Source organism: Allochromatium warmingii (assembly GCF_900107145.1).
Taxonomy (GTDB): domain Bacteria; phylum Pseudomonadota; class Gammaproteobacteria; order Chromatiales; family Chromatiaceae; genus Thermochromatium; species Thermochromatium warmingii.
This window is the reverse complement of the sequence record NZ_FNOW01000011.1, coordinates 1-57671: the sequence shown is the minus strand read 5'-3', so window position 1 is coordinate 57671 and position 57671 is coordinate 1. Positions and strand designations below refer to the sequence as shown.

General features: G+C 55.8%; 53 protein-coding genes (1 of these 53 running past the window's edge). 24 read left to right on the top strand and 29 right to left on the bottom strand.

What is annotated here, in order from left to right:
- The 3 genes from BLW10_RS05210 to BLW10_RS05200 all read left to right on the top strand — a co-directional run.
- Positions 1–712, top strand: partial view of a class I SAM-dependent methyltransferase gene (locus BLW10_RS05210; protein ID WP_091332791.1) — the 3' portion only. 119 nt of this gene lie to the left of the window's left edge; the window shows 712 of its 831 coding nt (coding positions 120–831); the start codon falls outside the window, past its left edge; it ends in the stop codon at positions 710–712.
- Positions 713–777: 65 nt separating this feature from the next.
- Positions 778–1431: a ribonuclease T gene (gene rnt / locus BLW10_RS05205; protein ID WP_091332790.1), complete on the top strand. Its 654-nt coding sequence runs from the start codon at positions 778–780 to the stop codon at positions 1429–1431.
- A gap of 30 nt (positions 1432–1461) precedes the next feature.
- Positions 1462–2886 carry a GH1 family beta-glucosidase gene (locus BLW10_RS05200; RefSeq protein ID WP_143117013.1) on the top strand — a complete coding sequence of 475 codons (1425 nt, stop codon included), beginning with the start codon at positions 1462–1464 and terminating at the stop codon, positions 2884–2886.
- On the opposite strand, the gene mdoH is transcribed toward BLW10_RS05200, so the two are convergent.
- The 6 genes from mdoH to pta form a co-directional block, all read right to left on the bottom strand.
- Positions 2771–4855: a glucans biosynthesis glucosyltransferase MdoH gene (gene mdoH, locus BLW10_RS05195; protein ID WP_091332788.1), complete on the bottom strand. Its 2085-nt coding sequence runs from the start codon at positions 4853–4855 to the stop codon at positions 2771–2773. The genes BLW10_RS05200 and mdoH overlap by 116 nt on opposite strands.
- Position 4856: 1 nt before the next feature.
- A complete protein-coding gene (locus BLW10_RS05190; RefSeq protein ID WP_091332787.1) occupies positions 4857–5411 on the bottom strand; it encodes a hypothetical protein in 555 nt (184 codons plus the stop codon).
- On the bottom strand, positions 5396–6970 hold the full coding sequence (locus tag BLW10_RS05185; protein WP_091332785.1) for an OpgD/OpgG family glucan biosynthesis protein: 1575 nt from the start codon (positions 6968–6970) through the stop codon (positions 5396–5398). The genes BLW10_RS05190 and BLW10_RS05185 overlap by 16 nt, the downstream gene beginning before the upstream one ends.
- Before the next feature lie 181 nt (positions 6971–7151).
- Positions 7152–9182 carry an OmpA family protein gene (locus tag BLW10_RS05180; RefSeq protein ID WP_091332784.1) on the bottom strand — a complete coding sequence of 677 codons (2031 nt, stop codon included), beginning with the start codon at positions 9180–9182 and terminating at the stop codon, positions 7152–7154.
- Between the two features lie 99 nt (positions 9183–9281).
- A complete protein-coding gene (locus tag BLW10_RS05175) occupies positions 9282–10496 on the bottom strand; it encodes an acetate/propionate family kinase (protein WP_091332782.1) in 1215 nt (404 codons plus the stop codon).
- A complete protein-coding gene (pta, locus tag BLW10_RS05170; protein WP_091332781.1) occupies positions 10493–12616 on the bottom strand; it encodes a phosphate acetyltransferase in 2124 nt (707 codons plus the stop codon). Before pta ends, BLW10_RS05175 begins: the two co-directional genes overlap by 4 nt.
- A 335-nt stretch (positions 12617–12951) precedes the next feature.
- Here pta and BLW10_RS05165 point away from each other — a divergent pair, with 335 nt between their 5' ends.
- The gene (locus BLW10_RS05165; RefSeq protein WP_091332779.1) at positions 12952–14265 is read left to right on the top strand and encodes a diguanylate cyclase; all 1314 of its coding nucleotides are present in this window, start codon (positions 12952–12954) and stop codon (positions 14263–14265) included.
- 113 nt (positions 14266–14378) lie between these two features.
- Here BLW10_RS05165 and BLW10_RS05160 read toward each other — a convergent pair whose 3' ends face one another.
- The 5 genes from BLW10_RS05160 to BLW10_RS05140 all read right to left on the bottom strand — a co-directional run bounded on the left by BLW10_RS05160 (position 14379) and on the right by BLW10_RS05140 (position 18328).
- On the bottom strand, positions 14379–15197 hold the full coding sequence (locus tag BLW10_RS05160) for an HDOD domain-containing protein (RefSeq protein ID WP_091332778.1): 819 nt from the start codon (positions 15195–15197) through the stop codon (positions 14379–14381).
- Positions 15198–15285: 88 nt separating this feature from the next.
- Positions 15286–16506, bottom strand: a complete 1221-nt coding sequence (locus tag BLW10_RS05155; RefSeq protein WP_091332776.1) for an HDOD domain-containing protein — start codon at positions 16504–16506, stop codon at positions 15286–15288.
- Between the two features lie 108 nt (positions 16507–16614).
- Positions 16615–17580, bottom strand: coding sequence for a hypothetical protein (locus BLW10_RS05150; protein ID WP_143117012.1), 966 nt, complete (start codon positions 17578–17580; stop codon positions 16615–16617).
- A 92-nt stretch (positions 17581–17672) separates the two neighbouring features.
- A complete protein-coding gene (locus BLW10_RS05145) occupies positions 17673–17957 on the bottom strand; it encodes a PilZ domain-containing protein (RefSeq protein WP_091332773.1) in 285 nt (94 codons plus the stop codon).
- Positions 17958–17998: 41 nt separating this feature from the next.
- Complete coding sequence (locus BLW10_RS05140) at positions 17999–18328, bottom strand: hypothetical protein (RefSeq protein ID WP_091332771.1); 330 nt, start codon at positions 18326–18328, stop codon at positions 17999–18001.
- Between the two features lie 249 nt (positions 18329–18577).
- On the opposite strand from BLW10_RS05140, the gene BLW10_RS05135 reads away from it, so the two are divergent.
- On the top strand, positions 18578–18802 hold the full coding sequence (locus tag BLW10_RS05135; protein ID WP_091332770.1) for a hypothetical protein: 225 nt from the start codon (positions 18578–18580) through the stop codon (positions 18800–18802).
- Positions 18803–18862: 60 nt separating this feature from the next.
- On the opposite strand, the gene BLW10_RS05130 is transcribed toward BLW10_RS05135, so the two are convergent.
- Together BLW10_RS05130 and BLW10_RS05125 are read right to left on the bottom strand one after the other, a co-directional pair.
- Positions 18863–19609, bottom strand: a complete 747-nt coding sequence (locus BLW10_RS05130) for a putative metalloprotease CJM1_0395 family protein (protein WP_218139699.1) — start codon at positions 19607–19609, stop codon at positions 18863–18865.
- A gap of 130 nt (positions 19610–19739) precedes the next feature.
- Positions 19740–21506, bottom strand: coding sequence for an SPOR domain-containing protein (locus BLW10_RS05125; protein ID WP_091332768.1), 1767 nt, complete (start codon positions 21504–21506; stop codon positions 19740–19742).
- Positions 21507–21579: 73 nt separating this feature from the next.
- Between BLW10_RS05125 and BLW10_RS13940 the strand changes: the two genes are divergently transcribed.
- The 6 genes from BLW10_RS13940 (at position 21580) to BLW10_RS05100 (ending at position 28557) form a co-directional block, all read left to right on the top strand.
- Entirely contained in the window at positions 21580–21738 is a 159-nt protein-coding gene (locus BLW10_RS13940; protein ID WP_177168989.1) for a hypothetical protein, read from the top strand.
- Positions 21722–23338: a methyl-accepting chemotaxis protein gene (locus BLW10_RS05120; RefSeq protein ID WP_091332814.1), complete on the top strand. Its 1617-nt coding sequence runs from the start codon at positions 21722–21724 to the stop codon at positions 23336–23338. The genes BLW10_RS13940 and BLW10_RS05120 overlap by 17 nt, the downstream gene beginning before the upstream one ends.
- A 95-nt stretch (positions 23339–23433) precedes the next feature.
- Positions 23434–24210, top strand: coding sequence for a phosphodiester glycosidase family protein (locus tag BLW10_RS05115; RefSeq protein WP_245709101.1), 777 nt, complete (start codon positions 23434–23436; stop codon positions 24208–24210).
- 221 nt (positions 24211–24431) lie between these two features.
- Positions 24432–26159 (top strand): type I secretion system permease/ATPase, encoded by a 1728-nt coding sequence (locus BLW10_RS05110; RefSeq protein WP_091332765.1) that lies wholly within the window; start codon positions 24432–24434, stop codon positions 26157–26159.
- Between the two features lie 47 nt (positions 26160–26206).
- Positions 26207–27547: an HlyD family type I secretion periplasmic adaptor subunit gene (locus BLW10_RS05105; RefSeq protein ID WP_091332763.1), complete on the top strand. Its 1341-nt coding sequence runs from the start codon at positions 26207–26209 to the stop codon at positions 27545–27547.
- 149 nt (positions 27548–27696) lie between these two features.
- Positions 27697–28557, top strand: a complete 861-nt coding sequence (locus BLW10_RS05100) for an META domain-containing protein (protein ID WP_091332761.1) — start codon at positions 27697–27699, stop codon at positions 28555–28557.
- Between the two features lie 15 nt (positions 28558–28572).
- On the opposite strand, the gene BLW10_RS05095 is transcribed toward BLW10_RS05100, so the two are convergent.
- Positions 28573–28815: a BolA family protein gene (locus tag BLW10_RS05095; RefSeq protein WP_091332760.1), complete on the bottom strand. Its 243-nt coding sequence runs from the start codon at positions 28813–28815 to the stop codon at positions 28573–28575.
- 205 nt (positions 28816–29020) lie between these two features.
- Here BLW10_RS05095 and lepA point away from each other — a divergent pair, with 205 nt between their 5' ends.
- From lepA to era, 5 genes are read left to right on the top strand one after another with little or no spacing between them, the layout of a single operon-like run.
- Entirely contained in the window at positions 29021–30820 is a 1800-nt protein-coding gene (gene lepA / locus BLW10_RS05090) for a translation elongation factor 4 (protein WP_091332758.1), read from the top strand.
- 7 nt (positions 30821–30827) lie between these two features.
- Positions 30828–31634, top strand: coding sequence for a signal peptidase I (lepB, locus tag BLW10_RS05085; protein ID WP_091332757.1), 807 nt, complete (start codon positions 30828–30830; stop codon positions 31632–31634).
- Between the two features lie 18 nt (positions 31635–31652).
- On the top strand, positions 31653–32048 hold the full coding sequence (locus BLW10_RS05080; protein WP_091332755.1) for a DUF4845 domain-containing protein: 396 nt from the start codon (positions 31653–31655) through the stop codon (positions 32046–32048).
- The gene (gene rnc / locus BLW10_RS05075; protein WP_091332753.1) at positions 32045–32719 is read left to right on the top strand and encodes a ribonuclease III; all 675 of its coding nucleotides are present in this window, start codon (positions 32045–32047) and stop codon (positions 32717–32719) included. Before BLW10_RS05080 ends, rnc begins: the two co-directional genes overlap by 4 nt.
- Positions 32712–33635, top strand: a complete 924-nt coding sequence (gene era / locus BLW10_RS05070) for a GTPase Era (protein ID WP_091332752.1) — start codon at positions 32712–32714, stop codon at positions 33633–33635. The genes rnc and era overlap by 8 nt, the downstream gene beginning before the upstream one ends.
- Before the next feature lie 96 nt (positions 33636–33731).
- On the opposite strand, the gene hcp is transcribed toward era, so the two are convergent.
- Positions 33732–35360 carry a hydroxylamine reductase gene (gene hcp, locus BLW10_RS05065; RefSeq protein ID WP_091332749.1) on the bottom strand — a complete coding sequence of 543 codons (1629 nt, stop codon included), beginning with the start codon at positions 35358–35360 and terminating at the stop codon, positions 33732–33734.
- 213 nt (positions 35361–35573) lie between these two features.
- Here hcp and BLW10_RS05060 point away from each other — a divergent pair, with 213 nt between their 5' ends.
- The 5 genes from BLW10_RS05060 (at position 35574) to prfH (ending at position 39367) form a co-directional block, all read left to right on the top strand.
- A complete protein-coding gene (locus BLW10_RS05060) occupies positions 35574–36164 on the top strand; it encodes a Tll0287-like domain-containing protein (RefSeq protein WP_091332747.1) in 591 nt (196 codons plus the stop codon).
- Positions 36165–36285: 121 nt separating this feature from the next.
- The gene (locus BLW10_RS05055) at positions 36286–36807 is read left to right on the top strand and encodes a hypothetical protein (protein ID WP_091332745.1); all 522 of its coding nucleotides are present in this window, start codon (positions 36286–36288) and stop codon (positions 36805–36807) included.
- 3 nt (positions 36808–36810) lie between these two features.
- The gene (locus tag BLW10_RS05050; RefSeq protein ID WP_091332743.1) at positions 36811–38016 is read left to right on the top strand and encodes a protoporphyrinogen/coproporphyrinogen oxidase; all 1206 of its coding nucleotides are present in this window, start codon (positions 36811–36813) and stop codon (positions 38014–38016) included.
- 30 nt (positions 38017–38046) lie between these two features.
- Complete coding sequence (locus BLW10_RS05045) at positions 38047–38577, top strand: CreA family protein (RefSeq protein ID WP_091332741.1); 531 nt, start codon at positions 38047–38049, stop codon at positions 38575–38577.
- A 151-nt stretch (positions 38578–38728) separates the two neighbouring features.
- The gene (gene prfH / locus BLW10_RS05040) at positions 38729–39367 is read left to right on the top strand and encodes a peptide chain release factor H (protein WP_091332739.1); all 639 of its coding nucleotides are present in this window, start codon (positions 38729–38731) and stop codon (positions 39365–39367) included.
- Here the strand turns inward: prfH and BLW10_RS05035 are convergent.
- The 3 genes from BLW10_RS05035 to BLW10_RS05025 all read right to left on the bottom strand — a co-directional run bounded on the left by BLW10_RS05035 (position 39364) and on the right by BLW10_RS05025 (position 41508).
- Positions 39364–39936, bottom strand: coding sequence for an NnrU family protein (locus tag BLW10_RS05035; RefSeq protein ID WP_091332738.1), 573 nt, complete (start codon positions 39934–39936; stop codon positions 39364–39366). The genes prfH and BLW10_RS05035 overlap by 4 nt on opposite strands.
- Before the next feature lie 60 nt (positions 39937–39996).
- Positions 39997–40500 carry a SixA phosphatase family protein gene (locus tag BLW10_RS05030; RefSeq protein ID WP_091332736.1) on the bottom strand — a complete coding sequence of 168 codons (504 nt, stop codon included), beginning with the start codon at positions 40498–40500 and terminating at the stop codon, positions 39997–39999.
- A 132-nt stretch (positions 40501–40632) separates the two neighbouring features.
- On the bottom strand, positions 40633–41508 hold the full coding sequence (locus tag BLW10_RS05025) for a fructosamine kinase family protein (protein WP_091332734.1): 876 nt from the start codon (positions 41506–41508) through the stop codon (positions 40633–40635).
- A gap of 125 nt (positions 41509–41633) precedes the next feature.
- Between BLW10_RS05025 and BLW10_RS05020 the strand changes: the two genes are divergently transcribed.
- The 3 genes from BLW10_RS05020 (at position 41634) to BLW10_RS05010 (ending at position 46411) form a co-directional block, all read left to right on the top strand.
- Entirely contained in the window at positions 41634–43871 is a 2238-nt protein-coding gene (locus BLW10_RS05020; protein ID WP_091332732.1) for a primosomal protein N', read from the top strand.
- 124 nt (positions 43872–43995) lie between these two features.
- On the top strand, positions 43996–45777 hold the full coding sequence (argS, locus tag BLW10_RS05015; RefSeq protein ID WP_091332730.1) for an arginine--tRNA ligase: 1782 nt from the start codon (positions 43996–43998) through the stop codon (positions 45775–45777).
- A gap of 4 nt (positions 45778–45781) precedes the next feature.
- Positions 45782–46411 (top strand): SPOR domain-containing protein, encoded by a 630-nt coding sequence (locus tag BLW10_RS05010; RefSeq protein ID WP_091332728.1) that lies wholly within the window; start codon positions 45782–45784, stop codon positions 46409–46411.
- Positions 46412–46456: 45 nt separating this feature from the next.
- On the opposite strand, the gene BLW10_RS14220 is transcribed toward BLW10_RS05010, so the two are convergent.
- From BLW10_RS14220 to BLW10_RS04955, 11 genes are all read right to left on the bottom strand, one after another.
- Positions 46457–46585, bottom strand: a complete 129-nt coding sequence (locus tag BLW10_RS14220; protein WP_281241126.1) for an RtcB family protein — start codon at positions 46583–46585, stop codon at positions 46457–46459.
- A gap of 220 nt (positions 46586–46805) precedes the next feature.
- On the bottom strand, positions 46806–47990 hold the full coding sequence (locus tag BLW10_RS05000) for an HAD-IIIA family hydrolase (protein WP_091332726.1): 1185 nt from the start codon (positions 47988–47990) through the stop codon (positions 46806–46808).
- Positions 47991–48066: 76 nt separating this feature from the next.
- A complete protein-coding gene (locus tag BLW10_RS04995; protein WP_091332725.1) occupies positions 48067–49131 on the bottom strand; it encodes a glycosyltransferase family 61 protein in 1065 nt (354 codons plus the stop codon).
- A 121-nt stretch (positions 49132–49252) separates the two neighbouring features.
- Positions 49253–49954, bottom strand: a complete 702-nt coding sequence (locus tag BLW10_RS04990) for a class I SAM-dependent methyltransferase (RefSeq protein WP_091332723.1) — start codon at positions 49952–49954, stop codon at positions 49253–49255.
- A 141-nt stretch (positions 49955–50095) separates the two neighbouring features.
- Complete coding sequence (locus BLW10_RS04985; protein ID WP_143117011.1) at positions 50096–51109, bottom strand: class I SAM-dependent methyltransferase; 1014 nt, start codon at positions 51107–51109, stop codon at positions 50096–50098.
- A 25-nt stretch (positions 51110–51134) separates the two neighbouring features.
- A complete protein-coding gene (locus BLW10_RS04980) occupies positions 51135–51686 on the bottom strand; it encodes a sulfotransferase family 2 domain-containing protein (protein WP_177168988.1) in 552 nt (183 codons plus the stop codon).
- A 6-nt stretch (positions 51687–51692) separates the two neighbouring features.
- Complete coding sequence (locus tag BLW10_RS04975; protein WP_177168987.1) at positions 51693–52370, bottom strand: sulfotransferase family 2 domain-containing protein; 678 nt, start codon at positions 52368–52370, stop codon at positions 51693–51695.
- Positions 52371–52404: 34 nt separating this feature from the next.
- On the bottom strand, positions 52405–53004 hold the full coding sequence (locus BLW10_RS04970) for a D-sedoheptulose 7-phosphate isomerase (RefSeq protein WP_091332715.1): 600 nt from the start codon (positions 53002–53004) through the stop codon (positions 52405–52407).
- Positions 53004–54044, bottom strand: coding sequence for a GHMP family kinase ATP-binding protein (locus BLW10_RS04965; RefSeq protein WP_091332713.1), 1041 nt, complete (start codon positions 54042–54044; stop codon positions 53004–53006). Before BLW10_RS04965 ends, BLW10_RS04970 begins: the two co-directional genes overlap by 1 nt.
- A gap of 8 nt (positions 54045–54052) precedes the next feature.
- The gene (locus BLW10_RS04960) at positions 54053–56986 is read right to left on the bottom strand and encodes a glycosyltransferase (protein ID WP_218139697.1); all 2934 of its coding nucleotides are present in this window, start codon (positions 56984–56986) and stop codon (positions 54053–54055) included.
- On the bottom strand, positions 56974–57671 hold a 698-nt coding region (locus BLW10_RS04955; protein ID WP_143117010.1), incomplete at its 5' end, for a DDE-type integrase/transposase/recombinase. The genes BLW10_RS04955 and BLW10_RS04960, both read right to left, overlap by 13 nt.

Below are 57671 nucleotides of genomic sequence, written 5' to 3'. Positions count from 1 at the left end.
CGCGGGCCTCTTTGAGGGGCATGTCGATCTGCGTCCTGGTGTTCAAGCCTATCTTGGCGATATATCACTGGCTGGACAGCGCGTGCTGGAAGTCGGCCCGGCGAGCGGATTTTTGACCTTTTATATGGAACAAGCCGGTGCTGAGGTTGTGGCGCTAGAAGTTCCAGACGATGAACCGCTGGAGATGGTTCCGCAGCCGGATTTAGATCTTGAAGCGATTTACTGTGATCGCATCGCGCACATGCAAGCGATTAAGCGCGGTTTTTGGTTTGCGCATCGGCACTATGACTCGCGTGTGCAAGTCTATTCCGGTCATGCAGATCGCTTGCCGACGGCAATGGGTCGCTTTGATGTGACAATTCTCGGAGGCGTGCTGCTGCATTGTCAGAATCCAATGGCCGTACTACGCGCCTGTAGTGCTGTGACTGATGGGGCCATTGTGATTACCGAACAAGCACATCCAGCATTGATGCGGACACCGAAAGCGCCGTTATGCTGGTTTGCACCCTCGCGGGCGAACCGTATTTGGGATGTGTGGTGGCGGTTCTCGCCTGGATTTATTGTGCAGGCACTCGAACTCCTCGGCTGGCACGAACTGACTTGGAGTACCCACGATCAACTCAGTCAGGGCCAAGCCTATCAGCACTTTACAGTAGTAGGACGGAATCGCGTTCAATCGCGCTGTGACGTATCAGCCAGTCATACCTGTTAACGCGCATGTTTTTTGTTTGGTAACACATGGTTCCATTCCGGCTTGCGCCCTGTATCCTGCTCATAATGAAAGAACCAGAACTCACCCTCAACACCATCGCACGGCGTTTTCGCGGCTTTCTCCCCGTTGTGGTGGATGTCGAGACCGCCGGGTTTGATGCCCAGCGTCATGCTTTGCTGGAGATTGCTGCCGTGATTATTCGGCAGCGCCCTGATGGTCTGCTGGAACCTGCGCCGCCGCTGGCCTGTCATGTGTTGCCCTTCGTCGGCGCGGAACTCGACCCACGGGCGCTGGCGTTCAATGGCATCGACCCAGAGCATCCGTTCCGCGACGCGGTGGCCGAACGCGATGCGCTTGACCGCATTCTTACGCCGATTCGCAAAGCGGTGGCAACAACCGGCTGCAATCGGGCGATCCTCGTCGGTCATAATGCACACTTTGATTTAGGTTTTATTAAAGCCGCTGTTGAGCGCACTGGCTATAAACGCTGTCCGTTCCATGAATTTAGCGTATTCGATACGGTGACATTGGGCGGGCTGATGTTTGGTCAAACTGTGCTCGCTAAGGTGTCGCGGGCAGCGGGGTTGCGCTGGTCGAACGATGCGGCGCATTCAGCGATTTACGATGCTGAACAAACCGCTCGCCTGTTTTGCACCATCGTCAACCGTTGGCGCGAACTCGATCCAGAACGCTATTGGGAACGTAATGCTGACGCCTAATACGGCTTCATGCTTTCAGCCCGCTAATTTATGACCACCCCCTTCCCCAAGCATTTCCTCTGGGGCGCTGCCACCTCAGCCTATCAAATCGAAGGCTATCCGCTCGCCGATGGCGCGGGAGCGAGCATCTGGCACCGTTTCGCGCATACTCCGGGCCGCGTCGCTCGTGCTGAAACCGGCGATCTCGCTTGCGATCATTATCATCGCTATCGCGACGATGTGGCGCTCATGGCTGAATTAGGCTTAAACACCTATCGTTTTAGTGTGGCGTGGGGGCGCGTGCTCCCCGAAGGACGTGGCGCGATCAATCAGCGCGGTCTCGATTTTTATGAACGGCTCGTCGATACGCTGCTGGCGCACGGCATTCGCCCGATGCTTACGCTCTATCATTGGGATTTACCCGTCGCGTTGCACGAACGCGGCGGTTGGCTCAACCCCGATAGCCCGCACTGGTTTGCTGACTATGCCGCGACCCTGTTCCGGGCGCTCGCGGATCGCGTGCCGCTGTGGGTCACGCTCAATGAACCCTGGGTAGTCACTGTGCCCGGCTATTTAGACGGTCAGCTTGCGCCCGGTCACCGTGATTTATTTGAGCCGCCGCGAGTCGCGCATCATCTGCTGCTGGCGCACGCTGAAGCCGTTGCCGCGTACCGGACGCTCGGGCGGCATCAGATCGGGTTAGCGGTCAATCTTGAACCCCAGCATCCGGCCTCATCCGCTCCCGCCGATCAGACTGCCAGCCGTCGCCGCGATGCCTTTATCAATCGCTGGTTTTTAGATCCACTGCTACTCGGACGCTATCCCGATGAATTAGCGGATATTTTTGGTCTAGCCTGGCCAGATTATTCGGCTGAATCGTTAAAGGTCATTCACAGCCGCCCGGATTTTATTGGCGTCAACTATTATTCACGCGGGCTGGTATGCGCCGCGCCAGACGCGCCGCCGCTCAAGGCGCAGCGCATCACGCCGACGCATGCGGAACTCACGACGATGGGCTGGGAGGTTTATCCCAAAGGGCTGACGGAAACGCTGTGTTGGGTGCGCGACCGCTATGCCAATCCGCCGCTCTATATTACGGAAAATGGCGCGGCCTTCGCAGATCCTGCGCCGCATCAGGGCTTGGTTAACGATCCGCAGCGCGTGGCTTATCTGCGGACGCATCTGCAAGCAGCAGCAACGGCTTTAGAACAAGGCGTTGATTTACGCGGCTATTATGTCTGGTCGCTGCTGGATAATTTTGAATGGGCTGAAGGCTACAGCCAGCGGTTTGGTCTCTATCAGGTTGATCCGCATGACCAAAGGCGCTGGCCAAAAACCAGCGCCCAGTTTTATCAAGCGGTTATTCGCTCACACGGAGCGGCGGTAACGCCAGCGTCGGGTTCGCCCACAGCCGCGTATGCAGCAGATGCAGCCCTTCACGATACGACAACAACGCCCGCTGCTCGCGCAGACTGAGCGAGCGTTCGCCCTCATCCTGTAGTTGCAGCGCCAAGCCTTCGAGAATATGCCGACGGCGGCGCGTCTGCGGTTCATCATGCAAGAGCGCATCATGGAGCGCATACACGCCTGGATTGAGCATCGCCTGCGTCCAGAATGCGTGCGTACTTGACGGCGTTGCCATGAGCGGTTCGGCGGCCGCCAGCCGCCCTTCGAGCTGTCGCAAAACCGGCGGTTCTTCAGTCTCGGCGGGCGTGAGAAACAATCCAATCCGTTTTGCACCCAAGCCCAGCCCAGTACGGCTGGTTAGAATCGACACCGGAATGGCCAGCAACAGCCCAGCCAGCACCGGCGTAAACCACCAGAAGAAATCCGGCACCTGCTCATAGGCCACATAGCCGACGCCGACCCCAATCAGAGTCTGAAAACCATGAGCGCCCACTGCTTCCCAAAAGCCGGTTTGATGATCGCCGCGTTGCTGTGACGGCCAACCAACACTGGTGCGCAATAAAATCGCCGCGACGAATTTACTTTGAAACAGCATCAGCACCGGTGCCAGCAACACCGAGAGCAAACTTTCCAGCAGCACGCTGAGACTGGCATGCAACAAACCGCCAAAACGTCGCGCCTCATCGCGGTCGAGCGCCAGCAGCAGCAGCGCCAACAGCTTGGGCAAAAACAGCAGCGTCAGCGTGACCCAGAGTACCGTCGTCATCTCGATCACGTAAGACTCAGGCCAGATCGGGACGACGTTATAGCCAAAAAAATACACTGGCTGATGCAGGCTGTTGAAATAGGCTTCCACGCCGGTCGCAATCAAAAACAGCAACCACAATGGCGACGCGGCGTAAGACATCACGCCCATCGCAAAATGCAGCCGACTCAAGGGCTTAAAACCATGCGCCATCATCAGCCGCGCATGTTGCAAATTGCCCTGACACCAGCGCCGGTCGCGTTTGGCGTAGTCAATCAGCGTCGGCGGAATTTCCTCATAACTGCCGCCGAGATCCGGTGCTAACTGCACTTTCCAGCCCGCCCGCGCCAGCAACGCCGCCTCAACGAAATCATGGCTGAGAATATCGCCGCCGAAGGGTTCACGTCCGGGCAGTTTCGGCAGACCGCAATGATCGGCGAACGGCCGCACGCGAATAATCGCGTTATGGCCCCAGAAATTCGCCGTATTTTGCTGCCAGAATGCCAAGCCCGCGACGAACAACCGCCCGTAGAGACTGCCGGCAAATTGCAGCATCCGCGCAAAAAACGACGCCCGATTGACCGGCACCGGCGGCACTTGCAGCAGCGCCAGCCGTGCATCGGCTTCCATGCGGCGCACCATCTCGACCAGGGTTTCGCCGCTCATCAAGCTGTCGGCATCGAGCACGATCATGTAGCGATAGCGCCCGCCCCATTCGCGGCAGAAGTCAGCAAGATTGCCGCTTTTACGCGCCGTATTCTCGACGCGATTGCGATAAAACAGCGGAATCTGCTGGCCCAGTTCGGCGCTCCAACGCTGCCAATGCAATTCTTCCTGAATCCAGATATCCGGCTCGCGGGTGTCGCTCAGGACAAAAAATTCAAACCCATCAAGCTGCCCAATCTGTGCCAGTGCATCGGCCATCGCCCGTAATCCGGCAAACACGCGCTCCGGATCTTCGTTATACACGGGCATCACTAATGCGGTTTTGAACGGCTCCGCTGGCGGCGCTGATTCCGCAACCGACGCGACTGGCGCAACCTGCGACCGCCACAGCGGTGCGCTGGCCAGCACCAAAAACCCAATCGCCGCTGTCCAGAACGAGGCGCTGATCCACAACATCAAAATGGTGTAGAGAATCAACAGGGTCAGTTCTAGGGCTGACACGCCGCCGTCCTGAATCGCCGCTGAGAGTAACGATAGACAGAACATGGTCGTGACCATGACCAGCGTAAAATACAGCGGACGCGGGACATAACGCGCTGCCAGTGCAGACAATCCGTGACGGCTCATATTAGTGTGACCCCTTAGCAGCCTGCTGCACCGTGCTGAACCCGAACAACCGCCCGAGTCCATGCAACACGCGCCGCGCCAGCCGATGACAGCACAGATCAATCGCGCTGGCTTCCATCGTCAGCGGGGCGCGTTCAGGAACGGCCTGAAACCGCGCCGCTTGCAGCACCTCAGTGAGCGGCGTCTCACTCAGCCCCGCCCAGCGTTGTGTCCAGCCCGGGACGTGACCGCCGAGCACCGCCGCTCGCGCTGCCGCGAGCCGATCCGGTTCGGCTTCTAAACCGAGTTCCGCGATCAACCAGCGGTCGAGCAGCCGATGCGTTTCCTCAATGGCGATTTCCAGCGGCTCGCCCAGTTGCGCGACCGTCGCTTGCAGCTCGACACGCTTGAGCACCTGTTGCACCAAGATCTCAACCTCCGGCCCAGCGACAACGCCGAGCGCGTGCAGATAATGCCGCACGCGCTGTTCAACGGCGGCCTGATCTTCTGGTGTAGACCAGGCCGGCGGCACCGGCGCATCGAGGGTATCAAGCGGGTGCGTTATTCCCGAACCCATCGGTAGCTCCAAGTCTCACTGAGAACATCGTTATCGTGACGCAGGAAGGCGCGTAGATCCGCTGGGCGATTACCGTCGGGTTTAAGCTCAAAAAACAGCCGCCAGCCTTGTGTATGGGGATTCCATTGCACCACCGGCTTGGATAGCTCGCCGGAACTGCTGGTGACCACCGCCGCAACTTTGGTCTCCGCTGGCAACTGCGCGAGTGATTTGCCGGCAAAATCGACCACAAACTTGCGTTGGCTGGAATCGAGAATATCGGTGCCTGCTGCGCCGATGCGGGTTGAAATCGCCCGCCCGCCGAGTAAACCGGCTTCGGGGTCTTGGCCAAAACGCAGGCGATATTCGAGCTTGAGTTCATCACCGGGCTGCGGCTGACGCTCCGGCATCCAGTAAGCGACGATGTTGTCGTAACGTTCGGCATCGCTGGGGATTTCCACCAACTCGACCACCCCCTGACCCCAGTCGCCGATTGGCTCAACTAAGGCACTCGGACGGTTTTGATAATGCGCTTCCAGATCTTCGTAACGGGTGAAATCGCGATCACGTTGGAACAGACCGAAGGCATGTGGATTTTGGGCCACAAAATCGCTCACGCGCAGTCCACGCGGATTAACCAGTGGCCGCCAGATGCGCTCGCCAGTGCCATTCTCGACCAACAGCCCGTCTGAATCGTGGACTTCGGGGCGGAAATCATCCAAGAAGCGATCCGTGTTTTCGCCGTGAAAAAACATGCTGGTCAAGGGCGCGATGCCGAGTTTTTGCACCGATTGGCGCATAAACAGCCGTGCCTTGACATCCATCACCGTCTCGATGCCCGGGCGAATCACGAAGCTATAAGCACCGGTGACGCTCTCGCTATCGAGCAGCGCAAACACCGTGATGTCCACCGCATCTGCTGCTGGTTTAAACACCCAGAACTCACGGAAAATCGGAAATTCTTCTTTCGTCGGCAGGCCGGTATCAATCGCCAAGCCGCGTGCGGTGATGCCGTAGTTCAAGCCTTTGGACACGCCACGAAAGTAGCTCGCGCCCAAAAACACCACCACTTCATCAAACACGTCATCTTTGTTAATCGGGTACAGCAGGCGCAGACCGGCAAAGCCCAGATCCGACGGCATCTCCTCGGGAACCGGATTTTTGCCGTAATCAAACAGATCGTGACGGAAGGGCACGGTCTGCGACACGCCATTGTCAACAATATTGACCGTCACCCGATCTTTGAACAAAAAGCCACGCGGAAAAAACTGCATCTGAAACGGCAGTCCTTCCTGTTTCCAGAGGCTTTCGGTGCGTTCAAAACGGATGTCACGATATTTGTCGTAATCCAGATCGGCGAGATAATCCGGCAGTGCTGGGCGGTCGGGCTGGTAGTCGGCGGCAGCCAGCTCCTGTGCCCGCCGCACCACAGCGGCAAAGGTAAACGCCCCAGGTGCGCCCTCACTCGGCGAGGGTTCGACCAAACCAGGGCTGTCGCCCGCCCACAGCGGTGCGCCAGAAACTAATGTCGATCCAAGAGCCAAGATTCCGAGCAGTCGAGGCAGTCGAGCGAGCGTCATGGTGTTCTCGATCAGTGTGTAGTTGAACGCAAAATGTCGGTGATGATGAGCGAAACGCGTTCGCACTGTCCCGACAGACAAACATCAGCGGCTCGCGCCGAAGCAACGAGCCGCTGAGAGGTGAAAAAACGACAGGAGAAAAAAACCGCACTAATTCTAGCTCGAATCGGCGAGCGCGGCATTAGTCAAGACCAAGCAGATACACTTCAACGCGGCGATTTTGGCCCCGACCATCCGGTGTGGCATTTGTCGCAATCGGACGGGCCGGCCCCAAGCCCTCGGCAGTCAGTCGCTCCGCTGCCACACCCCGCGCAATCAGCGCCTGCCGCACCGCCTCAGCCCGTTTGAGCGACAGGGTCTGATTGAGTGCGATACCGCCGATGCTGTCGGTATGGCCTTCGATCCGCGCCGTGAGCTGCGGATGGGCGTTGAGCAGTTCGGCGAGGCGCTCCAGACTGGGTAATTCACCTTCAGGCAACACTGCCTGACCGGGCGCAAAACGCAGTTCGGATTCCGCCAAGCTCAAGAGCATTCCTCGGTCGGTAAATTCGCCATGCAGTTGCGCAAAGCTGGTCTGCAAGGCTTGTAACCGCGCTAATTCACTCGCGGCTTCGCTGGGCGCGGCCTCAGCAGCGGATGCCGCCGCGTGCGCTTGTTCAGCCTGTTCAGCACGCTGGCGCGTAGTCGCTAACTCTGCTTCGAGCGCGGTGATTCGCGCTTGCGCGTCAGCTAAGGCTGTTTCCTGCGCTGGATCGGACGTGTTCGCGGCCTGTTGCGCCGTTTGTAATTCCGTTTCGAGCGCAGTGATTCGCGCTTGCGCTTCAACTAAGGCTGCTTCCTGTGCCGGATCGGGCGCATTCGCCGCCTGTTGCGCCGTTTGTAATTCCGCTTCGAGCGCGATGATTCGCGCTTGCGCGTCAGTCAGTGCCGCTGCCTGCATTTGCACCTGCGCTAATTCCGCTTCGAGCGTCGCAATCCGTGCCTGCGCATCAGCCAGCGCCTGTCGCTCCGTCTGCGCGGCTGTGGCCGCTTGCTCTAACTCCTGCACCCGCGTTTGCGCCTGCTCCAGATCAGCATTCAAGGTCGCGTGAACGGCTTCGGTTTCGACACTCAGCCGCTCTAAACTGGCTTCGAGTTCCTGAATCCGCGCCTGTGCCGTAGTCAATTGTTCGGCAAACTGTGCAGCAGCTTGCGCCTCAGTGCGTGCCGCATCGAGCGCGGTTTGCAAGTCGGCTATCTGCTGCTCACGCTCGGCCAGCGCGGTCGCGTGTGCGGCCGTTTCGGATTCATGCTGATTTTGCAGGATCGAATACGCGGCGCGTTCGGCGCTCAGATCGGCTTCTAACTCCGCAACGCGGTTCACTGCATCGCGTCCAGCTTGCGCTTGCGTCAGTTCGCGCTGCTGCCATTCCAGCTCCAGCTTGAGTCGTTGCTGCTCGGTCTGGGCTTCACTCAACCGCGCGCGGGTCGCATCGTGTTCGGTCTGGAGCGCCGCGAACTGGTTTTTGAGTGCGGTCAACTCATCGGCCAGCGTCTGCGCTTCCGCCGTGCGGCCCGTCGGTGTGCCCAATAAGCCGAGTTCTTGCACCGTGCGCACTAATTCAGCATCTTCCGGTGTGGTGCGAGCGAGCGCGACCCGCTCATTAAGCTGGCGCTCAAGATCGGCAATGCGTTGCTGATGACGGGTGGCGGCGGCGGCGATGGCCTGATTGACGCGCCCCAGATCGGCTTTGAGGGCTTCAACCGTCGCCCGCTCCGCGTCTAATTGGGCTTGAACGGCATTGCGTGCTTCGACAAGCTGTTCTTTTTCGGCGACGACCTCGGCGGTTTTGCGCCGCTCATCGGCCAGCATCGCCGCGTGTGCCGCTTTAACGCCTTCCATATCTTGCCCGAGTCCGAGTTTGACTTCTTCGAGCATCCGAATCTGATCGTTTAATCCCTGTTTTTCAGCGGCAAACTGTTCAGTGAGCGCCACCAGCTCGGCGCGGCTGGCATTCCAGCCCTCTTCAGCCGCCAAGCGCCGCGCTTCAGTCTCTTTGATCCGATCACTGAGTTGGACGATTAACCCATCTTTTTCGGTCAGTTGGGTCTTGAGGCGTCCGTCATACCAGTTATACAGGATATACACACCGATTAAGGCCAGCAGCAGGGCTAGGGCGATGAGCTTCCAAAATGACTGACTGCTGGATGCGGACGGGCTTGGTTCGGACATCGGGGGCGCTCTATATCAATAGGTGGGCACAACGCGGCGCGGCGGCCAGCGGCGATTATTGCGCATTCGTGCCGCCGATCCCAGCGCCGCCCGCGCCAATTATTCCGTCGTGCCAGTCACCGTGCGCAGTGCTTGTTGTGCAATCTCTAGCTCTTCATTGGTCGGTATCACCAACACCCGCACATCCGAGATAGCGGCGCTGATGTCACGCTCACCGTGCGCATGGGTCTCGGCATTGCGGGCGTCATCGAGCACAATGCCCAGCCGTTCTAGCCCAGCACAGGCCCGCCGCCGAATCTCAACCGCGTTTTCACCGATGCCGCCAGTAAATACCAGCGCATCGACCCATCCCAGTTCGGCGTAATACGCGCCGATATATTTTTTGAGGCGATGCGTGGTCATCGCAATCGCCAACTCAGCGCGTTCATCTCCAGCAGCGGCGAGGCGGTCGATCTCGCGCATATCGTTGACGCCGCACAGCCCCAACAGTCCGCTTTGTCGATTGAACAGCCGGTCGAGACCATCGGCATTGAGTCCCAGATGCTTGCACAGATAGATGACGACCGCCGGATCAATATCACCACTGCGCGTGCCCATCACCAGCCCTTCCAATGGGGTCAGACCCATCGAAGTATCCACGCACTGTCCGGCGCGAATCGCGGTGGCACTCGCGCCATTGCCCAGATGCAGTGTAATCAGATTGCACTGCGCCAGCGGTGTGTCGAGCCAGAGCGCGGCGCGTTTGGCGACATACTGATGCGAGGTGCCGTGAAAGCCATAGCGCCGAATCTGATGTTCGGTGTAGAGCGTCTCGGGGATCGCGTAACGATAGGCTTCCGGCGGCATGGTTTGATGAAACGCGGTATCAAAGACCGCCACTGCTGGCACGCCCGGAAAATGCGCCCGCACCGCTTCGATGCCGGCCAGATGTCCGGGATTGTGCAGCGGCGCGAGCGGCGCTACGGCGCGAATTGCCGCGATCACCGTGTCATCAATCAATGCCGGTTGCTTAAAGCGCACACCGCCATGCACGACACGATGACCAATCGCCGCCAGTTCGGTCACATCCGTGAGCACGCCGGTGTCGCGCAGGGCACGAATAATGCGCTCAATGCCCTGCTCGTGACTGGGGATCGGCAGCGATTCCTGACGCGCTTGCGTGGCGTCGGCGTCATCGCGCCAACTGAGCTTGATTTCACCTTCCGGCTCACCGATGCGAGCGACCAGCCCCAAAGCCAGCGCCTGCCAGTCGTCGATGCGAAACAGTTGATATTTGATCGAAGAACTGCCCGAGTTCAGTACCAGCACTTTCATTGCGCGGCCTCCGGTGTGAGCGCACGGCTGGCTGTCGCCGCGTCCTGCGCTTGAATTGCGGTAATTGCTACGGTGTTGACAATATCGGTCACAGTACAGCCGCGACTGAGATCATTCACCGGCTTGTTTAAGCCTTGCAAAACTGGCCCAATCGCCACTGCGCCCGCACTGCGCTGTACCGCTTTATAGGTGTTATTGCCGGTATTGAGATCGGGGAAAATCAGCACTGTGGCATGACCAGCGACCTCGCTGTCGGGCATTTTCGAGCGCCCGACCTCGATGTCCACCGCCGCGTCATACTGAATCGGCCCCTCAACCTTGAGATCTGGACGGCGCTGGCGCACCAGTCGCACCGCCTCGCGCACGCGGTCAACATCCTCGCCCTTGCCGGAACTGCCGCTCGAATACGACAGCATCGCAATCCGTGGCTCAATGCCGAACGCGGTTGCCGTCTGCGCCGAGCTGATGGCGATGTCGGCCAGTTCTTCGGAATCGGGATTCGGATTGACGGCGCAGTCGCCATAAACCAGCACCCGATCTGGCAGACACATAAAAAACACGCTGGAGACGAGTTTCACGTCTGGCTTGGTTTTGACCGTCTCGAATGACGGACGGATGGTGTGCTGGGTGGTGTGGGTCGCGCCCGAAACCATACCATCGGCGTCGCCGTGATAGACCATCAAGGTGCCAAAATAGCTGACATCTTGCAGCACATCATGGGCCATTTGTTCCGAAATGCCCTTGTGCTTGCGCAGTTCATAATAGGTCTGGGCATAGCGCAGCCGATCCGGTGATTCGGCGGGATCAATGATGCGGATGTCATTGAGATTCAAGCCTAATTCCGCCGCCCGCCGCTGGATGCGCTCGGGATTGCCGAGTAACGTCAGATCGGCAACCTGACGCAGGGCGAGAATTTCAGCAGCACGTAAGATGCGCTCATCGCCGCCCTCCGGCAACACGATGCGCTGACGCCGCGTTTTAGCACGACGAATCAGCTCATATTCAAACATCAGCGGCGTGACGCGCTCAGAATGATGCACCGCGATGCGGCGGCGCAGTTCGTCAAGATCGACATGCGCCTCAAACACTCCGAGTGCAGCGGCCAGTTTGCGATCATCGCTCGGCAACAGCCCAGCTTCGATGCGACTGACCTGCATCGCAGTGGTAAAGGTATCGGTCGGCACCTGCAAAATGGCAACCTTAGTGCGGCGCAGTCCCTCGATCAACGCCCGTACTTTGTCTGCCGGTTGCAACCCGCCGGTCAGCAACAATCCGGCGACACGCGGAAACGCAGACGAGGCATCGGCGGCGAGACTAGCTAAGATGATGTCGGAACGGTCGCCGGGGGTGATGATGAGCGCACCGTCTTCGATATAGCGCAGAAAATCGGGAATCTCCATCGCCGCGATCTTGTAATTCGTCACCACCTGATGCAGCGCATCGCCTTCGCCGTAGAGACAGGCCGCGCCCAGCGCCTGCCGAATCTCGCCGACGGTCGGCATCCCGAGTGTCGCTTGCTCCGGGAGCACATAGATCGATTCGGTTTCAGTGCGTAAATGCTGTACGCGGCTGCATACGGTTTCCCAATCCTCGGGAGCCACACCATTGACCACACTGGCGAGAAAATCCGCGCCGCGCTCGCGCATCAGCTCATGGGTGATATGCAGCGCGTCCCAGGCTTCCTGCGGCGAGCGCCCAAAACCCTTGACCACCGCGACCAGACTACAGCCGAAGTTATTGGCCAGATCGACATTAAAGCCAAATTCCAGTGACGGAATCAGCCCGTTGTAATCCGTACCCGCGCAGACCACCAGATCGCACTGCTCTTCAAGCAGCTTGAACTTGTTCATAATGAGCTTGAGCAACTCATCATAGCGCCCACTGCCGAGAAACTGCCGCGCCGTTTCGACTGTACAACCGTAGAGCATTTCGGGCGAAAACGGCAGCGCGTAGCGTTCACGAATCAGCGCCGTCAGATTATCCAGCTCTACGCCCTGAGGCGCGAACGGCCGAAAAAATCCGACTTGGCGGCCCACTGCCGACAACATCTCCATAAATCCCAGCACAACCACCGACTTGCCGCTTCCGGCACCGGCACCGGCGATGTAGATACTTTGCATCACAACTCCCCAAAAAACAGAATCCAGACCGGCAGCAGTGATTCGCCGCCATGCCGCACTGCACAAAAATAGCAGATTCTGCTGCGTGCGGTCTGTTGGGATGGTGTGACGGCTTGAGGGATGCTAAAGCGCGGGTATTTAGCTAAAAGTAAAGTTAAGTCGCGGTTACTGGGATAGAGCACGAAATGTCAGCCATACTGGTCGGCCGTCTCTTTATAATTCGCGATTCTCCGTGTCCGGCTGCTGCGATGCAACGTGTTTAGGCACCACATCCGCTCACGCCGCGAGCTAAATGCCGTTCAATTCTCGCTCCACGACTCTCAGGTGATGTTGACGTGACCCCCACAACGCCCCCGCCCGCGACACCCGCCGCTCCATCCGCCAATGCGGGCGAGCGCGTTTTATTGATTGATGATAGCCAAGCTATTAGCCGTCTGCTCCGTGCCTGCTGCCAAGATATTGCTGGAGTCGAATCGGAAATTGCCGGTTCATTAGCCGAAGCGCAAGCTTTGCTCAGTCACAATCCACAGCGATTTTTAGCCGCCGTGGTCGATCTAAATTTACCGGATGCGATTGAAGGTGAAGCAATTGATTTGGTACAAGCGCATGATTTACCGGTGATTGTCTTAACCGCGCATTATGATGAAGCCATTCGTGAGCGTATTCTTGCTAAAAATATCGTTGATTATTTACTTAAAAGCAGTCTACATGAAATCGATCATGTCGCCGCACTGGTGCGGCGCATTCATCGCAATTGCAGCGTCAAAGTGTTAGTTGTCGATGATTCACGCTCATTCCGCAATTATTTAGTTAAATTATTAGAGCAACATCGCTTGCATGTTCTGCAAGCGGAAAATGGGCGGGTGGCGCTGGACATCATGCGCAGCGAAACCGGCATTGAGCTGGTGATTACCGATTACAATATGCCCGAAATGGATGGACTGGCACTGATTAGTGCCTTACGTCAACAATACTCGCGTTCCGAATTAGCCATTATCGGCATCTCTGAACTCAGCTCGTCGGCACTTTCGGCACGCTTGCTGAAAAGCGGAGCCAATGACTTTATTACCAAACCCTTTTTAGTTGAAGAATTTTATTGCCGGATTATTCAAAATATTGAACAAATCGAACTGATCCGTGCCATTCGCGATTCAGCGTTACGCGATTATTTGACCGGATTATATAACCGGCGACACTTTTTTAGCGCCGGTGAAACATTGCACGCCGCAGCACGGCGGCGACAGATGGCGGTTGCTGCCGTCATGCTCGATATTGACCATTTTAAGCGTGTCAATGATACCTACGGCCATTTAGCAGGGGATCGCGTGATTAAACAGGTGGCGACTATTTTGGCAAGCGGCGTGCGTGAAGCCGATTTGCTGGGGCGTTATGGTGGTGAAGAATTTTGCATTCTGCTTACCGGAACCGACCGCGATTATTTAGCAGTGATTTTGGAGCGACTGCGCTCGGCGGTGGAATCGACGCCGATTGTGCATGAAGATCAGACTTTATCAGTCACAATTAGCTTGGGCGCAACCTTTGATTTAAGCGAGAGCCTGCAAGCAATGATTGATCGAGCGGATGCGTGTTTATATCGCGCCAAGCAGGGCGGACGCAATCGCTTTGTGATTGATGACGCGGATGGATGAAAGCAGGCGTATTGAAGATTGAGACAGGATTGACAGGATGATTCAGAATTGACAGGATTTCGGTATTTTAATGCGTTTTGCGCGTATTTAAAATCCTGTTAATCCTGTCTCAATTACTCACCAAGCTTCGGATTCCGCAATGCTTCAACTGCTAAAATCTGATGCTGTGCTTCATCAATGATTTGCGTCACCCGTGCTTCATCAAGCTTGAAACGCTCAATAATCGACGATTCAATCGGCGGGGCGTCAAGCAAATCGCGTGAATCAAATTCAGCTAAATGTGCCAGACTGTTTGCGACATGAATAATCGCTACCGCAAGCGCGTAGTCTTCGGGTGCAGCTAACGGTTCGTGGTGGTAGCGAATACAGGCTACTAAGCTCGCAGGTAAGCCCCAGTGCTCGGCTAATGCGCCGCCGAGTTGCGCATGATCGAAGCCCAATTCAGCGCGTTCGGCATCCGATGGCGATAGGGTTTCAAGATCGCCGAGTGAATTGAGAAAGGCTTGATGTTCGGCATTCGGCTCTTGCGTAAATAGAAATAACTGCCCTAAATCATGCAGCAATCCGCCTAAAAATACTGATCCGGCTAAATTCGGTGCGAGTTCTTCAGCTAACATGCGTGCAATCACCGCGCAATAGGATGAATGTCGCCAAAAGGTTTCCAGCGGCAATAATTCCTGATTCGGCAAATGTTCGGCAGCTTGTGTTAAAGCACTCGCAACCAGCAAGCGCCGTAAATGCTCGCGCCCGAGTAAGACTATCGCACGCTCTACTGAATCGACAGTACGCGCCGGTGCAAAGGCGGGGCTATTCGCCAAGCGCAATAAAATCGCTACCAGTGCTGGATCTTGCTCCAGATGGCGAGCAATTTCGGATTGACGACTGTTGGGGCTATCGAGCAGATGCAAGACATCGCCGACCGCACGCGGCATGGCCAGCAAGCGACCGCTTCCTTTAATCAGGCTTTCAATGGTCGGTAAGGACACGCCACAGACTCCACAACTTGCGTGACGCGGGCCGTCACAGATTGAACATGGATTTTAATTTTTTGAGCATCGGTTCACTGTCGGCGAGTTCGGTAATCGGCTCACCGGGCAGCGGCGGCACTAAACCGAGCACGCCAAATGCCGGTACGCTCTGCGCATCGGGCACCGCTCGCCCTTCGCTGTAGAGCGCCGCCCAACGCGCCACAATCGCAATGCTCGCATAATCCGGTGCGGGAGCGTGATAGTTCCAATCACCATAATGCTCGGCGACTGAGACTAAATCATCACCGAGCGCCCAATAGTTGATAACCAGCACGCCGGTAATGCTGGCGAGCTTCGTAATCAGCGATTGCAGCACGGCGGCAGTTTGTGTCGCGCCGCGTGCTTCAATGAATTGAATGATGGGCACCGCGCCAATCCCTGCAACTAACCCGGCAAGCAGCGCCCGCTCGCGGTCGAGAGTGTGGCTGACTTCGGCGATGACATAGCTATACACGGAGCAGAGTACGCTTTCGTTCCATGAATCCTGCATCGCTTGGCGCGTGAGTTGATGCTTGGCATGGAACGCTTGGCGCAAGGCGATGTTGACCGCCAGCATCCGCGTGTTGCGAAAACCCAGCCGCAGCACGGCTTCACGGATGGTTTTGATTTCCTTGACGGCGCGAAACAGTGGGCTATTTGTCGTGTGCAGGAGCGCCCCGGCGATGGTGCCGTCGCGCTGAATGATCTCGGTCAGTTGGTCGATGCCGGTATCAGGATCGCTGGTCAGCTCTTGCACTTTGAGCGCCACTTCGGGCCGCGCCGGAAGCGCCAACTGATTGCTATTGATAAGCTGATAGAGTTCAGTCAAAAACGCAGTTTCTTGCGGATCGAGTTCGATGTCAGTGACCTCGACGCCGGTAGACAGCACGGCAGCGAGCGCCGCTGTCGGAATTTGCAGCAACATGCAGGGCGTTTCTGTCCGCAACTGCCAATCCGGGGCGCTGTCATCGCCGATTAAATCAATCGGTTCGCTCAATCCGGCGTAGGCTTCCAGCGTCTCAGTTAGCCCATATTCATGGCGCGTGACATGACCATCGACCAAAAAACATCGCGCTTGATGCAAAACGCTGGCTTCAATCGGCCGCCCGGCTGCCACATCGATTTGAAGGCACTGGGTTGCCACCTGCGCCCGCGCCTCGTCACTGAGGTCGCGGGTCAGCTCGATTTCGGCCAGTATTGATACAATTTCTGAATTCCCGGGCGTCTGCGACATAACAACTGGATTCCGTGAAGAAGAAATCGAACACAACGGCTAGTCTAGCAGCATCTGTCCCGCTTTCGACATGACTGGTTGGTGCCCGGCTTCAAGCGTTCGCAGTGCTCAGGCGACCGTATGATAGCCGAGGAGCACATCGGCGGCTTCCCCGACGGTGGCATCCGTGCGAATAAAGCGCCCGCTCTGCGCGACATGATCGTAGGCATTGAGCGCACGTTGCACCTGACGATGATCTAGCTCAATGGCGCTCACTCCCGCTGCTTCGAGCGTTTGTGTGGACTGCGAACCGTCGGCGTGGAGTTGCACCAAGCGCAGGCTGTTAAAAATCGCATCCTGCGCATCAATCCGCCCATCGCCGCTGTCATCATGGCGGGCCAGTTCCGCAAAGCCATTGGCCGCGCCGCGTTGATCGCCAAATAATTCGCGTCCATCGTCGATACGTCCATTGGCATTCCAATCGAGAGCGAGAAACCAGCTCGCGCCGCTGACGGTACTGATGCGCTCAAGCTGACCATCGCCGGTAAGATCAAAGTCGATCCCGTTGGCCAATCCGGTCGTGCTCACGCCCTGACCGCCCAAATCGAGCACCAGCGGATCGGCAACCTGCGCCTCGGCTGGATCGCCGATGGTGATCTGCATCGCGAGCCGCTGTGCGGTCGCACCGCGCTGCACCATCAGCACCGCCGCGTCATCCGTAGTGCGCACAGCGAGTTCAAAGCGGCGCGTGCTGGCCTGAATGGTGAAGCTGGCGGTCGTCGCTTCGCGGCTTGAGGTTGACGCTGCGGTGCGCTCGGTGGTTAGTTCCACGTCGCGGTTGAGCGCAAAGGCGCGGCGCAAAATCTGATAATCGGGATCTTGCTCAAGCTGATCGCGGATTTGCTCCGATAATGTCAGGGTATCAGCCGTGCTGGAGCGCGATGATGGTAGAGCCGCTGGACGTGGCAGCAGCGGCATAGGCGCGGGCGCTGTCTGCGGAGCGCGACTGGGGCGGTCGCCGCCATCAGACTGCACCGTCATGCGAGCGGTCGTAACCGTCAGGGTCGTTGAATGCGTAGCAGTGGTAGTAAACATCGCCGAAACCTCGCGGCAAAAGGGGCGCTGTCGGCGGCGCAGGGATGGGCGGTCGTGCGGAGAGTGCTGAAAGCTGGCCGCTGGAAGCTGCCCTAAGGATTATCAAACTGCACGGCGATCCCGGTTTGCGTATGACGCACCACCATCGCATCCACTAACGGGCCTTCCTCACCGCCGCCAAGCAAGCCGGAGACCCGAATCTGTACTCTGGAACCCAGCGGCGGCCAATCACTCTGGTCATTCATTGCCAGCATGACCCCGCCGTTACTTAAATCTTCCGTCCACACGACACGCATCGGCAATCCCGGACGATGCAGCTCGACCTCTACTACAACCGGCAGACGCGGATGGAGGCGTTTTTCGCTCGTTTGGCTCATGGCGTTATGGCGTCAGACCGTCAGACCGTCTACAGCCGACCCTAGCCATCTAACCGAGGATTGGCGAGATTTTGCAGCGTCCAAAACTGAATCCCGCGCAAAAAGCCGGGTTCAATCTCACTGACCAACGCCGCCGGGCGTCCGCTGGCATCGCGCTCCAAAATCCAGTCATCCGGCAGTGAATCGAGCAAATGTCGCCGCGCAATCCGACCATCGGCCAGTTGACACAAGCGAATTTCGCCGGTTTCCAAATGCCGAAATGCTGGCAAAAATCCGCTCATCAGTCGGATTGGATCAAAACGTGCGTGACGATGCTTGACCGGCTTCACCGGCTTGAACGCGCTATTCGGGTTACCTGACATGCTGTCCATCTGTTCCTCCAGAATACACGCTCGTTAACGACGCCGGAATGGCAAACTTGAGCCAAAACCCGCTGGCCAGCGGGTCAGACACAGCCAAATTTCGCCGTCTCAACGTTAAAAATGTGCGCTTGATCGCAAACACTGCGCCCAGACTGGTCTATGCTGTCAACATGACTTCAGCCACTGGGGCTGGAGCGCACCGCCTGCTTGCGATAGCTATTTACAGCCATTCACTCAGCATGTATGCGAGGTCACGCGATGGATATTTTATCGGTCAACGCTCTACCCACCCAGACCAACACGCTTGCCAGCACGCCAGCCGCTGCCAATGCTGGGCTGGCCACAGAACAGGCAACCGCGAAACGCCAAGCCGAGACCATCGTGACACCACAGGTGCCGCTGGCTGACATCCCGCCACCCGCAGCGCCGACCCCGTTGTCTACGGATAGCTTAAAAGGTCAGAACATCGATACCACGGCTTAGGTTGGTTCGGTACGCGCTCACCTCGCCTCTAGTCCCTCAGCGCACTGGAGGCGCATGTCTCTACGCCCAGCGATTCACGCCGCTTGTCTGCGCCAACTGCGTTAACGGTCGCGTCAAACGCGCCTGTCCAGCAGAGATCGCTGGGCGGGTCTCCGGCTCCGTATTGCGATGCGGGTTAGCCTCTGTCTCCGCCGTCCCGCGTGCCGCGTTTTCCATCACAGTTTCATAGAGCTTGACTTGACGCGAGCGGATGTCTTGCTGGGCGATGATTTCCATTTCACGCGCTGAAGCGGCGACCCGCACATCCTGCGATGAGGGTTCCGCCGGAGCCAGCGCCGCCCGAATAATCGCCCGCGCTTTGATGAGATTGCCTTCGGGATCGTCGGCATTCATCGCGGTATCAATCCCCACTTCACCGCCGATGGCATAGCGCCGCCCGTCGGGGCCAGTTTGATAGGAATAACTCGCGCCGCTGGTGATGTAACCGCCACCGGCGGCCATGTGCGCCTGTTCGTGAGCGCGTACTTCGGTATCGCGCTGCTTGAGTTGCTCCAGCAGGCTTTGTTCATCGAGCGTCAGCGGTTCGCCGGTGACATCAGTAGCTGTAGCGGTCGTCGGATCGTCGTCGCGGGTGGTGTCTGGCGTCTCGGTGGCGGCGCTTTCAGTCACGGCACGCGGATTTTCGGTACCGGATGCCGGAGGCGTGGCGGTCGGCGGTTCCTGAAGTCCGGGCGGCGGCACGTCGCGTGCTTCAACACGCATCGAGCGCAGTCCGGCGGCATAGGGGGTTAGCGAATGGATTTCCACGGGTTGACAGCCTCAATCCAGTCTGTTTGTCGCATTAAGTCTAGCTGATAAACGCGCACTGAACCGATCCAGCGGTGATTTTAACGTTGAGCGGATCGCGCCCAACCGATCACCGAACAGATCGCGCAGATCAAGGCAAACTGTCACGAATGGAGCCAATCGTGCGAATCCAGGGGCCGTTGTCGCGCACCGGCGCGGGCAGTGCAGGCAATTCGCGGGCCGCTTGGGTGCGACTGGGAAAACTGCCGAGAATCGCAATCACATAAGAGCGGGTCTGAATATAGCGCACACCTTCGAGCGCCTGCGGTTCGAGCACGGTGCGAGCGGTGGCGAGATCGCGGGCAGCAACCAGTTGAATCGTAAAGCGGTCAGGATTTTGACGCTGTAGCCAATCCAGATCGTCATTCAGCGCACTTGCGCTCACCGCTGAATCGGGCGGCGCGACTGTCTCAGTAGCAGGGAGTTCCGCAACTGGCGGCGGCTCAGTCAGCGGCGGCGCAGCGGCGGTCAGCGGCGGTGCGTCGGTTAATCCACCCGCCGCAGCAGCGGCATCAAGCGGCGTTGGCGGCGGTGTCAACGGTGCCGTGACCGGCTCCGGCGGGGTGCTGGGCGCAGTTTCAGGCAGCGCGGGCGCGTCTGGCGCATCGAGCGAGATCGCCGGTTGCGTATCGCGGACAAGCTGCCAGATTACCGGCACTGCGACCGCCGCCAGCACCAGCCCCACAATCGCCGGAATAAACCACGGGCGATTCCAATACTGCACGGGCGTCGGCGGCGCACTGGCTTGGATTTCCTCGCGTGAAGCGGCCTTCGGCTCGGGCGTACCTTCCCAGGGCTGATGTTGGCGCACCCGTTGCAAGATTTGCTCAAATTCGTTCTGCGCCAATGCCGTTGGCACATTGCCGTTGACGAGAAAATCGGACAGATACGGCTCTTTGGGGGGCGCAGTCGCGGCGGGGGTGTAGGTGTCGGCGGCGACATCTTGAAACGACTCGTCCGACTCTGCCAACGCAAAGGGCGATTCGGGCGCAGTCGTGCGCGTCGCGTCGGCATCCGTCGCTGCCGCTGGATTAGTTGCGGCTGCCGTCGTCACCACCGCTGCCGTAAGACGGGCGCTGAGTGCTGATTTCAGGCCGTTATCCAAACTCTTGCAGCGCCGCGCCAGCCACGCATTCGCTTGCGCATTGAGTGCAGCGGGCAAGCCTTTGGCACTGCCCTGCAACACAGCGATATCGCCTTTGCTTAATAAACTATCGGGATCATCCAAACCAGCGACGCGCAAGCGATGACGCAGATAGGCGCCGGCCTGTTCGAGATTAAACGGACGCAGATTCAATCGCACGACCTGTGAATCATCGAGCAAATCGGGCAACGGCAAGCGTCCACGACTCAAGGTCGGATCGCCGACGAGAATCAAGCGCAAGCCCTGCCCGCCGCGTTCTAGCACCGTCGCCCGCAGCCGCACCAGCTTGACCAGACCGTCACTGCCGAGTAAATGCGCATCGTCGATAGCCAACACCAGCCGCGCCTGCGCCTGCGTGCGTTCGGCTAATAATTCGGCAATCGGGCGCGGCGCTTCATCGAGGTCAGTGCGTTGCAGATGGGCGCGAATCGTGACATCAACGGCATCAAACGGAATATTTGGCCGCCCGCGAAAAGCAATGAGTTCATACTCACCATCTAACACGCCCAACAGCCGCATCAACTGGATGCTCCGTCCGGAACCGTCCGGGCCAGCCAACACCACGACCGCACCGGAGGCCTTGAGCGCCCGTGCGGCCGTCTCGATTAAGCTTTCCAGCAGCGGGTCACTATAGAGAAAGTCCTCGCTGGTGAGCGTATCGAATGGGGCGTGTCGCAGTTTGAGCCGGGCAAGGCAGTCTGAATCCAGTGACATGATGCCGAGTGTCGATGGGGGCCGCGTGGCCCGTGAGTGGTTAGCGTGGATGCGTTTACTAGGACGATGCGTTATGTTCAAGCTGAGGTCAGCAGCGATGCCAGCCGCCGCGCCCAACAGTCGGCGTCCAAGCGGGGATCATACCAGCGTCTGGCCGCGCCGAATGCAACAACCGAACATCCCTGAGATGAAGTGTAATGTAAGTGAGAATGCCGATGCGACGAATCAATGATCTACCGATCTGGGCACGCCTAGTCGGGGCAATGTGGCTGATCCTGCTGCCCGCTTGGAGCGGGTTAATTCTCTGGGCAGGACATGAACAGCGCCAAACCGCGATTGATCAAGCGGCCGATTTTACCAGTACCCTACATGAAATGACGCTGGCTGGTTTAACCACCATGATGATTACCGGCACCATCAATCAGCGGGCGGCATTTCTTGACCAGATTGTCGAATTAAAAAATGTCGATGATCTGCGGGTGTTGCGTGGCGAAAATGTGATCAAACAATTCGGCCCAGGCACGGGTACGGAACAACCGCGTGATGAGATCGAGCGCCGCGTATTAGCGACCGGTGAACCCTATCAGGAACTGTCGGAAGATGGGCAAACACTGCGAGCCGTGACCGCCGCGTTTGCGCGTGAAAATTATCTTGGCAAAAACTGCACCAGTTGTCATGCACTTGCTCCGCGTGATGGTGTACTCGGCGCGGTGAGTATGAAAATTAATTTGGAAGAGGTGAATCGATCCGTCGATATTTTTGCGATTAAGATTTTTTCATTAGCTGCAATCTTGAGTTTGCCGGTGTTGCTGTTTTTGTATTTCTTCAGCAAAGTCTTTGTTACCCGTCCTTTAAAACAGATGACCCTGGGACTCAATGGTATTGCTAAAGGGGATGGCGATTTAAATCGCCGCTTGCCGATTCATGGTCAGGATGAAATCGGTCAAGCAAGTTTAGCCTTTAATGCAATGATGGATAATTTCCGCGATTTAATTGCGCGGATTTTGCAATCCACCGCCCAGCTTGCGCAATCGGCACATAATCTCGCCAATGCAACCGAGCAGACGAATTTAGGGATTGCCCAGCAGCGCCATGAAGTCGATCAATTGGCCTCGGCAATGAATGAGATGAGTGCCACCGCCCAAGAGGTCGCCCGCAGTGCGCAACACGGCGCGGATACTACCGGCCAAGCGCAGGAAGCCGCCAGCGCCGGTAAAGCGGTTGTTTACGGTACGATGACGCGCATTGAGCAACTGGCGCAGGAGATCCAGAAAGCGTCTGAAGTGGTGCGCGATCTGGGGCAGGATAGTCAGGAAATCGGCAAGATTCTCGACGTGATTCGCGGTGTCGCCGAGCAGACTAATCTGCTGGCGCTCAATGCGGCGATTGAGGCGGCGCGGGCTGGCGAGGCCGGGCGCGGGTTTGCGGTGGTCGCCGATGAGGTGCGGTCGCTGGCTAATCGCACCCAGACCTCGACTCAGGAAATTCAGGCGATGATCGAGCGATTGCAGCAGGCCAGTCGGCGAGCGGTGTCGGTGATGGAGGACAGTCGCAAACATGCCGATGATAGCCGCACGCGGGCGCTAGATGCGGAACAGTCGCTTGATGCGATTACTACAGCCGTGACGACACTCACCGATGTCAACACGATGGTGGCGAGCGCCGCCGAGGAGCAAAGTGCTGTGGCAGAGGAGATGAATCGTAACGTGACGCGCATTTCAGATGCCGCTGAGGGCAATGCGCAGATTGCGCTGCAAACCACAGAAGCCTCTGAGCAACTGGCGCGGCTGGCCGCTGAGTTACAGGATTTGGTGGGGCATTTTAAGGTGTAGTTTTGGAGCGGTTAGCGGCCAGCAGCTTTGCGGTTGTGTAAATTGGGTCGGGGATGATGCAACGCTTAACACGATTTGATTGGAGTGCGCACGCTATGCGTCTGTGTGCCCTGCTGCTGGCGCTTCTTGCGTCTGGAAGTAGCCACGCTGAATGGCGTGTCGTGTCCGGCGCAGCTTGGCCGCCCGTCGATGCGCCGCTGAGTCATCGCAAACGCACATTGGAATCGACGACGGGACGTACAATTCGGGCGCATCTGGCGCTGTTTGATTCGCGCCGTTATCAACTGGAAGTGCTTGATTTGGGAGCAGATTTGGCCTCAAGTTCAATCTGGCCCCAACAGGCACAGGCGGCAGGATTGCTGGCAGCGGTCAACGGTGGCTTTTTTCATGCTGATGGTCAGCCGCTTGGGTTGATGATTGCGGCGGGGCAGCAGGTACACCGCTTCGAAACGGTTAAGCTTTTGAGCGGCGTGCTCTATAGCGATACACGCGGTATCCATTTAGAGCGCCGCAATACGTTTCGGCTACGCGCTGGCATTACAGCGCTGCTACAAGCTGGCCCATATTTGGTCGAACGCCAGCAGCCTGTACGCGGCTTGTCTACAAATGATGTCAGTCGGCGCACCTTTGTTGTAACCGATTGGCGGCGACATTGGGTGTTAGGCGTCACCCGCGATGGGCTAACGCTGGCGGAATTAGCTGAGGTGTTGACCACGCCCGAAGCACTCGCGCCCTGGCCGGTGGAGCGGGCGCTCAATCTCGACGGCGGCACATCGAGCGGTTTTTGGTTCGCGGGCGTGGTCGGTCAGGAACCGATTCAGGTGCGCTCACGGCGTCCGGTGCGCAATTTGGTTGGCGTGCGCCCACGATGAATCCCTTTCTGCATCAAATACGCAACACGCCAACAGCGCGGCACCCGTTAGTTTATGGTGGCCCGCCGATGGTCGGGCCTATTCTGCGCTGAGTTGCTAGGTTTGGTATGATCGTTGACTAGATAATCCTGTCATAGCTATCCGCTGTGGCATCTAACGCACCCTGGCATTAGGGAGTGCTCCTCAGCTTCTGCTCCCTGACCAACTTGGTATTTTTTAACGTGATTAAACATCCGCATCCACCTGATGAATTACGCGCTGTCTTACACGCCAGCCGCAACTCATTTATCTTTGTCGGGCTATTTAGTGCCTTCATCAATTTGCTTTTGCTGGCCCCGGCGCTTTACATGCTTCAGGTCTATGACCGCGTGCTTGCCAGTCGCAGCGAAATGACCTTATTAGTGCTCACGTTGCTATTACTTGGACTCTTGCTCATTATGGGCGGACTGGAAATGGTGCGTTCGCGCATTTTAGTGCGCGTTGGTGCCCGTTTAGATATGGCGCTCAATACCCGTTTGTTTGCAGCCATGTTTGATGCCAATCTGCGCGGATTTGGTCAAACCAGTAGCCAGCCAATCCAAGATCTAAATTCTTTACGTCAGTTTTTAACTGGTCACGGAGTATTTGGATTTTTTGATGCGCCTTGGGCACCAGTTTATTTGGCTGTCTTATTTATTATGCATCCATTGCTTGGCTGGATAGCAGTCGGTGGTGCTTTGATTTTAGTGTGTTTAGCAATTGCTAATGAACTCACAACTAGAAAGCCACTTGCTAAAGCTAACACGCTCGCAGTTGCTAACAATAATTTTTTACAAGGCAATCTGCGCAATTCCGAAGCATTAGACGCGATGGGAATGTTGCCTCAGGTACGACAACGTTGGTTAGCGCGGCATGTTGAAGTGTTACAACTTCAAGCCTTAGCAAGCGACCGAGCTGGCGTGCTGACAAATATTAGTAAGATTTTACGCATGATGCTGCAATCTTTAGCCATCGGTGTTGGCGCGTATCTAGCTATTCAAAATATTACGACTCCTGGCGTTATGATTGCCGGCTCAATTTTGATGGGACGCGCCCTCGCTCCAATTGATATGCTGATCGGAACATGGAAAGGATTCCTGTCTGCGCGTACATCTTATGGTCGTTTGCATGGATTATTACAAACTGTTCCAGCGCGTCCGCTCAATATGCGATTGCCAGATCCAGTTGGTCGAATGACATTTGAAGAGGTCGTTGCTGCGCCACCTGGCTCGAATAGTGCCGTGCTCAAGCGTATTAATTTTGATGTCGCGCCCGGAGAAGTGATTGGCGTCGTTGGGCCGAGTGCTGCTGGTAAATCTACTTTAGCGCGTGTCATGCTTGGTATTTGGCCAACAGCCGCTGGATCGGTACGTTTAGATGGCGCTGAAATTGGTCGCTGGAATCGCGATGAATTAGGGCCATATATCGGCTATTTACCGCAGGATATTGAATTGTTTGAAGGCACGGTCAGTGAAAATATCGCCCGTTTTGGCATAGTCGATGCCGAACAAGTCGTAGAAGCCGCTCGGCGCGCTGGTGTTCACGATATGATTTTGCGATTACCGAAGGGTTACGACACGCCAGTTGGTGTCGGCGGCACGGTGCTCTCCGGCGGGCAGCGGCAGCGAATTGGATTAGCCCGTGCGCTCTATGGTCAGCCTGTGCTGGTGGTGCTTGATGAGCCAAATTCTAATCTCGATGATGAAGGCGAAGCCGCGTTAGTACAGGCTATCGCGCACCTCAAAGCGATGAATTCAACTGTCTTTTTAATCACACATCGCCCGAATGTGCTCAAAAGCGTTGACAAGATTTTAGTGCTACGCGATGGCATCTTGCATTTATTTGGGCCACGCGATCAAGTATTAGCGCAATTTGCGCGTCCGGCTATTGTAAGTCGTACAGATAAACCTGTGGCTGAAGCGAGTGCTTGAGTGCGTAATCCTGATGCTATTCATTTTCATTATAGAGGCAAGCCTCATTGGATATTTCAGTCATTCCTAAAACTGTTTCTACGCTGCCAGAAGTGCCAGATCTCCGTACAACAGATCGGCCTGAGCGTGCGCTAGGACTATTGATTCTATTGGGCGGATTAGGTGGATTTTTGCTGTGGGCAACCTTTGCGCCTATTGATAGTGCTGCCGTTGCGCCTGGTGTTGTTACAGTAGAAACTTCACGTAAAACCGTTCAGCATCTCGAAGGCGGTATCGTCAGTGAAATTTTGGTACGTGAAGGCGATCATGTTGATGAAGGCAGTGTGCTGGTGCGCCTTGATGATACTGAAGCACGGGCACAATTGGAGATTGTGCGCGGTCAATTTTTGGCTAAACGCGCTGAAGAAGCGCGTTTACTTGCTGAACGTAATAATGACACATCTGTGACGTTTCCAACGGATTTGCTTGAGCTGAAAGACGATCCGCGCATGGAAGAGACGGTCACAGGTCAGCAGCGTGTTTTTCAAGCACGTCGCCAAGCTTTAAATGGGGAAATCGATGTGCTACAGCAGCGCGTTGGTCAATTAGAAGAACAAATTCGCGGGCTGGAGGCATTATCAGCAAGTAAAACGCGGCGCATTAAGCTCTATCGTGAGGAAATTGCTGGACTTCACAAGTTATTCGAAAGAGGTTTAGGCGATAAAAATCGGTTGCGAGAATCGGAACGCTTGGAAGCTGAATTAGAAGGTGAGCACGCGGAACACCAATCTTCAATTGCAGCAACTCGGGTGCAAATTGGCGAAACTAAGCTCCAAATTGTTCAGGTGCAGCGGCGTTTTACTAGTGAAGTCGTTGAGCAATTAAGCAAGGTACAAACTGAATTGTTTGATTTGCGTGAGCGTATTCGCACACTCGAAAAGACCTTAGAGCGAACTGAAATTCGCGCTCCACGCCGTGGGGCAGTGATGGGTATGCAAATTCATACAATCGGCGGTGTACTGCGTGCTGGAGATCCAATTTTGGATATTATTCCAGAAAACGAACCCTTGATTGTTGAAGCACAGATTGATCCAGGTGATATTGACCGCGTTGCTCCTGGATTGGAAGCTTATATTCGTTTTTCAGCGTTTAATTCACGCACAACACCAACTGTTTCCGGGGTCGTGCTGACAATCTCAGCCGACCGTTTAACCGATCAAGCAAGCGGTTTACCCTATTATTTAGCACGGATTCAGGTGACTGTAGCGGGTATGGAAACCTTGCGCGGGCTAACGCTGCTGCCCGGAATGCCTGCCGATGTTATGATTAAAACCGGCGAGCGTACCTTTTTTGAGTATCTTGTCCGTCCGCTCACTGATCAGATCGCACTCGGATTAAAGGAAGAATAAAGCCACTGACGTGTAAATCGTCACTCAATAGACAGGATTAACCGGATTTATCACGATAAACAGGATTCAATATCCTGTTAATTCTGTGAAATTCTGTCTATCCTGTCTAATTGCCGTCAATGTCAAGTCCCCGTAAATAATGATTCACCATGTTTAACACTCTACGTGCGTTCCTGATGCTCGGCTGGATGTTACTTACTGTCGGCCCGCTTCAGGCCCAATCGCTCCCACCTGAGCCAGCAGCACCGCTGTCTGCCGATGCCATTGAGCCGGAGCCGGTACCCAGCCCTCCGCCGTTTATGGAAATTGATTGGCGGCTGACCGTCTATCGCAGCGCGACTGGGCCAAAAGCGGTGCTTGCTCCGGCACCGCCGCTGCTGTTTCGCTTTGCTGAGGGTGAATTTTCCGGCAGCAGCGGCTGTAATCGACTGCGTGGACGCTACACGCTCAATAATCTCGCGTTGCAGCTCGGCTCTGAGTTGGCGATCACGCGCATGATGTGCCCCGAGGCGGTGATGCAGCAGGAGGCGGCGATTCTCAGCGCCTTGCAAAATGTGACCGGCTACCGCTACACCCCAGATCGGCTTGAACTGATCGACGCGACCGGCGCGGGCGTGCTGGGTTTTTCACGGGTTGGGGCGGCGAGCGAAGCTGATGGGCTGGATGGTCGGCGCTGGCAGCTTGATCGCTATTTGGATGCGCAGGGTGTGCTGAGTGTGCCGCTACCGGAGACGCAGCTTGATCTGCGCTTTGATGCGCGTGGTCAGATCAACGGCTCCGATGGCTGTAATCCGTATCTCAGCGGTTTTATACGTAACGGCACGGCGCTCCAGTTCGGCCCGCTTGCCAGCACGCGCCCAAGCTGCACCGAGACCGACGGACGCGCTGAACAGGCCGCCGCCTATCTCGCGCTGCTCGGACGGGTGCGGCAGTATCGGCGCGATGCCGAACAGTTAATCTTGCTCGATGCCACCGGCACGCCGCTCGTCTATCTGCGAGCTGTGGACTAACGAATCGCGTCGGCGTCAGCCCAGTGCTGCCTGTTGCTGGGCTGGCGTTCGCGCCTTGATAGACAGTGCGTGCAGCGCCCCACTAGCCACCTCTGCTTTTACCGTCTCCATCACCAGCCGTTCACGTTTCAACAGCGACACGCCCTCAAACGCCTCGCTGATGACCAGTGCCTCAAAATGTTCGCCGTCGCCGCTGACCTGAACCTCAGCGCCCGGTAGCCCGGCGCGAATGCGTTGCGCGATGATGTCGATTTCCATTGTGTCATGCCTCGTCAGTGTGGGCCGGTGCGCTGCAAAACCGCGCCCCGGCTGCGTCAAAACAGTGCAGTATAAACCGGCGTCCGCCTGCCACGCGCACGCCGCTGCACTCTGGTATCATGGTGCGCACTGTGCCGCCTCGCATCGCTTCTGCGTGCTGGGCGCGTCTCCGCCCTTCCATCTGGATTCTCACTCTGGTTTTTCGATGACCGACCTTAGCCACATTCGCAATTTCTCGATCATCGCGCACATCGACCACGGCAAATCGACCATCGCTGATCGCTTCATCCAGATCAGCGGCGCGTTGAGCGAACGCGAAATGTCCAGTCAGGTACTGGACTCGATGGATCTGGAGCGCGAGCGCGGCATCACCATCAAGGCCCAAAGTGTCACGCTGAACTATCAGGCCCGCAACGGCGAGACCTATCAGCTCAACTTTATCGACACGCCTGGGCATGTCGATTTTTCTTATGAAGTCTCGCGTTCGCTCGCCGCCTGCGAGGGCGCATTGCTGGTTGTCGATGCCGCGCAGGGCGTTGAAGCACAAAGCGTTGCCAACTGCTACACCGCCATCGAGCAAGGATTAGAAGTGCTGCCGGTCTTAAATAAGATCGACCTGCCTTCCGCTGAACCCGAGCGCGTCATCAAAGAAATCGAGGAAATCATTGGCCTCGAAGCCCATGATGCCCTGCATGTGAGCGCCAAAACCGGTCTCGGCATCCCCGATTTGCTCGAAGCCCTGGTCGCTCGCATCCCGCCGCCGCAAGGCGATGTCGCCGCACCGTTACAAGCACTCATCATCGATTCGTGGTTTGATCCCTATGTCGGCGTCGTCTCGCTGGTGCGGGTGATGAACGGCGAAATTCGCCGCCGCGACAAAGTATTGATGATTTCAACCGGACGCACGCATCAGGTCGATAATGTCGGTGTCTTTACGCCGAAAAAGACCGAACGCGCTGTTTTACGTGCCGGTGAAGTCGGCTATATGATCGCCGGTATTAAAGAAATCGACGGCGCTCCGGTTGGCGATACGATTACGCTGCCAGATCGCCCGGGCGAAAAATTACCCGGCTTTAAAGAAATGCGCCCGCGTGTTTTTGCCGGACTCTATACCGTCATCTCGGATGATTACGAAGATTTACGCGAAGCACTCGGTAAATTGCGCCTCAATGATGCCGCGCTGCATTATGAACCAGAAGTATCGCAAGCACTCGGCTTTGGTTTCCGCTGCGGCTTTCTCGGGATGCTGCACATGGAGATTATTCAAGAGCGACTAGAGCGCGAATATGATCTTGATTTAATCACCACCGCGCCGACGGTTGTGTATGAAGTGCTCCGCGCCGATGGCGAAACCGTGCGCATTGATAATCCCGCCGATTTGCCCGATCCCTCGCACATCCGCGAAATTCGCGAGCCAATTATCGAAGCGCATATTCTCACCCCGCAAGATTATCTCGGTGCCGTGATTAACCTGTGCATTGAAAAGCGTGGTGTGCAAAAAAATATTCAATATCTCGGCGGTCAGGTGCAGGTTTCCTATGAATTGCCGATGAGTGAAGTCGTGCTCGATTTCTTCGACCGACTTAAATCATGCAGTCGCGGTTTTGCATCGTTTGAATACGAGTTTAAACGCTTCCAGCCATCAGATTTAGTCAAACTCGATGTGCTCATTAATGGCGATAAAGTCGATTCACTATCATCGATAGTCCATCGCTTACTGTCACAAAATCGCGGGCGCGATGTCACGGAGCGCATGAAAGACTTAATTCCGCGTCAAATGTTTGAAGTGGCGATTCAGGCAGCGATTGGCTCCAAAATTATTGCGCGTTCAACAGTCAAAGCCTTGCGGAAAAATGTCACCGCTAAATGCTATGGTGGTGACGCCACGCGCAAACGCAAGCTCTTAGAAAAACAGAAAGAAGGCAAAAAGCGGATGAAACAAGTCGGCAAAGTCGATATTCCGCAGGAAGCCTTTTTAGCTGTACTCCAAAGCGGCAAAGATTAATATTAATATGACATTCGACTTTCCGGCGTTTCTCGTCCTAGCATCATTTTTAACCGGCGGTATCTGGCTGCTTGATGTGCTGGTGTTTGCGCGGCGGCGACGTGCAGCAGCGATCACAAAAGAGCCGCTGATTGTTGAATATGCCCGCTCATTTTTTCCGGTGATCTTTGCGGTTTTGATTCTGCGCTCTTTTTTAGTTGAGCCGTTCCGGATTCCATCTAATTCGATGATGCCGACCCTTTTGACCGGCGATTTTATTCTAGTCAATAAATTCTCCTATGGCTTACGACTGCCGGTAGTGAATCTGAAATTCTTAGAGGTTGGCTCACCGCAGCGCGGAGATGTCGTTGTTTTTAAATTTCCGCTTGATATGCGGACAGATTTTATCAAGCGCGTGGTTGGCGTGCCAGGCGATATCATCGGCTATCGGAATAAAACCATTTTTGTCAATGGCGAGCCAATAAATCAATTACCCATCGGTTCTTACACGGGTGTTGGCTCAGGCCGTGAAATGACTGGTGCTCATGAAGCATTAGAACAACTCGGCGCGGCAGAACACGGCATTTTAACGCGCCCAACTGCGCCGGATTTGCCATTTAATTGTCAGGCACTGGCCAGCGGGCCAGTCACAGTACCCGAGGGGCGGTATTTCGTCATGGGTGATAACCGTGACAATAGCAATGACAGCCGCTGCTGGGGATTTGTGCCAGATGCAAACCTAGTTGGTAAAGCGTTTGCAATCTGGATGCACTGGGATGGCGCACGCGAGGGCTTTCCAATTGCGTGGTCGCGTCTCTGGGACGGAATCAAATAACCGCGAGGTTGATAACAGATGTCCACAACACATTCTTCTTTCGCTGCACGGCAACGCGGCATTGGCTTTTCCTCAGTGATCGCGATTATTGGTTTAGTCGCATTTTTTGGCACGATTCTGTTAAAGATCGGGCCACTTTATATGAATTTTTGGACAGTCAAATCTATCATGGAAGACACCGCTACGACTTATGATGTAAAAAAAGATGGCGGTGGCCGTGCAATCGTAACATCAGTTGAAAAACGACTTGATGTTAATTCAGTTGAAACTGTTAAAGGGAGTGATTTTCAAATTGAGCGTATGACTGATCGTCAATTCAAATTGTTATTGGCTTACGAACAGCGCGTGCATCTATTCTTTAATATTGATGCCATCGTATCATTTAGTTATCAAGTCGAAGTCGGCTCCGAGTGAATACTGTACAGCGCCTTGCTCAAGCACTTGGGCATCGGTTTAATCATCAAGAATTGCTGATTCAGGCGCTCACTCATCGCAGTGTTGGTGCAGCGAATAATGAGCGACTCGAATTTCTCGGTGATGCGCTGATTGGCTTTGTAATTGCCGAGGCGCTCTGGAAGCGTTTTCCAAAAGCTGATGAAGGGACGCTGAGTCGAATGCGTGCTTCGCTAGTCAAGCGCGAATCGCTGGCACGACTCGCACGTGATTTAAAACTTGGCGAGGCATTACGGCTTGGCGCTGGTGAATTGCGTACCGGTGGTCATGCGCGGGATTCAATTTTAGCGGATGGATTAGAAGCCGTCCTCGGCGCGGTGTATTTTGATGCTGGATTTGAGCAGGCGCGAACTGTCGTGCTGACCCTATTTGCGGCACGGCTCGAACAAACTGACGCCGAACGTGCTGGAAAAGATCCAAAAACCCGGTTACAAGAATGTTTGCAATCCTATAAACGGCCATTGCCGGATTATTTAGTGCTATCAATTGATGGCGACCAACACGATCAAACTTTTACTGTGAGCTGTCAACTTCAGGATGCCGATGTGACGACCCGCGCCACCGGAACCAGCCGCCGCCGTGCGGAACAGGCTGCCGCCGCTTTAATGCTGGAGCACATTCAGTATGGTTGAATTGAATCCTATTGAATCGGATCAACCCGCCCTCAGTCGCTGCGGCACTGTTGCTATTATTGGGCGACCGAATGTCGGCAAATCAACGCTATTAAATCGCCTGATCGGACAAAAACTGGCTATTACCTCGCATAAAGCGCAAACCACACGTCACGCAATTCTCGGTATCAAAACGCGACCAGATGGTCAAATGCTATTTGTTGATACACCTGGTATTCATGAACGTGGCGGGAGTGCGTTGAATCGTTATCTGAATCGTGCGGCACGTTCAGCAATTGCTGAAACTGATCTAGCACTGTTTATTGTTGAAGCTGGACGCTGGACAACAGAAGATGCAACTGCGCTCGATGCGCTGGCTACTGCACAAGTGCCAGTCATTGCGGTGGTCAATAAAATCGACCGAGTCGCCGATAAAACAAGCCTGCTTCCATATTTGCAACAGCTTGGTGAACGGTATGCGTTTCGGCAGGTGATTCCAATTTCAGCAACGAAAGGGAGTCAAGTTGAGACACTCGAACAGCGAATTATTGAAGCACTACCCGAAGGTGAGCCGATCTTTCCCGAGGATCAGTTGACCGACCGTTCTGAGCGATTCTTTGCCGCTGAATTAGTTCGCGAGCAGTTGACGCAGCGTTATGGCGAAGAATTACCCTATTGCACAACGGTTGAAATTGAACGCTTTGAAGTTATCGAGGGGCGCTATATTATTCACGCGCTAATTTGGGTTGAGCGTCCAGGACAAAAAGGCATTATCATTGGCAAACATGGTGAGGCGCTCAAAGCTGTTGCAACCCAAGCGCGATTAGAAATGCAAAAGCTGTTTGCTTGTCCAGTGCATTTAGAAGTCTGGGTTAAAGTTAAAAAAAGCTGGTCGAGCGATGAATCTGCACTTTCGATGCTTGGGTATCATGAGTGATTGTTATACGCATTTTCACAAAAAATTTGTGACGTAATACACCCCACCTCTTAAGGTGGGGATTGCTATATCGGCTGAATGCTAAACGCTAGAACATTACGCCGCCGCCATCATCGCCCGCACATCCGCTTCGACTTCGCCAATCGGCTTAATATCGAATTGTTCAATTAGCACTTTTGCCACATTCGGTGATAGGAATGCGGGCAGCGTTGGCCCGAGCCGAATATGCTTCACGCCCAAATACAGCAGTGCCAGCAGCACAATAATCGCCTTTTGTTCGTACCAAGCAATGTCATACGAAATCGGCAATTCGTTAATATCTTTGACACCAAAGATTTCTTTCAGCTTGAGCGCGATATAAGCCAGTGAATAAGAGTCATTGCATTGTCCGGCGTCGAGCAGTCGTGGAATGCCGTTAATATCGCCAAGATCCAGTTTGTTATAGCGATATTTGGCACAGCCAGCGGTCAAAATCACGGCTTCTTTAGGTAGGGCTTTCGCAACATCGGTGTAATACGACCGCTGTTTATGACGCCCATCGCAACCGCCCATGACAATAAAGCGTTTAATTGCGCCAGATTTCACCGCGTCAAGTACTTGATCGGCCAGCGCCATCACCTGCGCATGCGCAAAGCCACCGACGATATGCCTCTGTTCGAGTTCAATCGGCGGGGCACAAGTTTTAGCCCGTTCAATCAACGGTGAGAAATCTTTCGTACCGCCTTGAGGCCGATCAGCGATATGCAACGCACCCGGCCAACCCGCTTGTCCGGTAGTAAAAATGCGGTCGCGGTAAGCATCTTTGACCGGCGTAATACAATTAGTGGTCATCAGAATTGGGCCATTAAAGGACGCAAAATCTTTATCCTGTTCCCACCACGCATTTCCGTAATTTCCGACAAAGTGCGAATATTTTTTGAACGCTGGATAATAATGTGCGGGCAGCATTTCGCTGTGGGTGTAGACATCAATACCCGTGCCTGCGGTTTGCTGGAGTAGCTCTTCGATGTCTTTTAGATCGTGCCCAGAAATGAGAATACCTGGGTTCGTGCGCACGCCGAGATTCACGGTCGTGATCTCAGGATTGCCGTAGGTTGAAGTATTGGCTTCGTCGAGCAGTGCCATTGCGGTGACGCCAAATTCACCGCATTTTAATACCCAGCCAATCAGAGTTTGTAGATCAGATTCGGTCAAGCTGGCCGCTAATCCCGTGATTATAAACGTGTTAATTTCGGTTTTTTCAAATCCCAAAATTGCTGCATGATCGACATAGGCAGCCATACCTTTGAGACCGTAGACTAATAATTCATGCAGTGAGCGCACATCTTCATTCATCTGTGACAGCACGCCGACTATTACAGCTTTAGCGTTGTATTGATCGGGTGTACCACTCCAATTCACTGCATCTAGATTGCTCGAATAATTAAGCGCGGTTTTGAGCGCATCGCGGCGGGCAATAATCGCCTGAATTTTTGCCTCTAAACGCGCATCATCAAAATTGGCGTTGGTGATGGTCATAAAAAGTGCTTCAGCAATAAAACGCCCAACACTCGTATCTGGTTGGCCCTGCTGGATGGCTTCATCAGCGACAATGGCTAAACCCTTGAGTAAATACACCAGCAGGTCTTGTAATTGCGCGGTTGTGGAATGTTTGCCGCAGACGCCTTTTGTCGTGCAACCAAACCCTTTGGACGCTTCTTCGCACTGAAAACAGAACATACTCATGGCAGACTCGCTTGCATGTGGTTGAACGGGATGGGTCGATGCGGGCGAGCATGTCACAGGGTCGCTGTCTGCGACTTGATGTGAGTCAAATGACTCAATCTATTTCAAATTGACCGAAATTCATCAACGACACGCCTGTCGATTGTTGGCACACTTTAGGCTGATTGACCGCTTGACCATCATGTTATCCAAATAGGACGAGGACGAATCCGCATGAAATCCATTACCCCCTCTATCATTGTGACTGCTGCAAGTTTGGCGCTGCTCATGGGTCTGCCGCAGGTTCAGGCGTCAGCGGATGATCCGCTGATCGAAGAAGCGAAAGGCTTGATGCAAAAATTCTCATCAACATTACAAACTGAACTCAAGGCGGCGATTGAGCGCGGCGGCCCGGTCGAGGCGATTGGGGTGTGTGAGCAACGCGCTCCGGAAATCGCTGCTGAATTGAGCGCAGCGAGCGGCTGGGAAATTGGGCGCGTGAGCCTGAAGCCGCGCAATGTGGAACTCGGGACGCCGGATGAATGGGAAACAGCGGTGCTCAAGGATTTTGAGCAACGGTTAGCTGCCGGAAAACCGGTCGAGACGCTGGTGCGGGCGGAGACGGTGAAGAGCGACGCGGGAGACACATTCCGCTTGATGAAAGCGGCACCGACTAAAGATGTCTGTCTGGCGTGCCACGGCAGCGCGATTACTGAGCCAGTCGCGCAGGCACTGACCGAGCATTATCCCGACGATCAGGCTCGCGGCTATGCGCTCGGGCAGATTCGCGGCGCGTTCTCGTTGGCTAAACCGTTGGTGAAGTAGCTGTTTTAGCTTCCAGCGGTGTGCCTGTCCGGCGCTGGGAGCAATTCCTGTTACAAAACAGGCTGCCGCTGACGTTGTACAATCCGCGTTACTTCATTATTGAGCTAACGACGGGTGTGCGATGACCGAGGCACGATTCGACATTCTGTTCGACGGCACGCTCCGGCCAGATGCCGATCCTAGCCGCGCCCGCGAGCGGTTGGGGGCGGCGTTCAAATTGGATGCAGCAGGCGTTGAGCGGTTGTTTAGCGGCAAGCCGATGACCGTCAAACGCGAGGCTGATGCGGCAACTGCGGCTCGCTATCAGCGCGTGTTTGAGGATGCGGGCGCGGTCGTAACCCTGCGTCCACTCACGGCCACCGAACCGCCCCCCGTCAGTCCCGCTCCGACTGCAACTCCGACTCAACCCCCTCCCACACCGCCGCTCACCGCCGAGGGCGGTTTTGAACGTCTCGAAACACCGCCCGCCGTTCAGATGCCGAATCTCGATCTCAGCTATTTGAGTTTGGTCGGCGGCTCAGATTGGAGTCTGGCCGATTGCGAACAGCAGCCTGAGCCGGTGATGATTCCAGATATCAGCCATTTGCAGCTCGATCAGCGCGACGCAGCGACCCCCGAACACGAAAAGACGGCACAACCATAGCTTATGAGTACAGAATTCGATCATATCGTCATCGGCGCTGGTATCAGCGGTCTCGGTGCGGCCCATTTTTCCGCTCGCCGGGGTCGGCGCACGCTGGTGCTTGAAGCCAGTGAGCGCGTCGGCGGCTGCATCAACAGCCCGTCATTTGCGGCGCTCAACGGTTTTTGGACTGAAGCCGGCGGCCACACCTGTTTCAACAGCTACGGGCATCTGTTGTCGATCCTCGACGATCTCGGCCTGACCCAGCAGGTTCAACCCAAGCGCAAAGTCGGCTACAAGCTCTGGAAACAGGGTCAGCGCCGCTCGATTAGCTCGGCGCTGCATCTCTTTGAGGCGGCGCGTTCGCTCCCAAAGTTATTTACAGCGCCGAAAGCTGGACGCAGTGTGCGCGACTATTACGGCACCGTGCTGGGACAGCGCAATTATCAGGATCTATTGCAGCACGCTTTTCAGGCCGTCATCTGCCAGCCCGCCGACGACTATCCCGCCGAAGCGCTGTTTCGCCGCAAACCGCGCCGCAAAGACGTGATGAAAGCGTTTACGTTCGCGCAGGGCATTGCGACCATTCCGAACGCGATTGCCGCGCAATCCGCGCTCGATGTGCGCACGCGCCAGCAGATCGCGCACATTGACAGCAGCGACACCGGCTTCCGCGTGCAACTTCAGGACGGCAGCCTGTTGCAATCGGCGTATCTGACGCTCGCGGTGCCGCCGGATGTTGCCGCGCAATTGCTCCCGACGGGGTTTGAGGCGGCGCGGGCGCTGGTCGCTGACATCGGCATGGCTGAGATCGAGACGTTGGTGCTGATTTTCCGGCACGATGATCTCAAGCACTTGCCGCCCATTGCCGGCCTGATCGCGGTCGAAGATGCGTTTTATTCCGCCGTTTCGCGGGATTTCCTGCCGGATGCCCAGTATCGCGGCTTTGCCTTTCACTTCCGCCCAAGCGTGCTCGATGCCGAGACGCAGATCCATCGCGCTTGCGCTGCACTCGGCGTGTCAGCGGAGCGCATCGCCGCGCAGACTTCGGTACAGAATCGTTTACCGGCACTGCGGGCGGGTCATCTGGCGCGTGTCACGCAGCTTGATGCCGCGCTTGCTGGAACGCGGCTGGCGCTGACGGGTAATTGGTTTCTCGGCGTGTCGATGGAAGATGCGCTGACGCGCAGCCATAGCGAACATGTTCGGTTATTTGGCGCTGAAATCTAATTCCATTTCATCTCAAAACGAGGGCAGCTTATGCGATCTGCGTGGATTGTGCCGCTGCTGCTGGGTGCGTTTGCCAGCAGTGCGCTTGCCGATGAAATCGGCAGTGTTTCGACCAAATTTAAATGGATGGGGCCGAATGACAAAATCGTCGTTGAAGTCTTTCAAGACGACGATATTCCGGGTGTAGTTTGCTATTTGAGTCGCGCTAAAACCGGCGGAGTATCCGGTGCGGTTGGGGTGGCGGAAGACACCTCAGATTCATCGATTGAATGCACGCAGATTGGCCCAATTGCATTACCCGATGATGTCCGTTCGGGCAAGCGCAATGGTGAACAGGTATTCAAAAAGCGCACCTCACTGCTTTTTAAAAGCCTGCAAGTGGTGCGTTTTTATGACGGGCCGCGCAATGCGCTGGTGTATTTAAGTTATAGCGACCGGATTATTGAAGGCTCGCCGAAGAATAGCATTTCGGCGGTGGCGATTCAGCCGTGGAAGGTTGAGCCGGTACCGCCAGCACAAGCGGCGGTTGTTCCGCCGCAGACTGCGCCGTCGCAACCTTAAAATCCGGGTAGTGCCCCGATTCGTAGGATCAGTTGCGCTAGTGAATGAGTATCTAGCTAGATTGAGCGTATCCTAAATCCTTTAGATTGGGGCACTACCAAATCTTGTTAATCCTGAATAATTCTGTCAATCCTGTCTAAATTTCAGCCGAATGCACACTTCAACGCTCTGGCTCCAAATTTCCGCCGGACGCTGCCCCGCTGAATGCGAATGGGTGGTCGGGCGCTTGGTGCCCATCTTGATCCGCGATCTCACCGCCCGCGAACTCAACGTCGAAGAACTCGACCGCATCCCAGGCACCCATTCCGGTGATGCACGGTCGGTGCTGGTGCGCGTCTCTGGCCCCGAGGTGACAGCGCGGGTTGCCGACTGGCTCGGTACGGTGCAATGGATCGGCACCAGTCCCTATCGTCCGCAACATCAGCGCAAAAACTGGTTTGTCAGCGTCGCCGCTTTTAACGAACCGACGGCGGAACACTGGGATGAACGCGATCTGAGCATTGAGACACTCCGCGCCAGCGGCCCAGGCGGTCAGCATGTCAACCGTACCGAGAGCGCGGTGCGCGTCACCCATCGTCCGAGCGGATTGAGTGTGCTCGCGCAGGAAGAACGCTCACAACATCTCAACCGCCGATTGGCGCTGGCGCGACTCGCGGCGCTCTTGGCTGACCGCGCCGCCGCGCACGCCCGCCACGCCGAAGATACCCGCTGGCGTCAACACACTCAGCTTGAGCGCGGCAATGCGGTGCGGGTATATCGCGGCGCGGACTGGACGTGCGTCACGCACTAACCCAGCGGCGCAACGCCTAACATGGCCTGATGTAGTCCAAGTAGGAATAGAACATAGAGTCCCAACCCCGCCACTACCGCGATCAGATCATTCAATGGCCCAACCGGTGCGCCCTGAACCGGCAGCGCAGCGCGACGTTTGAGCGAAATCCGATCCACCACCGCCCAGATCAAAAACAGCCCGAACAGCGCCACATCAGCCAGCATTCCATTGGCCAGCAGATGCGCAAAGGCCCAGATTTTCACAGCGGCTAACATCGGATGCTTGGTGACGGTCTGAATACGTCCGGGGAGATAGGCCGCAAACAGCAGCGGAAATACCGGCACCATCAGCAGCAGGCTGATATGACCCAACCATGTCGGCGGATCGTAGAGCACGACCGGCGCGAGGCGTGATTGACCATAACCATAGGCAATCAGCATAAAACCCAGCAGCGAGATTAGGCTATAAATCCCCTGCCAAGCCGTCAAACCAATGCGGGCAGTGAGCGTCTCGCGCAGGGTGGGGCGGAAGATTGCAAGGGAGTGCATCCCAAGAAATAACGCGAGTCCGAGTAGGAGTGCAGCCATTGGATAAATCCCTGTAGAAACAAAAAGACGCCACAAGAGTGGCGGTGCTTGCCGTTGCTTTCAACGTGGCCGCGTAATCGAAATCAGATGGGCGCTGCCGGGGCTAAGTTCGCGCCAATCGTCAGGCATTTCCAGCCGCGCTACGGTCGCCGTCGGCAGCAGCTTGCCGTCGGCGGGGCGTTCGAGTTCATCGCCGACCAGATGCAGTATCAGCTCTTCGAGTCCGGGATTGTGCCCAACCAGCAGCACAGTCGTAGCCTCATGCGGGCAGCGGGCGAGCACAGCAAGCAGTGCCGCGACGCTCGCGTCATAGATCGCGGCATCCCAGATGATCTGTTTTTTCTTAAAATCCAGACGCTTACAGACTTTGGTCGCCGTTTGGCGTGCCCGTTCCGCTGGCGAACTGATGACATGATCCGGCACCAGCCCTTCGCGGTAGAGCCAAGAGCCGACTTTGGGCGCATCGTTCTTCCCGCGCTTGGCCAGCGGGCGCTCAAAATCGTTCGCGGTACCGGAGTCCCAGTCGGATTTAGCGTGACGCAGTAACAACAACTCGCGTGGCATGTGGAAAAAGGGATCGACGTAACTCAAGGGATGTTTATAAACCAGAGGGTCTCGCGCCTGAAAACAGCACGCAGACAAGCCATTCGTTCAATTTGGGCGTGGTTTTAACACATCTGTCATTTTGGCGTCACCTCAAGCGGCCTCGGCAAGCACTGAATCCATCATGGATTGCGCCTGTTCCAGATAGCCGCCGCCGAATAGGTTGAGATGATTGAGGATGTGATAGAGGTTATAGAGCTGTTTGCGGGTGCGATAGGCGGGATCGAGCGGCCACGCCTCACGATAGGCGGCCTGAAAGCTGGCATCGAAGCCGCCGAATAATTCGGTCATCGCGAGATCGGCTTCGCGGTCACCGTGATAAACCGCTGGATCGAAGATCACCGCCTCGCCTGCCGCCGTCGCGCCGATATTACCGCCCCAGAGATCGCCGTGCAGCAGTGAAGCCGGTGGGCGATGATCGAGAAAAACGGCGAGTTGGGAGAGCAGCCGTTCGCCGCTGCGTTGTAAGCGTCCGTGATAGCCGTTGGCGGCAGCGCGGATCAGTTGCGGTGCGAGGCGGCAGTCGCGCCAAAAGCTCGCCCAGTCGGGATGCAGCGTGTTGAGCTGCGGTGTCGAGCCGATGGTGTTATCACGATGCCAGCCGTAGCGGTCGGCGGTGTGGCGATGGAGTGCGGCCAGTTGCTGACCGACACGCACGCTGTCGAGCCGTCCGCTGAGGTCGAGGCGTTCGAGGACAAGAAAACTCTCATCTGCCGTAACGCCGACGCAGATCGGCTCGGGCACGCGGAAAGCGTGCGCGGCGGCGAGGGCGCTCAGGCCAGCGGCTTCGGCCTCGAACATGGTCACGCGGTCGCGGCTGTTAAGCTTGACGAACCAGGTGCGGGAGCCGTCATCGATCAGCGCGGCGCGATTGATGCAGCCGCCGCCGATAGGACGCTGGCGCTGGATGTGAACTGGGATGCCGGTGGCGGCGCTGAGCTGCGCGGCGATGTGTGTCCAGTCGGTCATGGTGTGTGATTGAGATAATTGAGACAAGATTGACAGGATTTTTCAGGATTTACATGAATAAATCAATTTAAAAACAAGCACTTAATAATTCTGTTCATCTTGAAACATCTTGTTAATCCTGTCACATGAACCCTCAACCGCTGATTCTGCGCGTGGCCATCGAAGCGCCACTCGCCGATAGCTTTGATTATCTCCCGTCGCTCGATCCGCCGCCGCTGCCCTGGCAGCCGGGGCTACGTCTGCTGGTGCCATTCGGACGCGGCGAGCGTGTCGGCGTGCTGCTGGCGCTGACCGATCACACCAGTCATCCGCTCGACCGTCTCAAGCGCGTGGTGCGTGTGCTCGATCCAGAACCACTGTTTGCCGCCGCCGATCTCAAGCTGCTGACGTGGGCAGCGACCTATTATCAGCAGCCCATCGGTGCGGCGCTCTTTGCTGCGCTCCCCGCTCGGCTGCGCGATCCCGAACCGCTGACGCCGGACACCCTGCCCGGATTACACGCCACCGCCGCCGGACACGCGCTCGCTCTCGACACCCTGAGCCGCGCCCCGAAACAACGCGCTCTGCTCGCCGCGCTCCAAGCTGCACCCGAGGGCATGACGCTCGCGGCATTGACCGCGCAACTCGGCGAGCTGGGCGGTGCGGTACGTGCGTTGCGCACCAAAGGCTTGATCGCCGAGACGCGCCTCGCCGCTGCTGTTGATCCAAGTGAGCATCAGCCGCCCGCGACTGGCCCAACGCTGCACGCCGAACAACAGGCGGCAGTCAGCGCGATTGCCGCGAATCTGGACGCATTCGGCGTGTTTTTGCTCGATGGCGTGACTGGCAGCGGCAAAACGGAGGTTTATATTCGGCTGATCGAACAGGTGATCGCGCAGGGCCGACAGGCATTGGTGATTGTCCCCGAGATTGGGCTGACGCCTCAGCTTCGCGCCCGCTTTCGTACGCGCGTATCTGGCCCCATTGCCGTGCTGCATTCGGCGCTCAACACCCGCGAACGTGAGCGCAACTGGCTGCGTGCCGCACGCGGTGAAGCACATCTGATCTTGGGCACCCGCTCGGCAGTGCTGGCCCCGATACCGCGTCTCGGGCTGATTATGGTGGATGAAGAGCACGACGATTCACTGAAACAGCAGGACGGCTTGCGCTATTCGGGGCGCGATCTAGCGATTCGGCGGGCGCAGTTAGTCGGCTGTCCGGTGGTGCTCGGCTCGGCGACGCCGGCGTTGGAAACGCTCCGCAATGCGCAACTCGGACGCTATCAGTGGCTAAGGCTCACCGAACGCGCAGGCGGGGCACAACCGCCACAGATTTCGCTGCTCGATATTCGCAATCAACCGCTCCGTGCCGGTCTCTCGCCGGTATTGCGCGAACACATGCAGGCCGAACTCCGCGCCGGTCATCAGATTTTGCTGTTTCTCAATCGGCGCGGCTATGCCCCCGTGCTCACCTGTCACGCTTGCGGCTGGGTCGGCGAGTGTCCGCATTGCGATGCGCGGCTGACGCTGCATCTGAGCGAACGGCGGCTATGGTGTCATCACTGCGGCTGGTCATGTCGGCAGCCGGAACGTTGCCCAGCCTGTCAAGATGAAGATGTGCGGATGCTCGGACGCGGCACCGAGCGGCTCGAAGATGAGCTGATCGCGTTGTTTCCCGAAACGCGCATTGCCCGTTTAGATCGTGACAGCACGCGCCGTCAGGGGGCGCTGGGGCGCGTGCTCGATGCGGTACATACTGGCGAGACGCAGATTCTGCTCGGCACGCAGATGCTGGCCAAAGGCCATGATTTTCCGAATGTGACGCTGGTCGGGATTCTCGAACTCGATCACACCCTGTATGCAAGCGATTTTCGCGCCGCCGAGCGCACCGCCCAACTGATTATTCAGGTCGCTGGCCGCGCTGGACGGGCGGAACATCGCGGGCGCGTGGTGCTCCAGACCCGCCATCCTGAGCATCCGTTGCTGCAATCGCTGCTGCACGCGGGCTATACCGGCTTTGCGGAAGCGGCGCTGCGTGAACGCGCCGAGGCGGAATTGCCGCCCTACAGTCATCTGGCGCTGGCGCGAGCGGAAGCACCCGATCCGGCGCAGGCGCTCGATTTTCTCCGCCAAGCGCGGGCCTGTGGCGAAGCGTTAGCGGGTGAAATTCCCGCTGAGATCATCAGCGGAATCCAATTACTCGGGCCAATTCCGGCACCGATGGAGCGCCGCGCCGGACGTTATCGCGCCCAACTGTTGATCCAATGTGCCGAACGGCCACGCTTGCAACGCTTTCTCGCGCATTGGCTACGCGCCGTGCGCACGCTGCCGCGCCGCAACGGATTACGCTGGTCACTGGATGTCGATCCGCGTGATTTGCTCTGAGCGCATCTGAGCGAATCTGAGCGCCGCTAACGGCTGCTGACCGTCGCGGTGAATCATTTAAGGCGCTGATTCGGGTATGCTTAGGCCAGTTAATCCCGTTCTTGACGCTGATTTAATCGCACCCATGAAGCACGATATTACCGCCCTGCTCACTGCTGCCCTCGATCAACTGCTCGCCGCCGGTCAGCTCACCTTGACCATGCGCCCCGACATTCACATCGAGCGCACCAAAGACACCGCTCACGGCGATTTTGCGACCAATCTGGCCCTATTGCTGGCCAAACCCGCCCGCGCCAAACCGCGTGAGCTGGCGCAACAACTGGTTGACGCCCTGCCCGCGTCGCCGCTGATTGCGCGGGTCGAGATCGCCGGCCCAGGCTTTATCAATTTCTTTCTCGCCGATGATGCTTACCGCAGTCTGGTGCCGCGCATTTTGGACGCTGGCCCCGATTATGGGCGCAGTCAACTGGGCGCGGGACAGCGGGTGCAGGTCGAATTTGTGTCAGCGAATCCGACCGGGCCGCTGCATGTCGGGCACGGACGCGGCGCGGCCTATGGCGCGGTGGTCGCCGATTTGCTGGCCGCCGTTGGCTTTACTGTCCACCGTGAGTATTACGTCAACGATGCCGGACGCCAGATGGATATTTTGGCAACCTCGGTTTGGCTGCGCTATTTGGAACTATGCGGCGAGCCGCTGCGTTTTCCGAGCAACGGCTACAAAGGTGATTATGTCTGGGACATCGCCGCAACGCTGCACCGCGAGCACGGCGACGCCTATCAGGTCGAGAGCGAGCAGGTTTTTGCCAATCTGCCCGCTGATGCGCCGCTCGACGGCGAGCCGCCGGATCCGGTCGGCGATAAAGAAGCGCATATCGACGGCTTGATTGCAGCAGCCAAGCGGCTGCTCGGTGATAACCGCTATCGTTATGTATTTGAACTCGGCTTAAATACCATTCTCGATGATATTCGCGCCGATTTAGCGCAATTCGGCGTCACCTATCAAGAGTGGTATTCCGAACGCTCGCTGACCGAAAGCGGCGCGGTCAATCGGGCCATTGAGCGGCTGCGGGCTTTGGGGCATGTGTACGAGCACAACGGCGCACTCTGGTTCCGCTCGACGGCGTTCGGTGATGAAAAAGATCGCGTCATGGTGCGCGACAATGGCCAAAGCACCTATTTTGCTTCGGACATCGCCTATCACTTCGATAAGCTGGAACGCGGGTTTGATCGCGTGATTGACATCTGGGGCGCGGATCATCACGGCTATATCCCGCGTGTCAAAGCCGCGCTGCAAGCACTCGGCGAGGATGTCAATCGGCTGGATGTGCTGTTAGTGCAATTTGCGATTCTCTATCGCGGTGGCGAAAAAGCGCAGATGTCCACGCGCTCCGGTGAGTTCGTCACCTTGCGCGAATTGCGCCAAGAGGTTGGACGTGATGCGGCGCGGTTTTTTTATGTGATGCGGCGCTGTGAACAGCACATGGATTTTGATTTGGATCTGGCCAAATCCGAATCTTCTGATAATCCTGTGTACTATGTGCAATATGCTCATGCGCGGATTTGCGCGGTGTTGCGCCAAGCGGCAGAACGCGGCTTGAGCGTTGAGCTGAGTGCGGGTGCGGATAATCTCGAACGCTTGAGCGAAGCCCACGAGCAGGCGCTGTTGCGCACCCTGAGCCGCTATCCCGAAACCGTTGAACAAGCGGCGCTTAAAGCCGAGCCGCATCAACTCACGCATTATCTGCGCGAGCTGGCCAATGACTTGCATACCTATTACAACGCCCATCCGTTTTTGGTCGAAGACAGCGCCCTGCGCGATGCGCGGCTGAAGCTGATTTTGGCGACCCGCCAAGTGTTGCGTAACGGACTGGGGCTGATCGGCGTTTCAGCGCCCGAGAGCATGTAAGACGATGCCTAAGGAATATCATCGCGGTAAACCGCCGCCGCCGTCCCCACCGTCTACGCCACCGATTCGCCGCAAGCCGAACCGCTCGTGTATCGGCTGGATGGTCGGCGGCGTGGCATTGGGCGTGCTCGGTTCGAGCCTGTTGTCGCCACAGCCGAATGTGGTTGAGACGGCCAAGAGTGCGCAAGCGGGTGAGCCGGTGACTAAACCGACTTTTACCTATGAAAAGATTTTGAGCGAAACCGAAGTCGATATCAGTAAAGGCCCACCGCCGCCGCCCCCAGCGCCGCGTCCGGTGCCGGTGCCGGATATTCCGGCGGCGGATAACGAATTGGCGACACTTGGCACGCCTGATACAGCGGCAGCAGCGGGATTACCGCCAGCGATGGAGCCGAGCAGCGGTACCTATGTGGTGCAGATTGCGTCATTCAGCCGCACCAGCGATGCCGAACGGCTGCAAGCGCAGTTAAATCAACTGGGCGTGCCGACCGGCATTCAAACGGCCACGCTCGCCAATGGCAAAACGGTGTATCGCGTGCGTACCGGAGCCTATGCCAGCCGACCGGAAGCCGAGCAAGTTCGCGCTCTGCTGAAACGGCAAGGTCAGGATGGCATGACGATTCCGGTTAAGTGAGCCGCCAGCAATCAGCTTGAATCTGGTGACGAAGCTCTGGCTTCGTCATCTATGGCGCTGGCGTCCGCTCAACCGCGCCCGCGCCTCGCCGCGCTTCCATTTGCGTCCAGCCCCATGCGCGACCGAGCGCAAATTGATCGCACCATCCCCCATCGGCGCGACCAGATATGACAGTGCCCCACGCGATCACGGAACCACCAGCGACCCGCGATCTGCCGGCGCCGTGCCCTTGCGATGCAGCCATACTTGCTCGCCGTGCCATGCGACCGACTCAACGCCGTTATGCCAGACAGCTAACCGCTGTTCAAACAATTCGAGCCTAGCTTCTTTCCCTCTCTTTCCTTCTTTCCTTTTCCTATCCTCAGGCAGGGGCTTGAGGCCGTCGGACGGCTCCTCAGTCGACCAGTCCACGCACTAGGTCAAGCAACACCCCGTTTTGACAGAACAGCCCGGTGATGCCGGCGCTGGTGGCGGCTTCAATATCCGATGCCTGATCGCCGATCAGAAACGCCCGGGAGCGATCGACCGGCCAGTCTTCCATGGCCCGCAAGAGCATGCCGGGCTCCGGTTTGCGGCAGTGGCAAGGGATCGACAGTTCGGGCACGCTGCCCTCGGGGTGATGGGGGCAGTAATAGAAGGCGTCGACATGGGCGCCGATGGCACGCAGTTGGGTTTGTATCCACTCATGCAGCCGCTCGACGGCGGCGGCGTCGTAGAAACCGCGGGCGATGCCGGCCTGGTTGGTGACCACGATCACCAGCCAACCTTGATCGTTGCAGTGCTTGATGGCCTCCATGGCGGTGGGCATCCAGTGAAAGTCCTCAACGCGATGGGTATAGCCGGCATCGCGATTGAGCACCCCGTCGCGATCGAAAAACAACGCCGGTCGACGGCGCTGAGCCAGCTCGACCTGCGCCCGTTGGAGATCCGCCGGGATACCGATATCGATGAAATAACCCTGGTAGACCCGCCCAAAGAGCCGGTTCTCGGCGGCCAGTCGCGGCAGAATCGCCTGTTCCAGCGAGCACGGGAGCCCTTGAATCGCATCGAGCACCTGCCGCCGCAACAGATAGACGCCGCCGTTGATCACGCCCGCGCCTTGACCCTGCTTCTCGGCAAAGGCCGTGATGCGGTTCCCCGCCAGCGTGACCCGACCGTAGCGACCGGTATCCGAGAGCGCGCGCAGCGCCACGATCCCGAGCCAGTCGGCATCGTCGGCCACCCGTTGCAAGTCGAGCAGGTTGAAGTCGAACAAGGAGTCGCCGTTGAGCAGCAGAAAGCGGTCATCCAGCCGATCCGCCGCTTGGCGTAGGGCGCCGCCGGTGCCGAGGGGTTGTGGCTCGATGATGCAGCGGACGCGAGCGCCGTGCAGGGTGACGCCATCGAAGGCATCCACGATGCGATCCGCCAAATAGCCACAGAGGAGCAGAATGTCCTGAAATCCGTGGCGCGCGACCTCTTCGATCAGACGTTGGAGGAAAGGGCGACCACCGATATCCAGCATCGGTTTGGGGAGATTGGCGGTCAGGTCGCCAAGCCGCGTGCCTTGGCCGCCGACCAGGATGAGTGCCTGTCGCATTGTTACATTGGTTGACGGGGGGAGGCGGGGAGCAAACACATTATAGCTCCCGGCTGTACCACGGGACATTTGCTATCTATGGTAACCCTCCAACTAGCTCACCCGCGCAGTCAAGGTCAACGGTGAACGGTGAGTTCCAGCCTTGATCTTGACTTTCACCATACAAGTATATTGAAGAGCTACTAGTATACCGAGACAGACCGGCTTGAATGAAATGGCTCTGACGCGATGAGTTTACATTGATTGTCAAAAACGCATTTGAGAAAACAACATTATGCAGACCGGAGCCAGCCTCACCAGCTAAGATCTTTGCAGATGCAAACACTTTCAACTGGTCTTGAAAGCTAAGATCCTCTGGTGAAACTATATCAAAACCACCATCAGCAAAAACCTTTTCAACTTCCTCCCTGTTCATTAAATCCCGGCTTTTGTTTTTCCATCGGGACCGCGATATATATACTTTACGGCTTGGCGTAATAAAATTTCTTTGCGTGAGTAAATCTCCACCAAAAACCGAGCAAGGGGCTAGATAATCATGATATCGAGACGGCATTGGTACATAAACGTTACATAAGTAGGCAACATCCTTTTTCATAAACTCCAACTCCCCGTTTAAAGACCTTATACAGGCGCTTGCCATTTCTATAGACCAATCAGGAGCATTTTCTGCAATAAACCCAACAAATTTCGATACATTATTAATCGCTGAATACATTTTCAAGCGAGGCATCAGGTCAATTAAAAAATGCCCGTAGATATTGAAGCCTTTTGAGACTAATGGAACAATAATTTTATCACTCAAATCTACTTTTTTTTCCGCATTCTGGAGGTTGCCAACCAAAACTAAATCAACTCGATCATCAAAAAGCTTACTCGAAAAACTCCCTAAGGGTTGAATAAGAAAATTTTGACCATCGAACTGTATTAAAGCTGGCAGTATCGTACTTTGATCTTCAACCATAAACACTTGGGGCTGCTTCCTAATTTCGCCAATAAATGCTGGATCAGGGCCAACATAGGTTGGTATATATCTTATATAGGGGATGAACCCATTAAATCGGTCTAGTAAATATCCCGATTCTAGGCTTAATCGATAGTCTTCAATAGATGCGAAGGAATAGTTGCGCGAAAAATCCAACATAATGATGCACTTAAGAAATATAACTAACTAAATACCATGGGTAAACTGCGGCTCTGCCGGGTGACTCACAAGGTCGCGCGTCGCGCGATCGCCCCGGTAGCCACTTTGAGTGGTTAATAAACTAGATATTTTTTTGCGTTCTAGCAATTCTTATCCTAGAGATAATCTCATCAAAGTTATCCACGGGATTCATAATTTCAAAATTTTTCTTAAAATTCAAATAAGCTAACTCGTTATTTTCTGATATCACTGAACAATCAAAAATAGGTTCTCGATTTTCCCGCCATAATATGGTTTGTGGATTACCACCTTTCATTATGGTTGCGTACTGAAAGCGAGGAAAAAACTCTTCTATTGCGAATATAGTTTTATAAACATCTCCATGCCAACTAATGCTTTCACTGCCGGTCTCTTCCTTTCTTAAAGATAAAGCAAATCTTGGCTCCCTAAAAGAACTGTATATATCGCTCGGCACGACATCATCAATAACAATTATAGTGCTTTCATGAGAATTAGTTACAACATTACAAAAATCCCTGAAGGTTTGCTCAAAATAATGCAAGCCATCTAAAAAGACACAATCCCAACGCCGATCACCAGCATGGTTCTTGAAAAAGTCGTCTGATGTAACCGAGAAATACTCCTCATTTTTATTATTTACTCGTTCTTTAGGATCGAATCTGAATGCAGGATCTACTCCAACTTTGGTTACAGCTTGCACTCTAAAAAAAGTTTGCCCACCAAATACACCTATCTCTAAGTAATTGGCAAGATCGAACTCCTCAATAAGTGCATTAATTCGATTGACAGACCATTGCGACATATTTTTTGCTCCAAATTGTCTAGAACTCAAACAGCGGCCCTTTAATAAAACCGCCGATCAAATGGCTCGTCTTCGCCGAGTTGCAAATCGTGATATTTGCATCTGTTTCAGGAAAACTGGACACAAATATTTGACAATTAATTAGATTTTTGGATCTCTTATACAAAACTCAGGCGTAAGTTTTCCATAGGATGTTGTTATGCTATTTAAGTTGTCTTTCGACATAACTGCATGCATTTGTGTTGGTTTTATGCGGCCAAGGTCGATAAGAAGATCATTCAGAAAAGCAATAAGGTCTATCAATGACTTATCTAATGGCTCTTTTCGAGAGTAATTTTGACCAAAGCCTCGACCAACAAAAGGGTCAATTATCCCACCAAATGCAAAAAACTTATTGAAGTTAAATCTTTCTATCAGCAGCGGCAATATGTCTTGTGATCTGATACCTTCAAAGCCTTCACTAGAGCAGTCGTGATTTACAAACTTCTCCCAGGTTATTTTTAGTTGATTGTGGAATTTTTTCTCTTTAGGTAAGATTTCCCAAATATGCTCAATAATCTCCAGAGTTTCTGGCCAGCGCATATGACCGTTTCTACCTATCATATCCATGGTACAGAATGATCCTAGTAGTGACTCTTTTACTCCATCAAAAAGTTTTTCTAGATTAACTACATGATGAAGGGAGTGGTGTGCCATCACGGCAGCATAACTCGTAGAAGGTGCCCAATTGTTAATATCAACCATATTAAACCGAAAATGATCTCCGAGGCCTTCTCTCATTACGCTAGCTTTTGCTCTTTCCATTTGAAACTCTGAAAGTTCGGTTAACTCAATAAAAAAATCAGGTAACTGTGTTTTAATTATTTTCGCAACCTCGATTTCGATATTCGCATCACCGGAACCAACGCTTAGGCATACTTTGCTTTGGGTGCTACGCAGATCGTCAATTATCTGATTGGCGTAAAATTCGTAATGGTTTCTTGCCGGGGAGAAAATCGAGCGCCACTTATGTCGTATATACTTCTCCTTATAGTAGTCCGATATACTTGAGTTCACATGCATTGTTTCAGTATGCTGATATTGCTCAACCTGTTTTTTAATGCGATCTTCGTAACTAGTCATTATCTCAGCTTTTCTACGTTGCGCCATTTTCACCGAAAGGTTCGGCGTTGACCGAATACTAGATCCATTCTTTATTCAATTGACCATGCAATTGAAAGTCTCTCTCATAACGGTCTCGAATTACAGGAAGCAATTCTTGTTCGATATCATCGCTTTCCAGAAATCTCTGTGATTTATTCATGTGTTCTAGCTGGTCAGTTTGACCAAGGATACCTAACTGGATCAAATTATTTTTCGCTTCCTGAAAGTGTTCGAGTTGAAAGATACTTATATTTTTCGCAATAGCGTCATTAGTTGTCTCGATAAATCTGTATTGTGGCACGAAGAATTTCTGCAACTCGTCGGCTTTATCTAGGTTGCCATCAACTGATCCAGTCCATAAACTTGAATGAAAAAGGTCTTCAAGGCTGCAAATTGAATGGGCGTTATGTTTTTCGAGGAGGCTCTTCGACCATTCATCGCCTCGTACGCTCAGCGTTCTTATAAAATTGTAAGACGAAATAAATCGCTGTAGTGGGTCTCGAATTATAGATATGACCCTATATTTTATGATCTTTGGAAAAATTTTTCCACTCTTGATACGAGCACAGTTTTTTTTGCAATTCGACAAAATTCATTAGCTTGCAACCTTCTGCGAATATCCATATTGCTCGAAGTCTGCCGCATATCTGTCATTGATAATTTGAATCGATTCAGCAGAAAGTCTAAGCTCAATATTTTGGTTTGCATCAACCTGCCGACTAGCATTTCTTGTTGGCAACGAGACGTCAGCTTCATTTATACCAATCTTGCTGTTAATAAAAGCAACTGCGGTTTGTATTTCCTCGACCTTCCCCCAATAATTAACACATCTGCTATTTGTCGAGTCACCGAGCCAGAAAGATTGTACTCTGTTCTGTCTGTCTACCCCTTCACCTTTGAAAAAATCAGACATAATGTAATCATTGATATCATTGATTTTAATAATTTCTTGATGTCCATTCCAGTCTTGCCATTTCCTTAAGAAAGTGAAAGATGAAATAACCCGGTCATAAGGATTTCTAACGAACCCGAATGTAAAATACTCATCAATCACATTCTCCCCGAGAGCCATGTCGATCTCGGTAATTGTTGCGTGCTTGCTGAGACCAAATCTTTTCCTGAAATATGGCTGCAGCGTTTCACCGATTTGCGAACCGCCAATTTCGATATCTCGACAGCTCGAATACTGTGCATAGTAATTCGTTAATGTTGTTCCTGCACATTTTGGAACGTGAATAAATATAAACTTTTTAGAATTATTAATGATGCACATGATCGTTATTGGATATCCTAAGACAAATTGCTGTCTATCGCCCTTGACGCAATTCAATACCTGTTGTGAAAGCATGCTCGATTAGACCACACAACACATGCCCCAACACCAAGTGCCCCTCCTGAATCTTCGGTGTCTCCCCAGAAGGCACCGCCAACAGATAATCACAGAACTCAACCATCGGTTCTCCCCGATTACCCGTCAACCCAACAGTCACCAACCCACCGGACCGCGCCGCTTCCAAGCCGCGAAGAATATTCGCCGACCGCCCAGACGTGGAATAGGCAATGAGCACATCAGCCGGCCGACCCAACGCCTCAACCTGACGCGCAAACAGTCGATCAAACCCATAGTCATTCCCAACCGCCGTCAAAATCGAGGTATCGGTCGTCAACGCAATCGCGGCCAACCCCGCCCGCTCGACCTTGAAGCGTCCCACCAACTCCGCCGCAATATGCTGGGCGTCTGCGGCACTGCCGCCATTCCCGGCCAGCAGGATCTTGTTCCCCGCCCGCAGACAGTCGATACAGGCCTGAGCCGCCGCCACGGTCGCGCCCAGCAGTTCGGCATCCGCCAGCATCGCCCCCATCAGCGCCTGAGTCGCGGCGATCTGCGAGCGAACGTCAGTCTCCATCATCGCCTCCAGGCCTGGGTGCCGTATTTGGTGAAATGCGCATTGCTGACCTGTCCCTCGTAACGCCCGAGCGCGCGAATGACATCCATGCGGTGCTCCGTCGGCACATAGAACAGCATGAAGCCACCGCCACCGGCCCCAGACACTTTACCCGCCAGGGCGCCAGCGCTCAAGGCGGCCGCGTAGATCTCATCGATCAGCGGATTCGACACCGTCCGCGCCGAGCGCTTCTTGCTCTCCCAGCCTTGCGCCATCGACGCGGACAGACCGGCGAAGTCGCCGCGCAGCAGCGCCTCCTTCATGGTCACCGCCTCGCGCTTGAGGCCGTGCATCGCCTCCAGCGACTCCGCCCGCCCCTGCTGGATATTGTCGCGCTGGTCCTCGACGATGCGCGCCGACTCGCGCGAGACGCCGGTAAAGAACAGCACCAGGGAGGCCTCCAGCTCGCAGATGATCCAGTTCTTGATGCGCAGCGGATTCACGACGGCACGCTCGTCGGCATAGAACTCGATGAAATTGAAGCCGCCAAAGGTGGCAGCGTACTGGTCTTGCCGCCCGCCGCCTAGCCCGCATTCGACCCGTTCGAGATGAAAGGCCAGTTGGGCGATGCTGTAGTCGTCGAGCGGTTGATTAAGCAGCTCGGCGAAGGCGCGGATCATCACCACCACCAGCGTCGAGGATGAGCCCAGACCGGAGCCGGGTGGCGCATCGCAAAAGGTACTCAACTCTAGTGCGAGCGGTTGGCCCTGATGGTAGTGCCGCACCATGTGGTTGTAGACGGCCTTGTGCAGATTAAGCTGGCCGTCGAGGCTGATCGGCGCGCCCAAGGGCAGGCTCACCTCGGCCTGCTGGTCGCAGGCGATGAAACGGACCACCGGCTCGCTCAGCGGTTTGATGACAGCGTAGGCGTAGCGGTCGATGGTGGCATTGAGCACGCAGCCACCATACTGATCGCAGTAGGGCGAGACGTCGGTGCCGCCACCGGCGAGGCCAAGGCGCAGCGGGGCGCGGGCACGAATGATCGTCGTGTTGTTGGCCATCGTCTTTCCTAGGCGGCGCGCTCTTGCAGTGTGGACTGGTAGCCGAGCGGGCCTGCCGGGATGTCATCGCGAATCGCTTGCCACATGGCATCGTGGGTGAACTGTTGCCGGCAGAAGCGCTGGGCCGCCCGAGAGCGATCCACCCATAACGCATCGTCGACCATCAGCTCCATCACGCGCTCGGCAAAGGCCTTCGGCTCGGACTCCGAACTCAGACAGCTGAGGGCAGCATCCAGACCTTGCACGCCTGCCGGGGTGGTCACGCAGGGTAGCCCATGCCGCATGGACTCGACAACCTTGCCCTTGATGCCAGCACCATAGCGCAAGGGTGCAATGGCGACCCGCGCGGTCGCATAGTAGTGATCGAGCACTTCATCCGGCACGAAGCCGGTCACCGTCACCGCGGGGCCGCCAAGGGCAATCACCTCCGGTTTCGGGTTTGAGCCGATCAGTGTGAGATGCACATCAGGGAATCGGTGTTGAACCAGCGGGAGCACTTCACGGACGAACCAGGTGGCTCCGCCGACATTCGGCGGGTGGGCGAAGCCGCCGACAAAGATGATATCCCGGCGTTGCTTGAGGTTGGCCTCTGGGTTCGCGGGAAATTGCTCGAAGGCATAAGGCGGTAACGTCTTTGCAGACTCGGGCAGGCCCTGCTCGCGCAGCCAGCAGTTGACGAGGTTGGTTTCGTCGGCTGACGGATAGTAAACGGCGTCGACCTTCGTCCAGATCTGTTTCTCCTGCTTCTCAAACCAGCGCATCTCTTCGTGGACGCGCGCATCGTAATGAAGCTCCAACTCGGCCTGTAAGCGGCGATGGTGGAGATCGTGTCCGTAATAGAGGATCTTCGCTTGTGTATGGCTGCGCAACGATTCAAGGAGTGGTTCGGTGATGTGCGGCCTTGAGGCGATGACGGCGCTGAGATAGCCGCCGTGCTCGCGCATCCAAGCGTCGAATTGTCGTTCGAACTCTTTGCCGTACATGACTTCAATGCCCCTGCGCTCGAGCTGGGGCGTGTAGTCGGGATCATAACGGTTGTTTGCCGGCCAGAACTTGATCAACACCCCCTGTGCTAGAAGGGCTTCCATGAGTTGGAACATGGTGCGTGATCCGGCATCGCGGTCTGGCTGCGGTACATAGTGATCGATGATCAAGACACGGCATTTACGTGCCGAACGCTCGCGCGCCAAGGGGACGTGTTGTGCGTTCGGGAAGTGTTCATCGCTCAGGCGGTGTTGCCACTGCTCGAAGAGGCGCTTGTTGTTGGCGACCTGATAGGCCTTGATGCCACTGTCCGTGCTGGTGCCGTGCGAGATGCCCTCGAAATGCACCACCTCAGCTCTTGGTTGGTAGATCACCTGCTTGCCGGCAGCACGCACGGTAAAGGCTAGGGCGGTATCTTCGCAATAGGCAGGGCAGTAGCGCTCGTCAAAGCGGCCGAGCTGCTCGAACAGGGCTTTCTCGATCAGGATGGCGGCGCCGGAGCAGTAATCGGTCTCGCGCACATAGTTATAGACTGATTTGTGCGGGTCATCGTCGCGCCCGTAATTCCAGGCACTGGCATCTTGCCAGACGATGCCGCCCGCTTCCTGTAAGCGCCCGTCAGGGTAGACCAACTTGGCGCCAATCAGGCCGGCCTTGGGGAAGTACTGATAGGTGTCGAACAGGGCATCAAAGCAGCAGGGCTGGATCTGGGTGTCGTTATTGAGAAAAAACAGATAACGGCCGCGCGCGATCTCGGCGCCACGATTGCAGGACCGCACGAAGCCGAGATTCTGCGGGTGAACGATCACGCGCAGGTTGTCGATCTGCTGCAGTTGGCGGGCGGAGTCGTCCGGCGAGCGGTCATCGAGCACCACCACCTCAAACGGCACGCGGGGCGGATGCGCGGCAACGCTGTAGAGGCACGCCAGGGTATGATCCAACTGGCCGTAGACCGGGATGAGGATGGAGAGCTCGGGTGACTCGCAGGCAGGGAGATGAATATCCTTGGGCCGCACCTCGCCGATGGGGACCAATGCCAAGGCCCTTGGGCAGCGATCGGCGTGGAAGCCGGCGCGATGCCGCAGCCCTTCCTCGGCTGCCCACAGCATTCGGCTGAGACCCGCCTTGTCAACACGGTCGGTGGTCAATAGGTGGCGGTAGTGGTTTCGCTCATGTTGCTGAGGTGAGCGCCCGATGAAGAGCGCAAACAGCCGATCAGACACCTCGCCCGCGGTTTCGAGGCCATCGCTCAAGTGGGCCTGCATGTCGGCGAAGCTCAGGGCCAAGTGATGACTTTCATAGGGGCGCGGAGAGGAGCGAAAAGCGGCCAGCCCAGTCGATTGGGCTGCCAAGACCCGTAGCGCGGTTGGTAGTTGGGTGAGTAGATAACCGAGTAGTGGCTTGTTGTAGGGAGTGTCAAGGTATTGCCCTAATGGCAACCCACTGTCGGAGATGGGATGAGACCCTTCTTCCCACAGGTACACAGCGGTTCCCCAGATTATGGCGTAGCAACAGCCCAACGCCAGCGATGATGGGTCGGCGGACCACAGGTCAACCTGATCTACGGGTTGTGCGAGGACAATCTCGAGCGCTCGCTCTGCAAGGGTGTCGGCATTGACGTGAATGAGCGTGCCCTGTTGGTTTTTGAGCTGAGGCCCGGCTTCATCGACAAGCGTGACAATGTCGACGCGATGACCGGCTTGCTCAAGCGCTGCGACCCGGCTGGAGACCTGCGATGAGCCAAGTTTCTCCTGCCCGTTCAAGCACTGGAGATAGCGCTGGGATTTGCCGCGTCTTTGTAGAGCGTTACGGCGGCGGATGCTAGCGATGTTCGGCGTGACGACGGCAGCCAACCCTGGGTTTGCGTCTAAGCTACGCAGGTAGTGACGCAGGGCGCTCTGGAGATTGCCATTGCGAAGCGCCTTGTTTCCTAGTGCCAAGTCGGTCAGGGTTGGCATCCTATACTCACGTAATTGTCAAGTCCCGCGAGATTATAGACACGCTTTTTGAAGCGTTCAGGGCATTGTTGTTGCCAGTCCTTGAGTGCTTGAATCGGCGCAATGTGTCCGAGCGCCTTCTGCGGGATCTGGTGATTGTATAACCGCACGTAGCCGTTGAGGGTGTCGGCTAGGTTCTGGGAGGAATCAAAGCGGGTGGTAGCGAGCACCTCGGCAATGCGCCCATTGAAGCGTTCGACCATGCCGTTGGTCTGCGGATGACGCGGGGCAGTGAGGCGGTGTTCGATGCTGTGATCGGCACAGACTTGGTCGAAGAGATGGCGTCCGGTCGGTTCACGTTCGCCGGTGGCGCAGAAGCGATCAGTGAATTCCTTGCCGTTGTCGGTGAGGATCTTCTCAATCGTGAACGGGGCTTTTTCGACCAGACGCCGCAGGAAATCGCGGGCGTTGGCGGCGGTTTTCTCGGGCAGGATTTCGACATAAACCCAGCGCGAGGCGCGGTCGATGGCGACAAACAGGTATTGATGTGCCGCTGCATCCGGCATCTGCGGCAGGTATTTGACATCGATGTGGACAAACCCTGGTGCGTAGTCCTTGAAGGTTTTGACCGGCTTGGCTTCGCCTTCCGGTTGCGGGATCAGGGCGCTGAGGTTGGAGACGCCGTGGCGGCGCAGACAGCGATCTA

Excerpts from the sequence above, each read along its gene's own strand:
- rnt (WP_091332790.1), top strand. The coding sequence starts at position 778 with ATGAAAGAACCAGAACTCACCCTCAACACCATCGCACGGCGTTTTCGC.
- BLW10_RS05200 (WP_143117013.1), top strand. The coding sequence starts at position 1,462 with ATGACCACCCCCTTCCCCAAGCATTTCCTCTGGGGCGCTGCCACCTCA.
- mdoH (WP_091332788.1), bottom strand. The coding sequence starts at position 4,855 with ATGAGCCGTCACGGATTGTCTGCACTGGCAGCGCGTTATGTCCCGCGT.
- BLW10_RS05190 (WP_091332787.1), bottom strand. The coding sequence starts at position 5,411 with ATGGGTTCGGGAATAACGCACCCGCTTGATACCCTCGATGCGCCGGTG.
- BLW10_RS05185 (WP_091332785.1), bottom strand. The coding sequence starts at position 6,970 with ATGACGCTCGCTCGACTGCCTCGACTGCTCGGAATCTTGGCTCTTGGA.
- BLW10_RS05180 (WP_091332784.1), bottom strand. The coding sequence starts at position 9,182 with ATGTCCGAACCAAGCCCGTCCGCATCCAGCAGTCAGTCATTTTGGAAG.
- BLW10_RS05175 (WP_091332782.1), bottom strand. The coding sequence starts at position 10,496 with ATGAAAGTGCTGGTACTGAACTCGGGCAGTTCTTCGATCAAATATCAA.
- pta (WP_091332781.1), bottom strand. The coding sequence starts at position 12,616 with ATGCAAAGTATCTACATCGCCGGTGCCGGTGCCGGAAGCGGCAAGTCG.
- BLW10_RS05160 (WP_091332778.1), bottom strand. The coding sequence starts at position 15,197 with ATGCCGCGTGCGGTCGGCGATGTCTTGCATCTGCTCGATAGCCCCAAC.
- BLW10_RS05155 (WP_091332776.1), bottom strand. The coding sequence starts at position 16,506 with ATGTCGCAGACGCCCGGGAATTCAGAAATTGTATCAATACTGGCCGAA.
- BLW10_RS05150 (WP_143117012.1), bottom strand. The coding sequence starts at position 17,580 with ATGTTTACTACCACTGCTACGCATTCAACGACCCTGACGGTTACGACC.
- BLW10_RS05145 (WP_091332773.1), bottom strand. The coding sequence starts at position 17,957 with ATGAGCCAAACGAGCGAAAAACGCCTCCATCCGCGTCTGCCGGTTGTA.
- BLW10_RS05140 (WP_091332771.1), bottom strand. The coding sequence starts at position 18,328 with ATGGACAGCATGTCAGGTAACCCGAATAGCGCGTTCAAGCCGGTGAAG.
- BLW10_RS05135 (WP_091332770.1), top strand. The coding sequence starts at position 18,578 with ATGGATATTTTATCGGTCAACGCTCTACCCACCCAGACCAACACGCTT.
- BLW10_RS05125 (WP_091332768.1), bottom strand. The coding sequence starts at position 21,506 with ATGTCACTGGATTCAGACTGCCTTGCCCGGCTCAAACTGCGACACGCC.
- BLW10_RS13940 (WP_177168989.1), top strand. The coding sequence starts at position 21,580 with ATGTTCAAGCTGAGGTCAGCAGCGATGCCAGCCGCCGCGCCCAACAGT.
- BLW10_RS05120 (WP_091332814.1), top strand. The coding sequence starts at position 21,722 with ATGCGACGAATCAATGATCTACCGATCTGGGCACGCCTAGTCGGGGCA.
- BLW10_RS05115 (WP_245709101.1), top strand. The coding sequence starts at position 23,434 with ATGCGTCTGTGTGCCCTGCTGCTGGCGCTTCTTGCGTCTGGAAGTAGC.
- BLW10_RS05100 (WP_091332761.1), top strand. The coding sequence starts at position 27,697 with ATGTTTAACACTCTACGTGCGTTCCTGATGCTCGGCTGGATGTTACTT.
- BLW10_RS05095 (WP_091332760.1), bottom strand. The coding sequence starts at position 28,815 with ATGGAAATCGACATCATCGCGCAACGCATTCGCGCCGGGCTACCGGGC.
- lepA (WP_091332758.1), top strand. The coding sequence starts at position 29,021 with ATGACCGACCTTAGCCACATTCGCAATTTCTCGATCATCGCGCACATC.
- lepB (WP_091332757.1), top strand. The coding sequence starts at position 30,828 with ATGACATTCGACTTTCCGGCGTTTCTCGTCCTAGCATCATTTTTAACC.
- BLW10_RS05080 (WP_091332755.1), top strand. The coding sequence starts at position 31,653 with ATGTCCACAACACATTCTTCTTTCGCTGCACGGCAACGCGGCATTGGC.
- era (WP_091332752.1), top strand. The coding sequence starts at position 32,712 with ATGGTTGAATTGAATCCTATTGAATCGGATCAACCCGCCCTCAGTCGC.
- hcp (WP_091332749.1), bottom strand. The coding sequence starts at position 35,360 with ATGAGTATGTTCTGTTTTCAGTGCGAAGAAGCGTCCAAAGGGTTTGGT.
- BLW10_RS05060 (WP_091332747.1), top strand. The coding sequence starts at position 35,574 with ATGAAATCCATTACCCCCTCTATCATTGTGACTGCTGCAAGTTTGGCG.
- BLW10_RS05055 (WP_091332745.1), top strand. The coding sequence starts at position 36,286 with ATGACCGAGGCACGATTCGACATTCTGTTCGACGGCACGCTCCGGCCA.
- BLW10_RS05050 (WP_091332743.1), top strand. The coding sequence starts at position 36,811 with ATGAGTACAGAATTCGATCATATCGTCATCGGCGCTGGTATCAGCGGT.
- BLW10_RS05045 (WP_091332741.1), top strand. The coding sequence starts at position 38,047 with ATGCGATCTGCGTGGATTGTGCCGCTGCTGCTGGGTGCGTTTGCCAGC.
- prfH (WP_091332739.1), top strand. The coding sequence starts at position 38,729 with ATGCACACTTCAACGCTCTGGCTCCAAATTTCCGCCGGACGCTGCCCC.
- BLW10_RS05035 (WP_091332738.1), bottom strand. The coding sequence starts at position 39,936 with ATGGCTGCACTCCTACTCGGACTCGCGTTATTTCTTGGGATGCACTCC.
- BLW10_RS05030 (WP_091332736.1), bottom strand. The coding sequence starts at position 40,500 with ATGCCACGCGAGTTGTTGTTACTGCGTCACGCTAAATCCGACTGGGAC.
- BLW10_RS05025 (WP_091332734.1), bottom strand. The coding sequence starts at position 41,508 with ATGACCGACTGGACACACATCGCCGCGCAGCTCAGCGCCGCCACCGGC.
- BLW10_RS05020 (WP_091332732.1), top strand. The coding sequence starts at position 41,634 with ATGAACCCTCAACCGCTGATTCTGCGCGTGGCCATCGAAGCGCCACTC.
- argS (WP_091332730.1), top strand. The coding sequence starts at position 43,996 with ATGAAGCACGATATTACCGCCCTGCTCACTGCTGCCCTCGATCAACTG.
- BLW10_RS05010 (WP_091332728.1), top strand. The coding sequence starts at position 45,782 with ATGCCTAAGGAATATCATCGCGGTAAACCGCCGCCGCCGTCCCCACCG.
- BLW10_RS05000 (WP_091332726.1), bottom strand. The coding sequence starts at position 47,990 with ATGCGACAGGCACTCATCCTGGTCGGCGGCCAAGGCACGCGGCTTGGC.
- BLW10_RS04995 (WP_091332725.1), bottom strand. The coding sequence starts at position 49,131 with ATGTTGGATTTTTCGCGCAACTATTCCTTCGCATCTATTGAAGACTAT.
- BLW10_RS04990 (WP_091332723.1), bottom strand. The coding sequence starts at position 49,954 with ATGTCGCAATGGTCTGTCAATCGAATTAATGCACTTATTGAGGAGTTC.
- BLW10_RS04975 (WP_177168987.1), bottom strand. The coding sequence starts at position 52,370 with ATGTGCATCATTAATAATTCTAAAAAGTTTATATTTATTCACGTTCCA.
- BLW10_RS04970 (WP_091332715.1), bottom strand. The coding sequence starts at position 53,004 with ATGGAGACTGACGTTCGCTCGCAGATCGCCGCGACTCAGGCGCTGATG.
- BLW10_RS04965 (WP_091332713.1), bottom strand. The coding sequence starts at position 54,044 with ATGGCCAACAACACGACGATCATTCGTGCCCGCGCCCCGCTGCGCCTT.
- BLW10_RS04960 (WP_218139697.1), bottom strand. The coding sequence starts at position 56,986 with ATGCCAACCCTGACCGACTTGGCACTAGGAAACAAGGCGCTTCGCAAT.